This window comes from Streptomyces sp. NPDC051286 (assembly GCF_044455345.1).
In the GTDB taxonomy this organism is placed as follows: domain Bacteria; phylum Actinomycetota; class Actinomycetes; order Streptomycetales; family Streptomycetaceae; genus Streptomyces.
Genome location: NZ_JBITER010000024.1, coordinates 1 through 54803, shown reverse-complemented (window position 1 = coordinate 54803; position 54803 = coordinate 1). Strand labels below are relative to the sequence as shown.

The window sequence follows — 54803 nt, the reverse complement described above, 5'->3', positions numbered from 1 at the left end:
AAGGACGACCCGCGCTACGTCAACGCGATGACGAAGTGGGACCTGTCGGCCTTCGACGCGCACTGCAAGGACGGTACGTTGCCGACAGTGTCCTGGCTGGTCTCGCCGTACCTGTTCTGCGAGCACCCGACCGCCAGCCCCGCCTACGGCGCGCACTGGGTCAACACCGCTCTTCAGTCGGTGTTCGCCAACCCCGACGTGTGGCGGCACACCGTCTTCCTCGTCATGTACGACGAGAACGACGGCTACTTCGACCACGTCGTCCCGCCCGTCCCGCCCGCGGGCACCCCCGAGGAGTTCGTGGACGGGCAGCCGATCGGACTGGGCAACCGCGTGCCCCTGTGGGTGATATCACCGTGGTCGCGCGGCGGCTGGGTCAACTCCCAGGTCTTCGACCACACCTCCGTGCTGCGCTTCCTGGAACTCGTCACAGGCGTACGGGAACCCAACATCTCGCAGTGGCGCCGCGCCGTTTGCGGCGACCTCACCACCTGCTTCGACTTCACCAGGCCCGACTTCTCGATCCCCGAGCTACCCGACACCCGCGCGTTGATGGAGCAGGCCGACGCAGCGCAGGAACTGCCGCCCGTACAGCTTCCTGCCCCAGGCACACAGGTCATGCCGACGCAGGAACCCGGCGGTCCTCGCCCGCACCGGCTGCTTCCCTACCGCCCGTGGGCCGATGTCGCAGTGGACTGTGCCACCGGCAAGATCACCTGCACCCTCACCAACGAGGGAAGCACGGCCTTCCACTTCACGGTGTTCCCCAACATCGTCCGGCCCTTCGCTGGAACACCGTTCACCGTCGCGCCGCAAAGCACTGCCACTTATGTTTGGGACGCCAAACGCACCGGTGGCCGCTACGACTTCACCGTGCACGGTGCCGACGGATTCGTCTGCCGTTTCGCCGGGACCGTTATCGCAGTCGATCAGAACGACGCTGCCGCGCCTCAGGTGACAGCCGTCCTCCGGGGCAGCGAACCGGAGAACGCTTCGGTCGAGTTGGTGCTGGCCAACGAGGGCGGGACGGCCGTGTGCTTCACCATCACCGCGAACGACTTCGGCCGTGTGGAACTCACTCGGCCCGTAGGCCCGCGCGAGAAGGTCTCCTTGACCTGGCCTGCGGACTGCGGGCGGTACGACGTGACTGTCAGGGCCGATGCCGACACCGGCTTCACCCGGCGATATGCCGGGACGGTGCACGCGAGGGTGTGTCAGTAAACGGCTCTGTCGCTGATTCGGTGGTGACGGAGGGCGACGTGAGCCGAGCAAGATCCGATGCCGGAGGAGAGCGAAGCCAGCACGCCCGTACATCTGCCGCTTCATTTCAGCGCCATGAGGAGGAGGGAGGCATGGCGGAGCCGTGCCGACCGACGACGGCGCCGCAGATGGGCGTGACAGGGCACGCGAGCCCGGCATGGTCCGAACGAGCGGCCCTGGGTCTCATGATCCTGGAACCGATGGCGCCGGTTGTCCGTGGGGTCGCCGGTCCGCAGGTCCAGCCGCCGGGCCGTACCGCGTCGGTGGCGCGGGGGAAGCTGCCCAGGAACCGGCGGCCACCTCGTCGGAGTCGAGCACGTCCTCGCCGTACAGATCGTGCAGCCAGTTGGTCTGGTAAATGGTGTCGAGGTACCGCTCGCCGAGGTCCGGGCCGATGGCCACCGCGGTGAGATCGTGCGCGTCATGCCGGGCCAGCCAGTTCGTTGCACCGCTGACCACCGTGCCGGTGGAGCCGCCGAACAGGAATCCGCGCCTGGCCAGACGATGGCAGGTGCGGACGGTGTCCGCCTCCTCGACACGTATCACCTCATCCACATAGGACTCGTCGAGCAGCGGCGGGCGCATGCTCATCCCCAGGCCGGGAATCATCCTGCGGCCCGGCGAACCGCCGAAGGACACCGAGCCGACGCTGTCCACTGCGACGATCCGCACCGGCCGCTGCCACTCCCGGAAGTAGCGCGCGCAGCCCATCAGTGTCCCGGTGGTGCCCGCCCCGACGAACAGCACGTCCAGCTGCGGGAACTGGCGGGCGATCTCCGGCGCCGTCCTGCGGTAGTGCGCCTTCCAGTTGTTCGGATTGGTGTACTGACTGAGCCACACGTACCGGTCGTCGGAGTCGCACAGCGCACGGACGTACTCGATCCGCGCGCCGAGAAAGCCGCCGTTGGCCTCCTGTCCGGCGATCATGTGCACCTGGCTGCCCAACGCCTCCATCATCATCCTGGTCGTCAGGTTGCCGCGGGCGTCCGTCACACACAGGAACCGGTAGCCCTTGCTTGCCGCGATGATGCTGAGCGCCACGCCGAGGTTTCCGGACGAGGACTCGACCAGGATCGATTCAGGCGTCAGGATTCCATCCCGCTCGGCGGACTCCACCATCTCGGTCGCGGCCTTCAACTTGATCGAGCCGGCGAAGTTGAAGCCCTCACACTTCAGGAAGAGTGGGTGCCCGAAGATCGACCGAAGGTCGACATAGAGCTCCTCTTCGTTGTAGGCGTAGGGAACGGATACGACGGGCACGATGGTCTCCTCTATCTGGAGCAGAGCACTTTCATAACGTCCATCCGGCCGTGGGCGGGCTTCTCGCTCTTGCGGGCGGGAGCCGGTGCCGAGCCGGACCGGACGGGGCCCTGCGTCAGCGGTCGCTGTCTCGTACGCCCTGACCTGCGGCGACTTGACCGGCGATCTCTCCTGGGATGAGTCCTGGACTAGCCCCTTGGGCTCTGGGGCGGCTCATCCGTACCGGCTCAGTTCGTGGAAGAAGTCGTCGACGACGCGCAACTCTCCGCGGCGGACCACTTCGTCATAGACGTCCTTGCCCACCGCGAGGTCGAGCACCCCGAGGCCGAAGGGCGAGAACACCACCGGCCGGTCCGCGGGCACCGCCACGCGCCCGGCCATCACGTCGTCCAATGTGCCGTGCAGGAAATCCCGGTTGCCCGTGAGCTGCTCGGCCAGATGCGGCGAGGTGTCGGCCTTCAGGCAGTGCTCGATGTCATCGACGATGTTGGCCGAGGCGAGCAGGATCTCCGGCGCGAGGTCGCGCAGCGACACGTGCAGCACCAGCGGATTGTGTGCGAACCAGGACAGGTCGCTGACATGCGGCTGGCCGGCGACGGTGGCGAAGACCACCAGGTCGCTGTGTCGGATCAACTGCTCGGGGCTGTCGTGCACGGTGATCCGGCCGGTGGTGCCCGACTGCTCCAGGTAGCACCGGAAGCCTGCCGCGCTGTCGGCGGACAGGTCGTGCACACCGATCTGGTCGAACGACCAGCCGGTGCCGGCCAGGAAGGTGTGGATGTAACGGGCGATCAGGCCCACGCCGAAGAACCCGACGCGCATCGGTCGCGGCCGGTCGCGGCTCAGCCAGTCGGCCGCCGACGCCGCCGACGCCGCCGTCCTGGTGGCGCTGATGATCGAGCTTTCCAGACACGCGAACGGGTAGCCGGTGTCATGGTCGTTGAGGATCAGCACAGCCGAGGCCCTCGGGATACCGGCCGCCACGTTCTCCGGAAAGCTGGAGATCCACTTCAGGCCGTCCACCCGCACCTCGCCGCCGATCGAGGCGGGCAGCGCGATGATCCGGGAGGACGGGCGGTCCGGGAAGCGCAGGAAGTACGACGGCGGGTTCACCGAGTCACCGGCACCGTGCACCCGGTAGGTGGCCTCGACCAACTCCACGATCTGCTTCTCGCGCCCGTGCAGTGCGCGCTGGACCTGGGCACCGGAGATCACGGCGAACGGTGGCACGGTGACCGGAGCGGACATTGCGGACTTCATTGCGGTGGAGCCGGTGGTGGTCATCCTGCGGTCACCTCGACGGTCGGCGAGCAGTCGGCCAGATGCACCGGGTCGGCCATGGCGACGAGCACGTCGCGCGGCCCTTCGAAGGGCTCCCTGCTGTGCGCGGTGCGGACGTTGTCGACGAGCATCAGGTCGCCGGCCAGCCACGGCTCGCGTGCGGTGTTGGCCTCGTAGACGCTGTTGAGCAGGTCCACGACGTCCTCGTCGATCGGGTCGCCGTTGCCGAAGCGGGTATTGAACGGCAGCCCGTCGGCGCCGTAGACGTCCACCAGGTACTCGCGCACCTCGGGGGCCATCGTCCACTCGTTGAGGAACGCGATCTGGTTGAACCAGCAGCGTCGGCCGGTGACCGGGTGACGCACCACGGCGCTGCGGCGCTGTCTGGTGCGCAGTCCGCCGTCGGGCTGCCACTCGAACATGATCGCGTTGGCGCGGCAGTAGCTCTCGACGGCGCCACGGTCCGCGGTGCCGAACGCCTCGGCGACGGACGCCCCGATCTCGTCGTTGTAGCTGCGGGTGAGCAGCCAGCCCTCCCGCTCGAACCGCTCGGTCAGGTCGACGGGCAGCGCGTCGAGTACGGTCGGTGAGTCGGCCACCGCGGTTGCGCCGCCGTCGGTGGGCGCGCTGATGCAGGCGAACATCATCAGGCCGGGGAACTCAAGCGTGTAGCTCAGTTCGTGGTGCATGCACATCGGCTGGTTCGGCGGCCACGTCGATGAGGAGTACACGCCGTCGGAGTAGGTCCGTCGTGGTGCGAAGACCTCTTTCTCGGTCATCAGACCGGTGGCCAGCCTCGAGAAGACGGCGCCGGTCCCGTCCGCGTCGCGCAGCCCGAGGCCGCGGACCAGGACCGAACCGTGCTCGGCGACGACAGCGCGCAGCGCGTCCCGGTGCTCGGTCGCCCAGCTCAGCGCGCCGCCGGTGGCCTCGGCCCGGAGGAGAGGAGGTTTGCCGGGTACGAGTTCGACGTCGACCGGCGACGCCGTGGATGTGGAAGACATCTCGGTTTCCTTTCAGTTGCCGGTCAGGAAGAAGCGAACAGTTCGGCGGTGCGCAGCACGGCCTGTGCCGCCCCGGTAGGACGGGTACGCAGGAAGTAGTGTCCGCCGTCGGTGAGTTCGTGCAGGTCGACCTGCTCGGCCAGGAGCTGCCAGTCGCGGTACCGGCGTGGGTACTCCGCCGTGCTCGGGTCGTCGGCGGCAACGACCACGGTGACCGGCGCGGACAGCTTCAGCGCCGGCGGGCTGTCCAGGGCGTCGGCGAAATAGCGGTGTGCGGATACGCAGTCGTGCCGGTAGGCGGCACCGATGTGCTCGGCGTGCTGCGCATCCAGCTCACCGAGTTCGGGGTAGCCGCCCTCCGCGCTCAGCATGCCGGTGATCTCGGCGTCGCTGCGCCCGGTCAGCTCGGTGATGCCGGCGCGCCGGTCGGCGGCATTGCCGAGCAGCTGCGCGCCGAGGAACACCCGCTGGACGTCCACCCCGCGCTCCCGCAGCTTTCTGGCCGTCTCCACGGCCAACGCGGCGCCCGAGGAGTGACCCCAGAGCAGGACCCTGGTGAGGCCACGCTGAATGATCTCGACGACGACCTGCTCGACCACCTGTGCCATCGGGGCGAACGGCCCGCTTCCGGCGGCCACGTCGTGACCGGGCAGTTCGACGGCGTAGACCGCCGGCCCGCCGCCCGGCAGTGCGCCGGCCATCGGCCGGAAGTTCACCGCATTGCCGCCGGCGTAGGGGAAGCACACCAGGGCAGCGCCCTGCGTACCGTCCGGTTCCGACAGCGACTGAAGCAGCCCGGAGCGCCCGGAGCGGAGCTCGGACCTGCCGTCGACCAAGCCGGCCAGATCGGCAAGGATCGGGTGACGGGTGACGTCCTTGAGGGACACCGCACGGTCCAGGGTGATCGCCAGCTTCACTGCCGACAGTGACGTGCCGCCCCGGTCGAAGAAGTGGTCCCGCCGTCCGATCTGGTTCTGCGGGATGCCGAGCACCTTCGCCCATGCGGCCGCCAGCTGCTGTTCGGTCGGCGTATTCGGCGCGCGGTAGTCGTCCTGGACGAGGCCGAGCTCTCCGGCGAGCGCCTGCAAAGTCTTCCTGTCGATCTTGCTGTTGGCCGTCAGCGGCAGACTCTCCCGCCAGTGGAAGGCCGACGGGACCATGTATTCGGGCAGCGACTCGCCGAGCCGGTCCAGCAGGACGTCCTCATCGAGTGGCCGCCGACCGGAGTAGAACGCCACCAGGTGCTTGCTCTCGTCGGCCCGCTCGGTGACCACCACTGCACCGTCGCGCACACCGGGCACCCGCAACAGGGTGTTCTCGATCTCGCCGATCTCGATCCGGAAGCCACGGATCTTTACCTGGTTGTCCCGGCGGCCGAGGAACTCCAGCTTGCCCTCGGGCTGCCAGCGGCCGTAGTCGCCGCCCCGGTAGAGCCGGGCGCCCGCACGGTGCGGATCAGCCAGGTAGGCCTGCCGGGTGCGCTCGGGGTCGTTGACGTATCCGCGGCCGACGCAGACGCCGGAGAAGACGATCAGACCGGGGGCGCCGAGCGGCACCGGGGCCAGGTGCTCGTCGACAACATAGACGTGCACGTTGTTGACCGCGGGACCCAGCAGGACCCGGTCCCCGTCGGGTACGCGGTCCATGACCTCGTGGTTGGTGTCGTCCGAGGTCTCGGTCAGCCCGTAGGCGTTGACCAGCTTGATCCCGGGCTGGGCGGCGAACCAGCGCTGCGTGAGCTCCTTCTTCAGCGCCTCGCCGGTGACCGACACGCACCGCAGGTCCGGCAGCTCGCGGGGGTGCTGCTTCAGAAACGACACGACGACGTCCAGGTAGGAGGGTACGACCTGGAGGACGGCGACCCGGGCGTCAATGATCTTGTCGACGAACCGCCGGACGTCCAGGATCACCTCCTGCTCCACCAGCAGGGTGCGCCCCCCGACCAGGAGCCCGGACACCAGTTGCCACAGCGAGATGTCGAAGCACTGGGGTGCGGTCTGGGCGACCACCTGTCCCTCGCCGATCTCCAGGTCGTCGATCTTGGCGTAGAGGTGGTTGAGCAGGCCCGCGTGCTCGCACATGGCGCCCTTGGGCTCCCCGGTGGACCCCGAGGTGAAATAGATGTAGGCGAGCTGGTCCGGTGCGACGCGGAGGCCCAGATCGTCGTCGACATGGTCCTCCTCGTAGGCTGCGCCGACGAAGAGCTTCTGGATCCCGGGCAGCGAGTCGAGGGCCTGGTCGAGAGTGGAAGTGCTGCCGGGTTCGGTCAGCACGAGCTCGCATGCGGCACGGGAGAGCATGGTTGCGAGGCGATCCGCCGGGAAATGCGGCTCGATGGGCAGATACACGCCGCCGGCCTTGAAGACCGCGAGAACGGCGGCCATCCAGTCCAGGTTGCGTTCGGTCACCACCGCGACGACACCCTCGGGGCCAAGCCCCCGCGCCAGCAGGGCCCGTCCCAACCGGTTGGCACGCGCGTTGAGTTCCCGGTACGTCAGCTGCCGCTCACCGTGCACCGCCGCGACGGCGTCCGGGTGTGCCGCCACCCGTTGCTCGAACAACTCGTGGAACCGGCGGTCCGGGAGCTCCCGGCGCGGACCGGCGAGCCCATCGAGCTGGAAGCGGAGTTCCTCGGTGGAGAGCAGGCTCTGCCGCCGGTGCTCGGCGTCCGGATCGGCGGCGATCAGCGCGAGCGCGGTGAGGTGGTATCCGGCGATCCTGACGGCGTAGTCCGCGTCGATCGCGTCGGTCCGGTACCGCAGCCGCAGCACGAGCCGACCGTCGCGTTGCGGAAATCCCACCCACAACACGGAGTCACCGGCGAGTTCGCCGCCCGCGCCGTGCGGATCGAACACGGTCTCGATCGCCGGTTCGGCCAGGCCCAGTTCGCGCCTGAGCTCATCGACCGGAAAGTCCTTGTGCGCCAGCAGATTTGAGGCGACTCGATGAGTTTCCTGCAGCAGCGTCCGCCATGAGTCAGGTTCGGTCGTCAGCCGGCAGGGCAGCGGCCTGCTGCCCTCCGCCGTGACGTAGCCGGCTGCGACCTCGTGCTCGCCGGACAGCGCGGCGAGCACCTTGGCGTGCGCGGCCAGCAGCACCGAGCCGAGCGGCACCGCCAGGTCCTCGGCCAGCCGGCCCAACGCTGCCACGACGTCGTCCGGAATTGCCGCCTCGTGTTCGCCGACGCCCGTCACCGGATTGAGCGTCCACCGCGGTATTGCGGTGCATCCACCGGCGACGAGCACCGCGCGCCAGAACTCCCGGTCGGCCTGCACGTGCATTCCCATCTGGTCGTCCCTCTCCATTCACCGTCGCCACCGTGCTGTTCCATGCCGACAGGGGCGGCGCTACGCCTTCCGCGCCAGTGCCTCGGGCTGATCAGGGGCATCTCGCGTCTCTGTGGCGGGATTTCCTCCCCAGCGTGCGTGCTGCGGGACTTCCTCGCCTTTCATGAGAAAGGAGTCCGGGGCGAGCACGGCGCCGTCGCCCATCGTCACGCCGTAGTGGACGTGTGCTCCCACACCGATGGTGCAGCCGGCGCCGATGGTGCTGCGATCGGACTTGAAGGTGCCGTCCTCCTGAGAGTGGCACTGGATCTTGCTTCCTGCATTGAGCGTGCAGTCGCTCCCGATGGTGGTGAGCGTCCGCTCCGTCAAATAGCAGCCGTCATCGAAGACCCTGCTGCCGAGCCGAACCCCCAGCATCCGCCAGATCACGTTCTTGAAAGGGGTGCCGTTGAAGACGTTGAGGTACGCGTCAGGCACCTTCCAGAGGCGCTCGTGCCACCAGAAGTACGGGTCGTAGATGGAACACAACCGCGGTCGGAGCGCGCGGAATGCCGCGATGCCGCGCTCCACCAGTACGAAGTAGAAGGCGGTGAACCCAAGGCTGAACACCAGGAACGCAGCGATCAGCACATGCCCGTAGGAGTCGTACAGACCGACGTTCGCCAGGGCGAGCATCGTGAGCACGAAGAAGTGCAGCCACCGCACGAGCAGGAAGAAGACCATCGAGCGGATGTTGTAGCGGTTCTTCGCCGCGAGGCTGCGACGCAACTCGTCGCCGGTCCGGAGATGGTCGAACCGGGAGTCACGCTCGACCGACCGGGGAATCTCGAAGCATGGTGAGCCGAGCAGGCCCACCCCCTCGCGTACCTCGCCGTCGAGCGGAATCATCACCTTCGTCGCGAGGAGACAGTTCTCGCCCGTCCTGGCCCCTGAGGGATAGGCGATGTTGTTCCCGAGGAAGTTGCGTGGACCGATCGAGGCCCGGGACACCCGGAAGGACGTGCTCGAGAATTCGGCGTTGATGATGGAGAGCCCGTCAGCGACCATCGTTCCGCTGCCGACCGAGCACAGAAACGGGGACTCGTGTTGCACTTCCGTGCCGAAGTTCGACCCGGTCTGCTCGACCCGGGACAAGTCGTATCCGAGACCCCGTAGATAGTGGACGATGTAGGAGCTGTCACCGAACAGCCATGCGAAGAACTTGATGTTGGTCATGTGCCCGATCGCCCGGTGCATCGAGTAATGAAACCCGTACAGCGGATAGACCTTGTCCGGTTTGACGGCCAGGTTCAGCAGGCGCGGAACGGTGAACAGAACGGCAAGGCCCACGACGACGAAGCCGAAGAACAGCACGAAGGAAAGGATCAGCGCGTCGATGTAGAGACCTGGCGAGGTGAACCCCACAGCGTCCGGGCCCAGCCGGTTGTGCAGCGCCGGAACCAGGGTCACCAGCATGTAAGCGCCCCCGACAGCCAGCGGCAGGTAGAGGAAGAGCAGCTGAAGCACGGTGATGAGACCGAAGCCGGCCCGACGCAGCGTGCCGCACTTGGCCGGCTCGATCCTCAGGTAGTCATGCTCGGTGGGCTGTGCCGGTGATCCGTGCCAGCGCTGGCCATCAGGGACCACCTGGCCGCTGTACAGCGTGGAGGTGTGGCCGAGTTGCGCTCCGTCGCCCATCGAGATGTCGATGTCGAGCACGGTCTTCTCGCCGATGAACACGTCCCGGCCAAGGGTGACCGGGCCGGTCTGGATACGGCCGGCGTGTGCCCGGTAGCAGAGGAGGAACGAGTCTTTGCGGACCACCGTGCCGGCGCCGATCGTGAGCAGGTCGGTGCAGACCGGAACGTTGCGGGAGAGGATCGTGACCCCCTTGCCGATCCGTGCGCCCAGGGCTCGCAGGTAAAGCACGTACAGGGGATTGCCGACGAAGAAAATCATCGGGTTGGCGTGTATCAGCACCTTGATGGTCCAGAAGCGCAGATACGTCAGACCCCAGACCGGGAACTCGCGCGATTTCCACCGGCCGATGAGGAGCCATTTGGCCACGATCGGGAAGGTGCACAGGCCGACGAATCCGACGCCGCCGAAGACGAACGATCGCAGGTAGATCCCGATCACGTCCGAGCCGGCGGAGACCCATGCATAGCCTCGGTCGGCAGCAAGTCCGGCGAGGAAGGAATATCCCAGGAAAAGCAGGAACTGCAGCGTTCCACAGAGGACGTACCGCACCGTTCCGGCAGGGGCCGCCACCTCGGTCGACACCGGGACCGACGAATCGACAGGGGTGGGCGCGGCGTCCGCGAGCCCCGTCGCCAGACTTCGGATCGTGGGGTGTCGGTAGATGTCCTTCATCGACGCTGAAGGGAGGTCCGTCCGCTTCCTGAGCCGTGCGCAGAACTGGGCCATCACCAACGAGTTGGCGCCGAGGTCATCGAAGAAGTGGCTGCCGACCGACACCCGTTCGACGCATATGACGTCGGCCAGCACCTCGGCGAGGTCTTTTTCGATGCCAGTCATCGGGCCGGTGTACCTGCTCCTGTGGATCGCAGATTCATCCGGCCCGGGCGTCAGGACGTCGACGGATTTCTCCTCCATGCGAGCTCCTTGAGGCACATTCGAGCGCGATCGGCCATGACGGCCGGCGCCCTGATACTCGCGCTTTCGATGGCCGGAGCGAGTAATCCGGAATTCTGAGGTCGGGATCTGTTGTCCAGTTCCTCAACCGCTGCCCAGTCTCTGCTGTTCACCGTCGGGCTGCCACTCGAACTCGATCACGCCGGCGCGGCTGTAGCTCTCGGCGGCGCCAGGGCGTCCTCGCTACCGGAGGCCTGACGGCGGGAGTGCGGAGTACTCGCTGCCCGATTTCATGCCCCATCCACGATCCCGCCCAAGGTGAGGGCGATGAGCTGCACACGGATGTCGCCCTACTGCATACGAGTGGCCTGGGCCTGATCCGGGAGGGGGCTGTGCCGGTGGCGCGCAACGGTCATCAGTCCCGTTGCTGTCACATTGCAGCGATCGGCCCACGGCTCCGAGGGTAAGGGCGGTGAGGTGGCCCCAGGTGGGCATGTGGCCGGTGGAGGGGGTGAGGGATGCGCGCAGGCCCTCGCTCATGTAGAGGAGGGGGGCACCTTGCGGTGGCTGCGGAAGTGCCGCCGCATCTGCGTCGCGTCGGCGTGTTCCGGCGTATTCCGGCTGCCCACCTGGGTGAATCACACGGCGGCGAGGGAGATCTCGGTCGACTTGATCAGCGCGACGACGGGCGAGCCGCGGGTCAGGTCCAGGTCGGTGACGGCGTCCTTGGTGATCGCGGCGGTGAGTTCGCAACCCGGGACGGTGACCTTGACGGAGGCCATGGCGCCGCCCGTGGCGACGTCGCCGACCGTGCCGGGGAGTTGGTTGCGGATGGATAGTCCCTCAGCCGCGCCGGTGGCGAGTGACACCTCGGTGGACTTGACCAGGGCGCGTACGGCGGAGCCCTCGGCGAGGCCGAGTTCCTTGACGGCCTCCCGTGTGATCGCCGCGGTGATGTCCTGGCCGCCGTCCAGGCGGACCTCGACGGTCGCCATGACCTCGCCCGGAGTGATGGCGGTGACGGTGCCGGGAAGCTGGTTGCGGATACTCAGGGTCATGATGGGACGCCTCACAGAAAAGATGTGGATTGTCAGGGTTTGATCCTGTGGTGAGCCTCACCGTAGTCGTGTGGGACGGTGGCCGTATTGCGGCCCGTCGCATCCGCCAGGTTGTGGGGTGGCAGTGCCTGGCAGGTCGGGGCTGCCCGAAAGCCATGGATGTGCCGGTTTTTATCCCCGGCGTTGTGGGCTTCCGGCCCCGGCCGGGCAAGCGCTGCGTCAGGCTGGGTATGCGTGCGTTTGTGCGGCCTTGACCGTGGCCCAGACCGGGGCTCCCGGATGGAGGTCGAGTTCGGCTGCGGCCACTGTGGTCAGGTCGGCGGTGAGGGGGAGCTCACCGGTGAGGTCCGCGCGAATCTGGTCGCCGTGCGATTCGAGTCCGGCAACCTCGCAGTGCCACAGGTTGCGGGCGCTGGAGCCGGTGGGCCGGTCGCGGTGGAGGGTGACCGCGCCGGGCGGGAACGCGACGAAGGTGGGGCCGGTGAGATCCTCGGTGGTGGTGATCGCCGGGCCGGAGGCGAGCCGTACGGTGTGCCCCTCCGCCAGCCCCTTGTAGAGGTTCAGGCCGACCAGTTGGGCGATGTATTCGGTACGCGGATGGCGAGCGATGTCGGAAGGGGTGCCCTCCTGGACGACCCGGCCGTGCTCGATGACGACCAGCCGGTCGGCCAGCACCATGGCGTCCAGTGGATCGTGCGTGACCAGCACGGCGACCGCCTCGAAGTCGGCTAGGTGGCGGCGGAGTTGGGCGCGTACGTCGAGCCGGGTGCGGGCGTCGAGCGCGGCCAGCGGTTCGTCGAGCAGCAGCAGTCGGGGGTGGGTGGCCAGGGCGCGGGCGAGGGCGACGCGCTGGGCCTGCCCGCCGGAGAGCCGACGGGGTTTGGCGCCGGCGTGGTCGGCGAGGCCCATGCGGTCCAGCCACTCGGCGGCCTGTGCGCGTGCCTCGGCCTTGGACGCGCCCTGGCAGCGGGGGCCGAACGCGATGTTGTCGAGGGCGGAGAGGTGCGGGAAGAGAAGGTAGTCCTGGAAGACGACGCCGACCGGACGGGACTCGGGCGGCGTACGGTCCAGCGCGACACCGTCGAGGCGCAGATGACCGCCGGTGAGCGGGGTGAGACCGGCGAGCGCGCGCAGGGCGGTGGTCTTGCCCGCGCCGTTGGGCCCGAGGAGCGCCACGACGTCGCCGGGCGCGGCCGTCAGCGCCACGTCGAGCTGGAAGAGGCCGTGGTTGACGACCAGGTGGGCGTCAAGGCCCGCGGCGGGGAGGCTGCCCGTGGCGTTGTCGATGTCCGTCATGAGGCGGTCATCCAACGGTCCCGCAGTCCGGCCAGGACCGCGATCGACACGGCGAGCAGGACCAGGCTCAGCGCGATGGCGGCGGCCGGGTCGTTCTGCAGGGCGAGGTAGACGGCCAGCGGCATGGTCTGCGTGCGGCCGGGAAAGTTGCCCGCGAAGGTGATCGTCGCGCCGAACTCGCCGAGCGCACGGGCCCAGGCCAGCACGGAACCTGCTGCGATGCCCGGCGCGATCAGCGGCAGGGTGACCCGGCGGAACGCGGTGAAGCGGGAGGCGCCCAGCGTGGTGGCGGCCTCCTCGTACCGGGGATCGGCCGCCCGTAGTGTGCCCTCCACGCTGATGACGAGGAACGGCATCGCCACGAACGCCTCCGCGACCACCACCCCCGCCGTCGTGAACGGCAGGGTGATCCCGAAGGCCGAGTCCAGCCACTGCCCCACGACACCGTTGCGTCCCAGCGCCAGCAGCAGTGCCACACCACCGACCACCGGCGGCAGGACGAGCGGCAGCGTCACCAGGGCCCGTACGAAACCCCGCCCCGGGAAGTCGGTGCGCGCGAGAAGCCAGGCCAGCGGCACGCCCAGCACCAGGCTCACTGCGGTTGCCGCGGTCGCGCACACCAGGGACAGCTGAAGGGCTTGCCACACCTCCGTGCTCGTCAGCTGGTCCGGCAAGGTGCGCCAGGGAGCCCGTATGAGAAGGGCGATCAGTGGCAGCGACAGAAACGCCAGCCCGACCAGGGCGGGCAGCAGAAGAGGCAGAGGCACCCTGCCCCGGGCGTCCGCGCGGACGCGCCGGCGCCGCGGCCGGCCCCCGCGGGCGTCGCCACCCATGAGGAGCTCGTCCGCGGCGCCGGACTTGTCCACCTCGGTCACGGCTTGAGGAACCCGGCCGCCGTCAGGACCTTCTGGCCCTCGGCGGACTGCACCAGCGCGATGAACGCCTTTGCCGCGTCGGCGTTGGGCGCGTCCTTGAGCAGCGTGATCGGGTAGTCGTTGATGGCCTCGGCGGACTCGGGGAACTCCACGCCCTCCACCTTGTCACCCGCCGCCTTCACATCGGTCTTGTAGACCACGGCGGCGTCGGCCTCCTTCAGCTCCACCTTGGTCAGGGCGCTCTTGACGTCCTGCTCGTACGAGACCGGGGTGAGCTTGAGCTTGCTGGCCTCCAGCGCCTTCTGGGCGGCCGCCCCGCAGGGCACCGTCTTGTCGCACAGCACGACCTTCAGGCCCGACTTGGTGAGGTCCTTGAGGGAGGAGACCTTGTCGGGGTTGCCCGGCAGGGTCGCGATCTCCAGCTGGTTGCGCACGAAGGTGGACGGCGTGCCGACCGCGCCCTTCGCGTCGGTGACGATCCCCATCGTCTTCGGGCTGGCGGCGGCGAAGACGTCGGCCGGGGCGCCACCGGTGATGCTGGCGGCGAGGGTGTCGCTGCCGCCGAAGCTGAAGGTGACCTTCGTACCCGGGTGGGCCTTCTCGAACTCCTTGCCCAGGGTCGTGAAGCTCTCCTTGAGCGAGGCGGCGGCGAAGACGGTCACCGTGCCGGAGAGCTTCTTCGACGAGGCCGTGGACGCCGAGGAGTCCGGCTTGGCCGAGGAGTTGTCGGACGAGGAGCAGGCGCTCAGTGCCAGCAGCGCAGCGGCGCCTGCGCCGGCCACCTGCAGGGTCCGGCGGGTCCGGCGTGCGGAACGGGTCATCACGGGGTCTACTCCCTCGGGTTTCTTCCGGAAGAGTCCGTCGGACTCTTCTACGGTCTCTCGACGACCACGTGGGTCGACTTGATCGCGGCAAGCGCCGGAACACCGGGTTCCGGCACCAGTTCCTCAGCCGAGTCCCGGCTGAGGGTGGACACCGCCCGGAACGGCCCGGCCTGGATCTCCACCCGCACCGACACCTCTTCGAGGATCTTGTCGGTGACGGTCCCGGCGAGGTGGTTGCGCGCCGAGGATCCGTTGTTCGTCCGCTCGACGCGGCGCAACTCCCGGGCGAAGGAAGCCGGTTCCGGCCCGCGGATCATCCGCCGGCCCAGCTCGTCACGTTCGGCCCGCAGTGTCCCGGCCCCGACCCGGCGCCGCAGTGTGTCGGCGCTGACATCAAGGCGGCTGCTTCCCCGATCCGGCAGGTGTGCATGTGCACATCATACTGCCGCAAATACGAGGTGGAAGTCATCTGTGGCATCGCATGAGCTGGACTGCCCATGGGTGATGGTGGGCATGTGCGTTTATACGGGACTGCTGCCCGGGTATCGACATCCGGGAGGTGGTAGCCCGTGAGTCATTCCCTTCCGGCCGCCGATCCGGTGGCCGAGGTCGCCCTGACCGGAGACCTCGCGCGTCCGGTCCGGCTGACGGTTCGCGACCTGCTCGCCTGGCCCCAGCGCCGGGTGCAGGTGAGCTTTGAGTGCGCCACCAGTGGCGTCCAGCGCCATCGCTTCGCAGGACCGCTGCTGCACGATGTCCTGTCCGACGCCGGCCCCGCCTTCGACCCCACCCGGCGCAAGGATCGCCTGCGCTTCCTGATCGCAGTGACGGGAGCGGACGGCCACCGCACCGTCCTGTCCTGGGCGGAGATCGACCCCGACTTCGGCCGTGCGTCCGTCCTGCTTGCGGCCAGCATCGACGACACCCCGCTCGACGGGGCCGGCCCCCAGCTCGTGCTGCCTCAGGACCGCTGCGGCGCCCGGCACGTCAGCGGTATCAGCGCGATACGCGTGGACGGCGGCTACGGGGCGTGGATGTGACACAGGCAAGGCGAACCCGGTGGCGTCCCGCAGGGCGTTCGCGAAGGTCGGGGTGACGGGGGTCGAACGGGCTCCCGCTCAACGACTTTGACCACCGCGCCCTGCAAGGGAGTTGAGGAGACCGGCGTGGCCATGGTGCTCTCCGTGCCGTACGGCGACGGCGGGGCATCGGCCGGTGCGGGGGCGTACTCCTGCTCGGTGAAGGCGTGACCCACGGCCGCCGCCCGTACGTGTCCGCTCAGGTGCGGTCGATGTGCACGCTGGTCGACTTCACGCGGGCGGTGGCCTCCACGCCGACCTCCAGGCCCAGTTCCTCCACGGCCTCCCGGGTCAGCAGCGAGACCAGCCGGTGCGGCCCGGCCTGGATCTCCACCTGGGCCGCGACATCGCCGAGCTTGACGGCGGTGACGATGCCCGGAAAGGCGTTGCGGACAGAGGTGTAGGGGGCGTCCTCCTCGCCACCACCGGTCCTGGCGACCTCGATCGAGAAGGCGGCCAGATCCTTGCCGTCGATGAGCCGGCGTCCGCCCTTGTCGCGATGTGTGGCCACCCGGCCGGCATCCGCCCACCGCCGCGCGGTATCCGGGCTCACGCCCAACAGACGGGCCGCCTGCCCGATTGTGTAGGATTGCATACACGCCAAGATAGATACATATTCCTTGCATATGCAAGCGTTTAGCTCCGTGGCGTTGGCATGTGCTGCACCATTTGAGTGGGCTGCGGCGTCCGGCCCCGGCGGGAATGCGGCCGTGAAAGTCTAGTGCCGGGAGGGGCCCAGGCAGGGCCATGCCTGGTGGTGTCGTCCGCGGGGGAGCGTCGGCAGGTGGGGCAGGCGCCGGTCCCTGGCTCCGCGCTCGGTGCGTGGCCGGGCGCCGTGCCGAGGGCCTTGACCGCCGGGCCGCAGCGCGACGGCGGCCCCGCGGACCCGGCCCGTCGGGCCCGCCTCTCCAGGGCCGGATCGCGGCCCGTTCCGTGAGTCAGGCAATGAAGTACGTCACAGTGCCGTGCCCGGACCGTGTCTGCCGTCGGGGCTCTGGCTCCGGCAACGCCCCGCCCCTGTCAGTCGATCCGAGGATTCCTCGCCGATGGGCCGGGCGCCGCGTCACCCCAGGGCAACTTAGGTCACCCTTCCCCGTTGCTGTGGTCGCCTGGTACATGTGGGATTCCACCAGCGCATCGGAAGTTTCGCCATGAACAAGGAAGATCCCACCGATCTCATACCCTTCACGATCGATCTGACCTTCGATGAAGCCCGGCGACGGGCCGAGGTCGTGGCCGCACTCGGACCTGACTGGGACCCGGTCAGCGTTCTCCAAGGCGAGGACGAGGCGTACACACTTCTCTACTCGGGCCTGGACGCCGAGCAGCAGCGCACCTACGACCTGCTGGTGGCGGCCGGTGTCCTCCCAGGAGGGGAGCCGGGCCGTGAAGCTGCCCATTGACCCACAGGCGGACGCCGCCCGCCGCGCCTGGATGGCCTGCCCCGTCTGCGACGACGCCCGCCATTGTGGGACCTGCGCCGACCGCCGTAACTGCGCTGATCACTGGCGCTATGTGATATCCACCAAGGGGCCGGTCGTTCACCTCCAGTGTCCGCAGTGCACGCACATGTGGTCAGTGAACACGCGGCCCGGCGTCACCTGCCGCGACGACAGCGCCCCCGGCTTCTGACCGACGGCGGGCCGAGCGAAAAACCGACAAGGTGGGCACGGTCAGTCATCGGCCAAGGCCGACGCGCCCGCGACCGTCCCACCTGTCGATTCCAAGCCACCAGGGCGCAAGGAGACCGTGGCAGGCTCCTCGGTTCCCGGCACGGGTGTCGAGGAAGCCGCGGACTTCGGGCTGCCGGGCAGGAAGAGCGCCACGCCGAGTGTGGTGGCCACCAGCACGGCCGCCCCGACAACCAGACTGATCCGCATCCCGGTCATGAAGTGCGCAGAGTCGGCGATCAGCGCACCGAGGAGGGCGACTCCGATCGCGCCGCCGAACTGCCGGGCGGCGCTGAGCACTCCGGATGTGAGGCGGCCCGCTCGTGCGGCACCGACTCCAGCATCGCCGCCCAGCCGCGGCCGGTTGTCGGCTGCCTCGGGACCGAACGGGGCACTACCCCTCACGTCGGCTGCAGGCTGCCCGCCAGGACCTGACCGCCCGCTGCCCTCACACCTCGTCGAAGTCGGTGCCCCGGCTGACCGCCTCCCAGGCGGCCGCCTCCTCGCTGGCGGACTTCAGCTGGCCGGCGATGGCATCGGCGGCGTCGTTGCCGAGGGCCAGCCGCAGCGGGGCCTGCTCGGCGGCCAACGCGGTCAGGATCGCCGCGGCGGCCTTCTCGGGGTCCCCCGGCTGCTTGCCGTCGCTGTCGGGGAGCCCGGCGCGGACCGGACCGACCGTCTCCTCGTACGCGTCCAGGGGCGCCGACTGCTGCAGCGCACCGCCACCGGCGAACCCGGTCCGGAACGCCCCAGGCTCCACGATCAGCACCTTGATCCCGTGCGGGGCGACTTCCAGGGCCAGCGCCTCGGACAGCCCCTCCAGGGCGAACTTGGTGGCCGAGTAGGCGCTGACGCCGGGGAAGGAGAACCGGCCGCCCATGCTGCTCATCTGCACGACGGCGCCCGAGCCCTGGCGGCGCATGTGCGGGAGTACGGCGCGGGTGAGCGCGGCGGGGCCGAAGAAGTGCAGGTCCATCAGGTCGCGGAGTTCGCGGTCGGTGGTCTCCTCGACGGCGCCGATCAGTCCGCGGCCGGCGTTGTTGACCAGTACGTCTATCCGCCCGTACCAGAGGATCGCTTCGGCGACGACGGCGGTGATGCGGGCCGGGTCGGTGACGTCGAGGGAGACGGGGACGACGCGGCCGGGGTGCGCGGCGGCGAGTTCGTCGAGGGATTCGGGGCGGCGGGCGGCGGCCACCACGGTGTCGCCGGCGGCGAGGGCCGCCCGCGTGATCGCCTGCCCGAAACCGGAGCTGGCGCCGGTGATCAGCCAGACCTTGCCGGTTGCGGAGCGGGTGGGGGTGGCGGCGCGGGCAGCAGCGGTGCGGGCGTTGTCGCTCATGGGGATCTCCAGCGTGGTTCGGGAAGCCGACCGGGCGTCGGCCGGCGAACACGGCCGAGGTGGTGTCCCGGCGTGCGTCTCCATTACGGCCGCCGCCCGGCCCCGCCGTCCAAGACAGAGATCAACACGACCCATAAAGAGCGTTTATCGCCGCTGTTTATGCTCTCCCCATGGAGCTACGGCAGTTGAACTATCTCGTGGCGATCGCCGAGGAGGGGAACCTCGGTCGGGCGGCGGCGCGGCTCTACGTGAGCCAGCCGGCCCTGTCGTACGCGCTGCGGAAGCTGGAGACGGAACTCGGCGTCCCCCTCTTCGAGCGGCACCCCGGCGGCGTGACCCAGACCCCTGCCGGGCGCGATGTGGTGGCCGAGGCGCGCCGGACCGTACGCCAGGCGGACCGCGTCCTCGCCGCGGCGGAACGCCACCGGTGCCAGGAGAAGGCGGTGCTTCGGGTCGGCTTCGAGGCAAGCGGCGCGGGTGAGTTGACCACCCGGGCCCGGGCCGAGTTCGCCCGCCGCAATCCGGACGTCCGCGTGGAACCGAAGCGCTTCGACTGGGGCCAGGAGGCGGCCGCCCTGCGCGACGGCCGGGTGGACGTCGCCTTCGTCTGGCTGCCCGCGGACCTCACCGACCTGCACGCCGAGGTGGTCCACACCGAACCCCGGGTCGTCGGCCTGCCCGTCGGGCACCCGCTGGCGGGGTGTACGGGCATCGGCATCCTGGATGTCAAGGACGAGCCGCTGCTGTGGACGGAGCGGGCGCCGCGCGACTGGGTCGACTGGTGGGCGGTGAACCCCCGACCGGACGGCTCCGCACCGCACTGGGGTCCGAAGAACGACAACGTCGAGGAAATGCTGGAGCAGGTCGCCGAGGGCGCCGCGGTCTGCTTCGCCCCGGCGAGCATGGCCCTGTACTACGCCCGCCCCGACCTGTCCTGGGTCCCGCTCACCGACGTCGAACCCCTGAGGGTCGCCCTGGCCTGGTGCGAGGGCGAGAGCAGCCCCCTCGTACGGGGTTTCGCCGAGGTAGTACGCGAACTCGCCGCCGCTTTGCCGGGGTCGTGGTAGTAACGGCCGCGAAAACAACGGATGTCGCTGACCTGGGACGATGTCGCGCGGAGCGCGGTGTCGTCCGGAGAGCACGCCGTACGTGCTCTGGCTGGACGGAGTGACCGGCCCCGCCCTCTCCGTCTCCCCACCCGCTCGGAAGGTTCTCTCCTGAGCCGTCGATGCGTCGTAAAGGTCTTGCGCCCCGACCACCGCCACGAGGAGCAGTTGCGAGAGCCGCTGCTGCGAGAGGGCTGTTGGCTCCGGAGAGGGGGCACGCCGATGAAACGGGAAGGCGCCCCTCGGGGCGTGTCCGAGAGGCGCCCGGGCAGATGGCCGGTCAGGGGATGGGGCGTCAGTTCCAGAGCCGGTATGTCACGACTCTGGGCATCTCCGCGGGCCTGCTGTCGGTGAAGACGAGGCGGAGCTGGGTGTAGTGCCGTTGGTGAGGACTCTTATTCAGCGGCTCCGGGCGGTCGAGCCTGACGGTCACGGGGTAGGGGTGGAACGTGCCCGCGGCGCAGTACGGCTGGCAGTCGTTCACAACGTTGAGCCCGCGGCCCGCGGCGAAATTCGGTTTCCAGTCCGACCACCGGAGTGCGGTGAGGATGCTGTTGCCATCCCCGCAGGCGATCAAGAAGTCGTTCGGGCGTACTTGAGGATGCGAGAAGCAGTCGACGATCACCACGTCGGCGGGTGATCGTGTCCCTGTGGAAGCAGATGCCGGTGCGACCGCTGTTGCGAGCGATGCCGCGGCACAGATCAATACCGCTGCCTTCAGCTTGTGTCTCTGCATGTCCGCTCCCAGCCGTCTCTCTCCGAGCTCATCTGGCCTATCTGTACCGCCTGGTCCGTCCCGGGGTGCGATCCGCGACTTCGGAGCAGACACTGGACGGCGCTGCCGTCCCCTTCTCAACGGTTGTTCCGGTATCGACGCTACGACCGGGTTCAGGGGCGCACCACCCGCACAGGTAACAACTTCGCAAAGCGGCAGAAATGTATACATCTGTGCATGGGTGAGGGGAGTCTGTGAAGGCGACGGAGGTGACGAAACGGGGCCGTGTCCCCGTTTACGGCAACCGCACCGGCGGAGCCTTCATACCGGGAGTTCTTCGGGGCCGCAGATCCGCAACCCGCGCGGCGCCGCCCTCCTTGAACCAGGCCAGAAAGGTGAGAACGAAGATGCCCTCCACCACCAGGGACAGGGCGCCGTAGGGCGGCTCCCAGCCGGCTTCGCGATAGTCCGGCAACCCGACGGTGCGGGACAGCAGGAATCCGATGATCATGCCGACGCTGGTAGCTGCCCCGATCAGCCAGACGCCGAGCGGTTGCCTCTGAAGGACGAGCCCTGCGGCGACGCCGAGCATCACCACGCTGCCGACCAGGAACAGGATGCCGATGTAGGGCATCTCCGTCAGGTGGGAAGGGACCAGCGAGAGATGGATCACCGCGTTGGCCAGGGCGCAGGACGCTGCGGTCCCGCGCAGTGCGAGATGGGTCGTGCGAGACGTCATCACGACTCCAGGGGTCCGAGGCGGCCGACGCCGCCGTGCTTCTGACAGGGGCTGCGGACCGGGGGCCCGCCAGGGCGCTTCCGGTGCCCGCCGAGCCTTCCGGTCCTGGAACCGGTCGGCCACTGTCGTTCGTAAGAGCGTGCCTTTGATACCTACGGTGCTGCCGGGCCAAGGGTTCATGATCGACCCGGTCCGGGTCCGGGTGGACCGAGTGGCGCGTTCGCGCCAGGAGGCCCCGGTACATGGACCGCGACGCGGGTTCTGTCCCAGCTCTTCGGCAGCGTCGAGGGCGGCCGGGCGGAGGCAATCCCTGGGGGCTCGTGTTACGTAGGGAGTATGCGCAGGATTGGCATTCCCCTGGAGCGGGTGCCCGACGAAGCGCTGCTGGCCGGTCTCATGACCGGCGATCCCGAGATCGCCGTGGCCTTCGTTCGGCGGTTCCAGCGCCGGGTCTTCGGCGTGGCCGTCGCTGTGGTCGGAGACATCCAGCTCGCCGAGGACATCGCTCAGCAGACCTTTGAGCGCGCCTGCCGGCACGCTCAGGTCTATGACCCGCGCCGGGGATCGGTGCCCACCTGGCTGGCGGCCATCGCGCATAACCTTGCGATCGACGCCGTACGTGCCCGCAAGGCCACTCCAGTCGACCCCACAGACCTGGAGAACATGATGGAGACGGTCACCAGCACGCCGGAGCGGCAGGCGCTCTCCGCCGAAGCCGCAGCGGAACTGCGTCGAGCGGTTGCCGCGCTGCCGCGCGATCAGGCACGTGCTCTGGTGATGGCCGGCATCTACGGGATGACGGCTCAGCAGGTCGCCGATTTCGAGAAGATCCCGCTCGGTACCGCCAAGACCCGGATCAGGGCAGCCATGGGCAAGCTCCGCGCGTCCCTCGCAACCAGGCAGGCGGACCACGATGACTGACACTCGCGGATTCACCTGTGAGCAGCTCCGGGCGATCGGTGCGGAGCTGGCGCTCGGCGTTCTGCCCGCCAAGGAGCGGGCCGGGGCGATGGACCACCTGGAGCACTGTCCCGCCTGCCGCGAATACGTCCACGAGCTGGTGGCCACGGCGGACGCACTGCTGGACCTTGTCCCGGGGAGCGAACCGCCGGTCGGCTTCGAGGACAGAGTGATCGACCGGCTGGGGCTGCCCTCCGGGCGACGACCGCTCCGGCGCGTACGGTGGCGGCGCTTCGCCCTCGCTGCGGCGGCAGTCGCGGCGGGCCTTGCCCTGGGTGGTGGCGGTTGGGTGCTCGGCGCATCCGTCGGACGTCCGGCCCCGGTCGCGCCGATCGTCTCTCCGGTGCAGCATCAGCTGCTCACCGCGCGACTCGCCCACGGGGGCGAGTCGCGCGGACGGGTCTTCCTGTACACCGGAGCGTCGCCCTGGCTGTACATGACGGTGGACGCCGAAGGGCACTCCGGCACCGTCCGGTGCGAGGTGCAGCGGGCCGACGGCTCCACCGCCCAGGCCGGTTCCTTCGCCCTCAGCAAGGAGGGCTACGGTGCCTGGGGCGCGCCCTTCCCCGCCGGCACGGCGCCGGTCACCAGCGTCCGCCTGCTCACCGCTGACGGCTCCGTGCTGGCCGACGCCGCCTTCGGGCAGTCCTACTGACCGGAGGTCTAAGCGGTCGCGTACACGCGGCTCGCGAACTCGGCGATCTGCTCGTCGCTCAGGTTCTTCGCGAGATTGGCCTCTGTGATCATGCCGACCAGGCGGTGGCCGCCCTGGACATCGATCACCGGCAGCCGCTTGATCTGATGTTCCTCCATGGTCGTCAGGACCTCGGAGGCATCTGCTTCGGCATCGATCCAGTGGACCTTGGCGCTGAGGGAACCGGCCTGCACGGTCGCTGGGTCGACTCCCTCCGCGCAGCACGTGATGACGATGTCACGGTCGGTGATCAAGCCGGTGAGCCTGTTGTTGTCGCCGCAGATGGGCAGGCAGCCGACGTTGAGATCGCGCATCATTGTCGCCACATCGAGCAGCGACTGGTGCGCGCCGACGCACTGCACGCCACTGGACATGATGTCTCGCGCTCGCAGCTTGGCAGCCATGATTTCCTCCGTCCTCGACAGCGTTGCCCCTCCGTCTTCGATCACAACACGAATGGCTCAGCGTCGCTCCCCGGACGTGTCGGAGAAGGAGTGGATCCCGAATCGGCCGCGACAGGGCACGGATCCGGGCGCTCGTGCAGCCCTTCATGGGCCGTCGCCCGTGAGTGTCGGCCCGGCGACTGTGCGGCGCGGTCGACATCCGGGCCGCTGAACGCTATGGCTCCACGTGGCCGAACCCCACCTCGAAGCGCTCGACCGAGACAATCCGCTGGCCTTCCCTGTGGGCGACTTCCTCGCGGAGCCGGGTGGCCCGGCCCTCGCTGGCCTGCATGGCCTGCAGGTCATCCCACAGCGTCAGGGACGTGGCCTTCCCGGAGGCTCGGTCGACGAGGTAGTACACGCCTCGGAAGCCGGAATCCTTTCGGATCTGCTCGAGAATCGCTTCCCAGTTCGCGGTCAGGTTTCCCTCCGCGGGAATCGGTGAACCCTGATAGGTGCTCAGCCTCGCGAACATGGCTGCCACCCCTTTCCTGGCAGGCTGCCGGTCGAGGGGACAGGCAGCCTCAGCACCAGCGTGCTCCGGCAGGCCGCACGCCGCATGCCGAGCAACGCTGCCATGCGTCCACCGGCCCGGCCGGCGATTCGCGCGGTGCAAGACGTGCGCCCGGCTGCGAACCGATGGTGACGGCATACCTGACGCCCTCGAAAGGCGTGTCTCCCTGGCGGGGACCGCCTCTCGTTGTGCTCATACCCTTGTGCCTGCGTTTCCGGCCCACACGAGAGCCGCACGCGCCGAGCACCGCTCCTGCCTCCAAGGAGTTCCGCAGCAAGCTTCTTGATGGTAAGTCAGGTGTATGTGTGATCCACGTCGGCGGGGGCGCCGGGCGGAGGTGACGTCGCACCCGGCCGCGCCGCAGGGGATGGCGGGCCCCGGCCGCACGGGCGAGGGGGCGACGGAGGGCGGCCGGCCTGTTCGGCGTCGGCGAGGGCGGGGCTCCGGTCACCCTCGGTGTGCGCGCGCTGTCGATTCGGTCGGCCGGGGGCCGACTGCGACATCGGCAGCGGGTCGGATGCAATGCCCGCCTGTCGATGGCCGGGCCGACCTGCGACTCCCGCCCCGGTCTCACTATGCAGTCAGACTTGACATTAGCTCGCCTTATGGAAGATAAAGAAGGTCCTTTGGGCTGAACTTCACGCAGTGTGACATTCGACGTGTGGCAGCCAGTGATCGTCTACGTGAATGAGTAAAGCCGTGTCCCACGCCGCCGTCCCGGATCAGCCGATCGACCCCGCCGCGGACTGGGAGGCATGGCGCGCCGAGCGGCGCCGCTCGGTCACTTCGCCCGCGGGGAACCTCGCTCTCGTCGAGACCCGCTGGGCCCCTGCCGGTGAGCGCCCCGACCTCGATGCGGCCCGTGCCGGACAGTCGGAGACGGTGACGGTGACCACGGTCGAGCGCACCGACTTCGTCACCGGTGAACCGGAGCACGGTCTGCGCTTCTGGGACGCGCAGTCGCCCGCGATCCAGAACTTCGATCACACCGATGTCTTCCCGTACGACCCGGCCTGGGTGCTGGAGGCCTCGTACACCCCGGTGCCCGGTGCCCGGCGGGTCGGGTTCGAGCACATCCGGGACAACGGCGGCACCCGTGACCTCGCCGTGCCCGGAGACATCGTGCTCACCCTGGACGGCCGGGACTACACGCTGAGCGCCTTCGACGACGACGGCACCCTGCTGCTCGTCTTCGGTGACCCCACCAACGGCGACACCACCTACGGCGCCGGGCGCTTCCTCTTCATCACCCACGTCGGCGAAGGCCGTGTCCTTCTCGACTTCAACCGCGCCTTCGTCCCGCCCTGCGGATTCTCCGACCAGTACAACTGTCCGATGCCGCCGCGGCAGAACCGTTTCCACCTGCCCGTCGAGGCCGGCGAGAAGCGCCCCGTCTTCCGCGACGGCTTCCTCGCGCAGCACTGATCTCCCTCGCACTCCCGCCTCGCAGCACGAAAGCGCGTACTCCTGATGAGCATCAAGAAGACCTCCCTGTACGGCGGCGCCACCGCCGCTGCCCTCGCCCTGACCCTCACCGCCTGCGGCGGGGGCTCCAACGGGGGCGGCGCCGCCGGAGGGGCGCACGACAAGAACGCCACGGTCAACATCGGTTCGCTCTACGAGCCGCAGAATCTCGACAACACCGCGGGCGGCGGTCAGGGCGTCACCGAGGCGCTCAACGGCAATGTGTACGAAGGTTTGTTCAAGCTCACCGACGACGGCAAGGTCGAGAACCTGCTTGCCCAGGACTACAAGGTCAGCGACGACGGACTCACGTACACCTTCACCCTCCGCGACGGCGTGAAATTCCACAGCGGAAAGAAGCTCACCAGCCAGGACGTCAAGTACAGCCTGGAGAAGGTGATCGCCAAGGACTCGCAGTCCGCGCGCAAGAGCAATCTCGAGGTCATCAAGTCCTTCGAGACGCCGGACGCGCGCACGGTGAAGGTCCACCTGTCGAAGAAGTCGATCTCCTTCGTCTACAACCTCTCCTACGTGTGGATCATCAACTCCGCGGCGGAGGGCCTCAAGACGAGCGAGGACGGCACCGGCCCGTACCGTCTGGACAAGTGGACCCACGGCTCCGCTCTCAGCCTCGACCGGTTCGCCGGCTACTGGGGCGAAGCTGCCAAGAACAAGCAGGTCGTCTTCCACTACTACAAGGACGCGACCGCTCTGAACAACGCGCTCCTGACCAACGCCGTGGACGTCGTCACGAGCGAGCAGTCGCCCGACGCCCTCGACCAGTTCAAGAACAATCAGAACTACAAGGTCAGCGACGGCAATTCGACGACCAAGCTGCTCCTCGCCTTCAACGACAAGGCCAAGCCGTTCACGGACGTCAAGGTCCGCCAGGCCGTCTCCGCCGCCATCGACGACAAGAAGCTCCTGGAGTCGGTCTGGGGCGGCTACGGCAAGCTCATCGGCTCGATGGTGCCGCCCACCGACCCCTGGTACGAGGACCTCACCAAGGTCAACGGCTACGACACCGCGCGCGCCAAGAAGCTGCTCGCCGAGGCCGGATACCAGAACGGCTTCACCTTCACCCTCGACACCCCGAACTACGACCCGCACCCGACCGCGGCGACCTTCATCAAGTCGCAGCTCGCCAAGGTCGGCATCACTGTCAAGATCAACACGATCACGCCGGACGAGTGGTACACGAAGGTCTACAAGAACCACGACTTCACGGCCACCCTCCAGGAACACGTCAACGACCGCGACCTGGTCTGGTACGGCAACCCCGACTTCTACTGGGGCTACGACAACAAGCAGGTCACGAAGTGGGTCGAACAGGCCGAGCAGGCCTCCGGCACGGCTGAGCAGACCGAGCTGCTGAAGAAGGTCAACCGCCAGACCGCCGAGGACGCGGCCAGCGACTGGCTGTACCTGTACCCGCAGATCGTCGTGGCGAACAGCAAGCTCTCGGGGTACCCGGTCAACGGTCTCAACTCGCAGTTCTTCGCCTACGACATCGAGAAGGGCTGATGGCGCGGTATCTCCTGCGCCGTCTCGCCTTCCTGCTGGTGTCGCTGGCGCTTGCGAGCGTGGTCCTGTTCGTGCTGCTGCGGATGCTGCCGGGCGACCCCGCCAACGCGCTCACCTCGGTGGGCGCCAGCCCCGAACAGATAGCGGCGGCGCGGCACTCCATCGGCTCCGACAAGCCGCTTCCCGAACAGTTCGTCCACTGGATCGGGCAGTTGGCGACCGGTGACCTCGGTACGTCGTTCGTCAGCTCGCTGCCGGTCGCGCCCGAGGTCGGCTCGCGGCTGAACGTCACCATCCCGCTCACCCTCGCCGCGTTCGTCCTGGCAGTCCTCATCGCCGTCCCGGTCGGCTTCGTGGCTGCGCACCGGCGCGGGACCTGGTACGGAGCGCTGCTCAACGGAGTCTCCCAACTGGGCATCGCCGTGCCCGTGTTCTGGCTCGGGATGATTCTCATCGCCGTGTTCGCCCTGAACGCCGGCTGGCTTCCCGCAGGAGGCTTCCCGCAGGACGGCTGGTCGCAGCCGGCCGAGGCGATCCGTTCACTCGCCCTGCCCGTCATCACCATCGCACTCGTGATGAGCGCCTCACTGATCCGGTACGTCAGGTCGGCCACGCTCGACGTACTGGACAGCGACTATCTGCGTACCGCGCGAGCGCTGGGCTCGTCGTTCGGGCAGGCCATGTGGCGGCACGGGCTGCGCAACGCCTCGGTACCGGTGATTTCGATCCTCGGTATCGAGCTGGCGTCCACACTGCTGGGCGCGGTCGTCGTGGAGTCGGTGTACGCGCTTCCCGGCCTCGGCTCCCTGCTCGCGACCGGCATCGCACAGCACGACTATCCGGTGATCCAGGGCGTGCTGTTCGTCTCCACGCTCGCGGTGCTGATCATCGGCTTCGCGGCCGACTTCGTGCAGCGGATCATCGACCCGCGGCTGCGGGGCAGGCTTTCGGGAGGTACCCGATGAAGCGGTCGACGAAGCGCTCGTACACCTTGAGCGTCGGATGCGTACTGGCCGGCCTGATCGCTCTGCTTGCGCTGGTCTCGGCCTTCTGGGTCCCGTACGCCGCCGACGACACGTCCGGCGGACGGCTCACGGGCCCCGGTGCGGGACATCTGCTGGGGACCGACAAGCTCGGCCGCGATCTGTTCACCCAGCTGATGACCGGCTCCCGGGTCGCCTTCGAGGCGGGCCTGGGCTCGGTCCTCATCGCGGCCGCGGTCGGCGTCACGCTGGGGATGCTGGCGGCGTTCGCCCAGGGCTGGCTGGACGACACGCTCTCCGCGTTCCTCGACATCCTGATCGCCTTCCCGACGTTGCTGCTGGCGATGCTCATCGTCGCCGCCCACTCGGCCACACTGGGGTCGGCCGTGCTGGCGATCGGTCTCGCGCAGAGCGCGGTCGTGGGACGGCTCGTGCGGATCCTGGTCAAGCGAGTGCTGGCGCAGGACTACATCACGGCCGCGCGCACGTCCGGCACCTCGTGGCCGCGGATCGTGGCCGGGCATGTGCTGCCCAACATCTGGCCGACGCTCGTGGTGAACCTGGCCCTCCAGTTCGGGCTCGCGGTGCTGGCCGAGGCCGGCTTGTCCTACCTGGGTCTGGGGGCACCGCCGCCCAACGCCTCGTGGGGCCGCATGCTTCAGGAGGCGCAGGCCACCTTCACCACGGCCCCGGCCGGCGCGCTCGCCCCCGGCATCCTGCTCGTCCTGCTCGTCATCGGCGTGAACCTTATCGCCGACGGACTGCGCGACACCCTCGACCCGGCGGCCCGACGGAGGCGCGCATGAACATCCTCGACGTGCGCGACCTCGGGATCCGTACGGCAGACGGGCGCACGCTCGTCGACGGCCTCTCGCTGACCATCGCACCCGGCGAACGACTCGGCCTCATCGGAGAGTCGGGCTCCGGGAAGTCGCTGACCACCCTCGCCGTTCTCGGCCTGCTGCCCGACGGCATGACGGCCACCGGCAGTGTCGAACTCGCCGGCACCCAGATCGTGGGCGCGAACGAGAAGCAGCTCACGGGCGTACGCGGCAGGGACGCCGCCATCGTCTTCCAGGAGCCGCTCACCGCACTCGATCCGCTGATGCGTGTCGGCAGGCAGATCGCCGAACCGCTGGGCAGAAGGCGAGGGCTGAGGGGCGCCGAGCTGAAGCGGGCTGTCGTCGACGCGCTGGAGCAGGTGCGGCTGCCCGCGCCGGACCGCATCGCCCGCGCCTTCCCGCACGAAATCTCCGGCGGGCAGCGGCAGCGCGTCGCGCTCGCCATGGCACTGGCATGCGACCCGAAGCTGCTCATCGCGGACGAGCCGACGACCGCGCTCGACGTCACCGTGCAGTCCGACATGCTCGACCTGCTCGACACCCTCGTACGGGAGCGGGGCATGGCCGTTCTCTTCGTCAGCCACGACCTCGCAGTCGTCTCCAAGGTCACCGATCGCGTCGTGGTGATGAAGGACGGCCGCGCCGTGGAGGAGGGCGACGTCCGCACCATCGTGCGGGAGCCGCGTGAGGAGTACACCAAGGCGCTTGTGGCGAGCGCGCGGCAGCTGGAATCGGCTCTTGACCTGAGGAACGCGTGATGACGCCCGTACTGGAACTGAACGGAGCCTCGTTCGCCTACCGGGGACACACCGCGCCCGTCGTCGAGGACATCTCCTTCACCGTCGAGACCGGGCACAGCCTTGCCCTCGTCGGTGAATCGGGAGCGGGCAAGACGACTCTGCTGCGGCTGCTGCTCGGGCTCGCCCGGGCGACCTCCGGCACCGTCCGGTTCGACGGCGACGATCTGAAACTGCGCGACCGTGAGCAGATGCGGCGTTTCCGGCGCAGTGTGCAGTGTGTCTTCCAGGATCCGTACTCGTCGCTGGACCCGCGTCGGCGCGTCGGCAGCATCGTGTCCGAACCACTGCGTTCCCTCGGTATCGACAGCCGGAGCACGGCCGCGCCCAAAGTGGCCGCAGCCCTGGAACGGGTCGGACTTCCGGCCGACGCCGCCGAGCGCTATCCGCACGAGTTCTCCGGCGGCCAGCGCCAGCGCATCGCGATCGCCCGCGCGACCGTGTGCGACCCACGGGTGCTGCTCGCCGACGAACCCGTCAGCGCACTCGACGTCACGACCCGGGTCAAGGTCGTCGACCTGCTGAACGAGTTGAAGCAGGAGCAGGGCCTGACTCTCGTCATGGTCTCCCACGACCTGTCGGTAGTGGCCTCGCTGTGCGAACGCACCGCCGTGCTGGAGAGCGGCCGCATTGTTGAACAGGGCGACACCGGACAGGTGCTGGGCGCTCCCGCGCACCCGTACACACGTCGCCTGGTCGACAGCGTGCCGCGCCTGCCCGTGTGACCGGTGGGCTCGATCACCAGTGCCGTGACCGGCAGTGTGTGTCCCGTGCGGAGCGTCGTTTGGTGCGTGCGATCGCAAGGCGGCCGGACGACCTGGGGCGGGGTCTCCCCTGCTCGAACGGAGCTGCGAGCTTGGGGAAGGAGCTACCAGGGCTTGTGGTCAACCCGGCGAGCGGGCGTGCCGGGCGGCGCATCGGGGCAAAGCTTGCCGGGAGGGGCGCTGGGTTCCGATACCGCCTCCGCTGACCGCCGGCGGCCGTCGGTCCGTCCGGCCTGATCTCCGTCGGCACCGCCACCGACCCGAGCGACGCTGATGGCACCGTATGCCTCAGCGCCGCATGGTCCTCAGCTCGCTCTGGCCCACGCGTAGCGGTGTTCCGGCCGGCCGGTGTCGCCGTACTTGAGACTGAGTCTGATGCGACCCGCACTCTCCAGATACTTGAGGTATCGCTGGGCCGTGGAACGGCTCAATCCGGCGCGGACAGCGACCTCGTGTGCCGACAGCGGTTCGTCGGCTGCCGACAGAACGTGGCGGATGACGTCGGCGGTGGGCGCGGAGTGCCCCTTGGGCAGGCCGGCTGCGGCAGCGGCCTGCGGAGTGCGAAGCGCCCCGAAGATCTGGTCGACCTGCTCCTGCCCGGCCTCGCCCCGGCCGCTGCCCACGCCTGCGAGAGTGCGGCGCAGGGCGGCGTAGCTCTCCAGCTTGGACTTCAGACCGCCGAAGCTGAAGGGCTTGACCAGGTACTGCAGGGCGCCGTAGCGCATGGCGGTCTGCACAGTCGTGACATCCCGAGCGGCCGTCACCATGATCACGTCTGCCGTGTGGCCGCGCTGGCGAAGTCGCCGTACGAGCGTCAGTCCCGTCTCGTCCGGAAGATAGTGATCGAGCAGTATGAGGTCGACATGTTCGCGCTCCAGCACGGACAGTGCCTGGGCGGCGGTGTGCGCGCGAGAGACGACGCGGAAACCGGGCACCTTGGCCACGTACGCCGAGTTGATCTCGGCCACACGGAAGTCGTCGTCCACCACGAGGACGTCGATCATTGAAACTCTCCCACTTCGGTCAGCTGCCGGACGGCGAGTGTCTCGGGCAGGACGACGGTGAAGACCGCGCCACCGCCGGCCCGGGCACTGACGCGGGCCGCGCCGCCGTAACGCTCCGCGAGACGGCGTACCAGTGCCAGGCCGAGCCCACGGCCCCGATGCGCGGGGGACTCCTTGGTGGACCAGCCCTCGGTGAAAATCTCTTCGCGCAGATCGGGCGCTACGCCAGGGCCGTTGTCGCTGACCCGCAGGACCGCTGTGGTGCCCTCCGCGAAGAGCTCGACTTCGATGACGGAAGCGACGTCCAGTGCGTTGTCGATCAGGTTGCCCAGGACGGTCACCAGATCACGCGGGTCCACCACCACGTCGGGGAGCAGGGTGCCGGGGGAGATGCGCAACGATGCGCCGCGCTCTGCCGCGATGGCCGACTTGCCTACCAGCAGGGCGGACAGCAGGGGGTCATTGACGCGTTCCGCGACCTGCTCCGCCGACGCACGCTGACCATGGGCCACCTCCGCGACGAACTCCATCGCCGCGTCGTGTCTCCCGAGTTCCAGCAGCCCGAGCAGGGTGTGGAGCCGGTTGGCATGCTCGTGGTCCTGGGCGCGGAGCGCGTCGAGAAGGCCGTGCGTGGAGTCCAGCTCGCGGCCGAGCAACTCCAGTTCGGTGCGGTCACGCAGGGTGACCACAGCCCCGCCGTCACCGGTCGGCATGCGGTTGGCGATCAGCACGCGTCCCCTGCAGACGGTGAGCAGGTCCGCGCCGTCGACCTGCCCGGCCAGCACCTCCGCCGCACGGCCTGGGGGCAGCACCTCGCCCAGCGCACGTCCGACGGCGTCCTGGGTCAGCTCCAGCAGACGCTGCGCCTCGTCGTTCAGCAGACGGATCCGCCCCCGGGCATCGAGAGCGAGAACGGCCTCGCGGATGCTGTGCAGCATGGCCTCGCGCTCGTCCAGCAGCGCCGAGATGTCGGCGAAGGCCAGCCCGTGCGTGCTGCGCTGCAGGCGTCGCGAGACGGCCAGGGCAGCAAGCACACCTGCGGCGAGCGCAGCCCCCGCGTAGAGCAGAAGCCCGGGAATGGTTCCGAGCAGCCGCTCGCGGACGCTGTCGTAGGCCATGCCCACCGAGACGGCACCGACGATGGTCCCGTGCCTGTCGCGGAGGGGGACCTTCGCGCGCGCGGAGCGGCCCAGGGTTCCGTTGTCGATCTGCATGATTTCCCGGCCGGCCAGGGCCGTGCTGGGATCGGTGGAGACGTGCTTGCCGATCTGTCGGGTGTCGGTGTGCGACCAGCGGACCCCGCGGGTGTCCATGACCACGATGTAGAGCGCACCGGTGGCCCGCCGGATCCGCTCTGCCTCGGCCTGTACCGGACCGCTGGGGCTGGGGTCGGTGCTCGTCAGGTGGTGCACCAGCCCGGGTTCGGCGGCAGTGGTCTGGGCGATGGACAGGGCCTGACGCATCGCCTGGTCGTCCAGCTGGTGGCTGAGCGGGGCAAGGGAGAGCCCGGTGACGAGCATGACCACCCCGGTCGTGATGGCCACCTGTGTGAGCAGGACCTGCGCGAAGACACGGCGGGGCCAGTGAATCCGCATGCGTTCGCCCTCTGCCCTTCCGCCAGTTCGGAACCCGAAGCTCCGTTTTGCCTTGTGTGAACGCAACGTAAACGTCGCTGCCGCCTCTGACTAGCCCTCGTAGCGCTTTCGTTCTGTGAGCGTGAGCAGAACGAGCAGAACCGCGGGTTATGGGCAGAAGCCGGAGTTGTGAGCGCAAGGGTGCCGCCGTGCCCTGGACGCGCCTAGCGTCCCGCCCCATGAACAGCAAAACGAGCCCCGCCATCGAGCTGCGGGGGGCGAGCAAAGCGTTCCGGACTCCGTCGGGGGCGCTCCACACCGCCGTACGAGATCTGGACCTCACGATCGGGCGCGGTGAGTTCGTTGCCGTGGTGGGACCCACCGGCTGCGGCAAATCGACCACACTGACCCTGGTCAGCGGCCTGGAGGAGCCCACCGAGGGCGAGGTGCTGGTGGCCGGTGAACCGGTGCGCGGCATCGGCGACAAGGTCGGCTTCGTCTTCCAGCAGGATGCGGTCTTCCCCTGGCGCACCGTGCTCTCCAACGTGATGGCAGGTCCCCGCTTCCGGGGCGTGCCGAAGCCCGAAGCGAAGGAACGCGCCCGGGAGTGGCTCGCCCGGGTCGGCCTGTCCTCCTTCGAGGACCGCTATCCCCACCAGCTGTCCGGGGGACAGCGCAAGCGTGTCGCGCTCGCGGCCACCTTCGTCAACGATCCCGAGATCCTGCTCATGGACGAGCCCTTCTCCGCACTTGATGTGCAGACCCGGGCCCTGATGTCGGACGAACTGCTGGAGTTGTGGGCCGGGACCGGCGCCTCCGTCGTCTTCGTCACCCATGACCTGGAGGAGTCCATAGCGCTGGCCGACAAAGTCGTGGTCATGACCGCGGGACCGGCCACCGTCAAGGAGGTCTTCGAGATCGACCTGCCCCGCCCGCGCAAGGTCGAACAGGTGCGTCTGGAGCCCCGGTTCCTCGAGATCTACCGGGAGATCTGGTCCTCGCTCGGCGAAGAGGTTCGCATCACCCGCGAGAGGGGTGCTCTCCATGTCGCCTGATTCCATCACCGCGAGCGCAGCCGTGACCAAGACCGAGCGGACCCAGGCCAGAGCGCGGGCCAGCCGCAACCGCAGGTTCCTGGTGCTCGGCAGCCGGATCGCACTGCTCTTCGCGGTCATCGGGTTGTGGGAGTGGCTCGCCCGGACCGCGGTCATCGACCCGTTCAACTTCTCCATGCCGTCGAAGATCTGGGACCAGATCCGCACCTGGGTCGTCGACGGCACCGCCCAGGGCTCCTTGTGGGAGCAGATCTGGTACACGCTCTACGAAGCGCTGCTCGGCTGGGTCATCGGTGTGTTCGCCGGTGTGCTGCTCGGTATCGCGCTGGGCCGGATCCGCTTCGCCGCCGATGTCCTGGGCCCGTACATCAAGGTGCTCAACGCCCTGCCGCGCATCGTGCTCGCCCCGATCTTTCTGATCTGGTTCGGCCTCGGCCCCGCCTCGAAGGTGGCCTCCGCGGTCGTCCTCGTGTTCTTCCCCGTCTTCTTCAACGCCTTCCAGGGCGCCAGGGAGGTGGACCGCAACCTCGTCGCCAATTCCCGCATCCTGGGGGCCAGCAACCGCCAGGTCACCTTCCAGGTGGTCATCCCCTCGGCCACGTCCTGGATCTTCACCAGCCTGCACGTGAGCTTCGGCTTCGCGCTCATCGGCGCCATCGTCGGCGAGTACATCGGTGCCACCAAGGGGCTCGGGCTGCTGGTCGCCGCTTCCCAGGGCACCTTCAACGCCGCCGGTGTGTACGCCGCCATGGTCATCCTGGCGATCGTCGCGCTGCTGGCCGAAGGGTTGTTGACCTTCCTCGAGAAGCGGCTCTTCCGCTGGAAACCCGCTGACGCCGGCACCACACGCTGACACCGCCCGCCATCCCGTTTACTTCTTCACAAGGACGTGAAACCGATGCGTAGATACACCCGGATCTCGGCCGCCGCCGTCGCAGGCGCACTCGCCCTGACCACTCTGACCGCATGTGGCGGGGACTCCACTTCCGCCTCCGGCGACAAGAACGTCAAGGTCAAGATCATGGTGGGAGGTCTCGACAAGGTCATCTACCTGCCCGCGATGCTCACCGAGCGCCTGGGCTACTTCAAGGACGAAGGGGTTTCGGTCCAGCTTCTGACCGAGCCCGCGGGTGTCCAGGCCGAGACGGCCCTGGTCTCCGGTGATGTGCAGGGCACCGTCGGCTTCTACGACCACACCCTCGACCTTCAGGTGAAGGGCAAGCAGGTCGAGTCGGTCGTCCAGTTCTCACAGGCTCCCGGCGAAGTCGAGATCGTGTCCAACCAGGCGGCGGGCGACATCACGTCGGCGAAGGACTTCAAGGGCAAGAAGCTCGGAGTGACGGGCATCGGCTCCTCGACCGACTTCCTGACGAAGTACCTCGCCGTCAGCAGCGGTGTTGAGACAAGTCAGTTCACACCCGTCGCGGTGGGAGCGGGGCAGACCTTCATCTCCGCCCTCCAGCAAGGCTCCATCCAGGGCGGTATGACCACCGACCCGACCGTCGCCACCATCCTGGACAAGAAGCTCGGCAAGATTCTCATCGACATGCGGACCCCGGAAGGCTCCAAGCAGGCGCTCGGCGGTCTCTACCCCTCCTCCAGCCTCTACATGCAGACCGAGTGGGTGAACAGCCACAAGGAAACCGTCCAGAAGCTGGCCAACGCCTTCGTCAAGACGCTGAAGTGGATGTCTACGCACAGCGCCGACGAAATCGCGGCCAAGATGCCCGCCGACTACGCGCAGGGCGGCGGCACGGCTCTCTACGCGCAGGCCATCAAGAGCACGCTGCCCATGTTCACCACGGACGGTGTCATGCCCGCGGACGGCCCCGCCACCGTCGAGCGCGTGCTGAAGTCCTTCAATCCGAACCTGAAGAACGCCAAGGTCGACCTCGACAAGACTTACACCACCGAGTTCGTCAAGAACGCGGGCTGACCGCACGCGTCGATCGCGCCTGCGCACGGGCGGGCCGGCTCGCCGGTCAGTCCCGGTGCGCAGGCGCCTCCGGCTCACGCGACGGCCTGACTGACGCACCCACTGGTCGGCGGAGGCCCCGCACTCGAACGACTCGCCTCGGCGGACACGCCGTTCCCCCGGGGGGTTCCGCTTTCCTGCGAACGGCGGAACGCGCGGCACACGGCCGAAGCGAGACCGATGGGCGCCAGGGCAGAGGCGGCACGCGTGATCCAGCACCGAGAGGCGGGACCTCTCCGCGAGGCGCCTTTGCCGCCTTCTGGCTAAGGTCGACGAGGGGCCGAGTAGCTGATCGACGGAGACTCCCATGATCATGAAAGTTGAAACACGCGATGTGGCCCCGCGCCTTGCCACTGGCGCGTTCATCCTGAACTCAGGGTTGAGCAAACTGAAAGCGGACGAGGAGACGGCCGCGGGCGTGCACGGCACGGCCTGCTTGGCATACCCGTTCCTGAAGAAGTTGGACGCACAGCGCTTCACCCGGCTGCTCGCCTGGTCGGAGATCGCGGTCGGCGGAACACTGCTTGCTCCCTTCGTTCCGACCCCAGTGGCCGGGCTTGCCCTGACCGGGTTCTCCGGCGGGCTGGTCGGCCTGTACCTCCGGATCCCCGGAATGCGGGAGCCCGGCAGTCTGCGACCTACGCAGAACGGCATCCCGCTGGCCAAGGACTCCTGGATGCTGGGGATGGGGATCGGCTTCCTGGGCGCGGCTTCACGCTGGGGAGGCGGGGGCACGACCCGGCGTCGGCGGCGCCGGTGCGGACGGCACTGACGGGACGACCGGCGACGGACCGGCGGTGCTCATCGACGCGTGTCGATGGCAGGGTCCGGGTGCGGGAGCGGCGATGGTGGTCGCATGAAAAGCGCGGACCTTTTGGCGGATGCGTTCACACGAGTCCAGGAATCGGTGCACTCGGCGGTCGAGGGTCTTTCCGCCGACGACCTGCACGTGCGGCTCGACGAGGGCGCAAACTCGATCGCATGGCTGGTGTGGCACCTCACCCGGATTCAGGACGACCATGTCTCGGACGCGTTCGATGTGGAGCAGGTCTGGTTCTGCCAGGACTGGGCTGCCCGATTCGACCTGCCTTTCGAGAAGGGAGCCACCGGGTACGGGCACAGCAGTGAACAGGTCGCGTCGGTGCAGGTGGGTTCGCCCGAACTGCTGCTCGGCTACCACGACGCGGTCCACGAGCGGAGCGTCGACTTCGTCCGTGGGCTGAACGCCAGGTCCCTGGAACGCGTCGTGGATGAGGCCTGGTCGCCGCCGGTCACCTTGGGTGTCCGGCTGATCAGCGTCATCGCAGACGACCTGCAGCATGTCGGCCAGGCCGCATTCGTGCGGGGCTCGCTCGAGCGTCGGTAGAACCGGACAGGTACGGGACGGCTGCCCAGGTGTCCTGGACCGTGCGCCCGGCCGACCGTCATGGTGACGGGTGCGGTGTGGGCCCACGCGCCGCCGGCGGCCGCCGTGCCGGCGGCCTGTGAAACCGCCCCTTCGCCGGCATCCATCACCGGCGGCAAGGCACTCCAGGGCTCAGCGGCAGGCCGACTCCTCGACCGCGACGGAACCGTCCTGAGGCACGTCGCCTAGCTCTGGGCGACAATGGAAGACGCAGCCAGGGCACTCGCAGCCGCCGATTCTGGTCCGGAGCCACCCATGGATTACCCGGAATGTTATGAGCTGGTATTTCAGGCGTCCGCCGTCGAGGACGACACCGTGATCGTTCGGCGCACCGCAAAAGAGGGGGCCGGCGGCTACCCCATCTACGAGGACGAGACGGGAATCGTCCGCGCGGAGATCAGCGAACTCGGTGAGGTACGGATGGTGGCCAGCGGCGGACACCAGGTGTTCGGAACCCCGCAGGTCCGCGCGGTCACCGAGCACACCGAGCCCTGAGGAGACCGCGCGGCCTCGACTGCCCCGTGGCAGGGGGCGGGCTGCCGTCCGCCATTCGGCAGCGAACCGGCCCGTCGCGAACGGCTCCGCCGGATCACTGTGCGTGACAGGTGTGCAGTGGTGATCCGTCGCATGAGGGCGAGGTGCTGTGGGTGAAGCGCAACCGCCCCGATCCCGACAGCGCCATCCCAGCCGCGGTCGAGCGACCGTCGACCGGTTTCCGTGACCGCCGCCTTGACGAACCGCCGGTCGCCTTCTTCGAGCGTCCGCTCCTCGGTGGGGAGCCAGTTGCTTGCACATCTGCGGCGTTGCCAAAACGGCCTGATAGCTCCGCTATGAGGCCGCTTCGGCGCCTTGCAGTTGCACGCACCAGACGCCGCTCGCTGATCCGGCCAAGATCTTCAGCACCCTCCTAGCCCGTAAGGTCGGTGGCGTACCTCCACGGAACCGAGTTCCGTGCCGCCCTCGGAGTCCTGTCAGCGGATCGCGTCGTACTCGCCGGGCAGCATGTCGACCTCGCTGGTTCCCGAAGTGATGCAAAGACGTTGCTGACGTCCTGTCACATACTCCTAGAAAAAAGGGAGTTCGCTCGCGAGTTGTCCATTTGCATATGGCGCATCGGGCCGCCGGGCGGGTCGATGGACGCCCGCGCAGGTCGCCGGAGTTCGGGCGTTCTTCGTGGTCGGGGCACCCAGGAAGGGGTGTGCCCACTGGATGTACTCCAGTACGACGTCGCCGTCACCGGGGAAGGTGTCGTAGGCGTGAACCGTGTGCCGGAGCCGGAACGCCTCGTCCGGTGCGTGGTGTTCGCGGTCTGCGCGATTCTCGGACTGATCGCGGTCCCGATGGCGTCCGGGACGGACCGGCTCAACTGGATCATCCCCGTCGCCCTGCTGGTTCTGGCGGTCCGCTTCACCCGGTGCTGCCCGGAGTATGTGAAGCAAAGCGCGGCCACGGCACGTGTCGGGGTCCAAATCGTGGCCGAACGGAAGCGAGGCCGATGGCCTGCCACTCACTCATGGAAGAGCGGCAGACCGCCGACCGTTCACGTGGTGCGGCTGCTTACTTGGACCGGCGTGTGTCGCCCGAGCCCAGGTTGCCGAGCTGCTCGCTCTGCTCCTGCAGCTTCCGCGCCTTCTCCTGGAGCCGCTGACGCTGCTCCGGGTCGGTCGCGCGCTCGGCGGCCTCGGTCAGATGCCGGGCCTTGTCGCGCATCTCCTGGGCGCGGCCACTGGTTTCGCCTGCAACGCTCATCGTCACTCCTAGGACGGTAGGGAAGAGCGGGCTCATTCAGAGAACCAGCGTCCGGCTGTCACCGCATTCCGAACCGTTACGCTGCGTTACCGTCCGCCGATGGGGCCGTGGACCGGATCGGCGCTGGCATGATCGAGGGTATGAACGAGCGCATCATCGCCGCGTGTGACGGGGCATCGAAGGGGAATCCGGGGCCTGCGGCCTGGGCATGGGTCGTGGCCGATGCGCAGGGGACTCCGCAGCGTTGGGAGGCGGGGCCGCTGGGCACCGCGACCAACAACGTCGCCGAGCTCACCGCACTCCAGTCGCTGCTGGAGGCCACGGATCCGGCCGTGGAGACCGAGATCAGGATGGACTCGCAGTACGCGATGAACGCGGTGACGAAGTGGCTGCCGGGGTGGAAGCGCAACGGCTGGAAGACTTCGGCCGGCAAGCCCGTGGCCAACCAGGAGCTGGTGGTCCGCATCGACGATCTGCTGAGCGGCCGGACCGTCCGCTTTGTCTATGTGCCGGCCCATCAGGTGGGTGGGGATCCGCTCAACGCCCTTGCCGACCAAGCGGCCAGCGAGGCCGCCGTGACGCAGCAGGCGGCTGGTACGGTGCACGGCTCCCCGACGCCGGCGCCCGCACCCGCCAGGGCGTCCCAGAGCCGAAGCGGCGGCGCGGCGGCGAAGAAGAAGACGGCGAGCTCGGGACGCTCCGCGCGAACCGGAGGCACCATCCGGGCCAAGTTCGCCGGGCGTTGCCACTGCGGAAAGCCGTACGCGGCGAAGGACATGATCGCGAAGAATCCGAACGGATGGGGCCACCCGGAATGCAGGTCCGCGCCCGCCTGAGCCGACAGCCTGCCGGGCCGGGACCGGGGGAGTGCTCAGCTGACAGAGGTTCTCCGTGCCATGATGCGGCTCCGACCGCAGCGCTCTCGGTGTTCCGTCGGCGCTGCGGGAACGGCTGGACGCTGGGGGGCGGATGGGATCCACGGGCACGGTGCTGCGCGAATTGCGCGGCGCGCAGAAGACCGCAAAAGGTGTGTCGCTCTACTCGCGGTATGTCAACCGCCCGGCCGGGCGGTTGCTTGCCGCGGGTGCCTACCGGATCGGGCTCACGCCCAATCAAGTCACCTTGGTCAGTGCGGTCTTCACTTTTACCGCAGTTGCCTCGGTGGCGCTGGTCCGGCCCTCCTGGGGGCTCGCCTTCGCCGTGTATGCGGGGCTGGCCGTCGGCTTCGCCTTCGACTCGGCCGACGGGCAGCTCGCCCGGCTGACCGGACGCGGCGGCCTTCCGCCCCGCACCGGCCGGCCGTGCCACGGCCCCGGTGTCCCGGGTGCGGGCCGTGGCACTGCTCCCCGCCGACTACGGGGTGTTCTGCCTGGTGTTCCTGCTGTACGGCGACGGGACCGCGTTCCGTATCGGCTACGCCGCACTCGCCGTCGTGCACGCGCTGTTCCTCGTGGCGTTCCTCGTCAAGTGGTTCAGGGAGCTGAAAGCGCTCCGGGCTGAGGACTGACGAGGGTGTCCAGCGCCCGGCGCAGCTGGGTGCTGGACGTGTGCACGGTGTACGGGAAGTAGACCACTTCCACACCGACCTCGGCGAAGTCGCGCTCGAGCCGTTCCCCCTTTTCCGTGCCCCGCCAGTCGTCCCCCTTGAAAATGACGTCGAACCTGACCTGCTGCCACGTCTCGACCTTGTCGGGAACGGTCTCGACGAACGCCGCGTCCACATAGCGCACGCTGCGGACGATCTCCAGCCGTTCCGGCAGCGGGATCACCGGCCTGTGGCCCTTGGCGAGCGCGGCCATCTCGTCCGAGACGACCCCAGCCACGAGGTAGTCGCACTGGCTGCGGGCATGTCGCAGGATGTTCAGGTGCCCTACGTGGAACAGGTCGTAGACCCCCGGCGCGTAGCCGACCCTGTGCACCATCCGTTCTCTCCCCCCACGGTGAACATGATGTCCGTGTTCCGGTCGCAGGTGTCCGGACATGGCATCCGGTCCTGCGGGATATCGGTATCCGTGCTGATGGTGCAATGACCTTACTGTGAAGACCACTTGCGGATCACGTGAACGGAAAAGCTCACTTTTGGGGTTTTTCCCTCGGGGGCACAGAGGCTGTACCGGGGGGTCTGGCGGACTGCCGAGAGCCGCGCCGGGGTGTTGGTGCACCGGCGCGGTCGCTTCGAGCGCACCGCACCGGAAGTCCGGCAGGCGCCGCGTCAGCGGGGGCCGGCCGGGGCCGGACGGCCAGGACGGCCAGGACGGCCGCAGTGGACCCGAGGGCTCTCAACACACCGGCGACCCCGCCGAAACCCTCGGGCTGCGCATTTTCGACACCTCCGCAGGGCACAGGTGAGAGCACGCACCGGGGTCGCCAGCTCCGTCGCGGACCAAGGGGTGGCGGCCCTCACCAATATCCTGGTGCTGGTGGCGGCCGCCCGGCTCTCCACCGTCGCCGACTTCGCCCGCTTCGCTGTCGTCCAGATCCAGACCGGATCGCCAGCTGACCTCCACCTCACCGGCCGGGGAGCGGGCACACTGACGGCGAGCACGGACGGCACGCCCGTGTCCGGCGTGTTGGCGAACCGGGTCAGGGACTGCTGGGCGACCCTGTTGACTGTGGTGAACTCCCCGCCCACCCAGGGGAAATCGCGGCCGTCGCGGGAAGACACGGTCAGGGCGCGCGGCCCGACCGGCTCACCGATCCCGTCATTGGTGTCCGGGAGTCAGCCGAGCATCGCCGGATCGTCGACGGACTGCGCGGTGAGGTGCTTGCGGACCTGGTTGGGGAAGCCGACCGGCGGAGTCAGAGCCACGGCCGGGGGGCGGTGGCAGCCGAGGCGGCGAGTGCGCCCGCGGCGAGCGCGAGGACGGCGGCGTACACGCCACAGCGTCCGAGACGTCCTGGCGTCTCATCGGTCCACCCGCACGGCTGCCCCGGTGAGCTGGTCGGAGAGTTGCCGGATATCTGCCTCGACCATGATCCTGGCCAGCTCCTGCGCCTTCACGACGGGCTTCCAGCCGAGCAGTTCCTCGGCCTTGGTGGCGTCGCCGATCAGGGCGTCGACCTCGCTGGGACGCTCGTACTTCGCGTCGTACCGGACATGGTCACGCCAGTCCAGCCCCGCATGCTCGAAGGCGAACTCCAGGAACTGCCGGACGCTGACCCCCTCACCGGTGGCCACCACGTAGTCGTCCGGGGATTCGCACTGCAGCATCCGCCACATCGCGTCGACGTACTCGGGGGCGTAACCCCAGTCCCGTACGGCATCGAGATTGCCGAGGTGGAGGTGTTGCTGGAGCCCTGCAGAGATCCGTGCCACGCCGCGGGTGATCTTGCGGGTCACGAAGGTCTCGCCGCGGCGCGGGGACTCGTGGTTGAAGAGAATCCCGTTGACCGCGAACATGCCGTACGCCTCACGGTAGTTGACGGTCGCCCAGTACGAGTAGACTTTGGCGACGCTGTACGGGCTGCGCGGATGGAACGGGGTCGTCTCGTTCTGCGGAGGTGGAGTGGCGCCGAACATCTCGGACGACGACGCCTGGTAGATCCGGGTGTCTATGCCGCTGGCGCGGACCGCCTCCAGCAGCCGGATGGTGCCGAGCCCGGTGATGTCGCCGGTGTACAGCGGCGCGTCGAACGAGACCCGCACATGCGACTGCGCACCCAGGTTGTAGACCTCGTCGGGCTGGATGTCGCGCAGCAGGTTCACCAGCGCGACTCCGTCGGCGAGATCCGCGTGATGCAGGACGAAGGACCGGTTCTCCACCTCCGGGTCCTGGTAGATGTGGTCGATCCGCTCGGTGTTGAAGCTCGACGAGCGGCGTATGAGGCCGTGGACCGTGTACCCCTTGTCGAGCAGCAGCTCGGCCAGGTACGAGCCGTCCTGCCCGGTCACGCCGGTGATGAGCGCGGTCTTCGCCACGACTCCCCCTTCTGTGGTCGTCTGTGTTGCTGTTGGTGCACCGAAATATCGTGATGTGAGCGATCCGCGGTAAAACGTCACCGCGACATACAGTTACTGGCACAATCCGAACCATGACGACTGATCTCCCCGGCCCTCCCCAGGAATCCGTCCACCCCCTGCTACGTCCCGGCTCCCGCATATTCGTCGCGGGACACCGAGGTCTCGTCGGCTCGGCGGTGGTGCGCCGCCTCACCGCCGGAGGCCACGAGGTGATCACCCGCGGCCGTGACCGGCTCGATCTGCGCGAGGCCGCACCGACCGAGGCCGTTCTGCGTGACATCCGCCCGGACGCCGTGGTGCTGGCCGCCGCCAGGGTCGGCGGGATCATGGCCAACAGCACGTATCCGGTGCAGATTCCGCTGCGCAACGGCATCGCCCGGACCTACGCCTGGTGGCTGGACCACCAGGGCGCACAGGGCTGACGGCGCCCAGGGCCGGGCCGGGCGGCCCGCCGCAGAGCGGCGGCGGCCCGCACGGCCGGCCCCGAACGGCCGGTCTAGGTTCATCTTCCGCATCCGGTCCCCGCCGCTCTCAGTACGCCCCGCGGCCGTCGGTGACGGCGCGCAGCGTACGGACCATGAGCCCCAGATCCGTGGCCACCGACCAGTTGTCGACATACCACAGATCGAGCGAAACCGTCTCCTGCCAGGAGAGGTCGGAACGCCCGCTGACCTGCCACAGCCCGGTCAGCCCGGGCCGGACCGCGAGCCGCCGGAGCTCGCGCTCGTCGTAGCGGGACACCTCCTCCGGAAGAGGCGGACGAGGACCCACCAGGGACATCTCGCCACGGACGACATTGAGCAACTGCGGCAGTTCGTCGAGCGAGCTTCGGCGCAGCAGCCGGCCGATCCGCGTCACCCGGGGATCGCGGCGGATCTTGAACATCGCACCGTCGTTCTCGTTTGCTGCGACGAGTTCCGCCTTGTGCGTTTCGGCGTCCTCGACCATGGTGCGGAACTTCCACATGGTGAACGGCCGGTTGTGCCGGCCCTGGCGGATCTGGCGGTGGAACACCGGGCCGTCGGAGGTGAGCCGTACGGCTGCCCCGATCAGGAGCAACAACGGTGCCAGCAGCACCAGTCCGAGCGCCGCACCCGTGCGGTCCACCGCAGCCTTCAGGGCCATCTGCGGCCCCCTGCGGAGCGGCGGCACGATGTGCAGCAGCGTCAGTCCGGCCGCCGAGGCGGGCCGGACCCGGCCTGCCGCGATCTCCGAGAGATCTGACAGCACGGACAGCTGCAGCCCCCCGTCGTGCAGGCCCCAGGACAGTTGCTGCAGCCGTTCCCCGGAAAGCTGTGGTCCGGGTATCACCAGGGCCAGGTCCGCCTCGTGAGCGAAGGCCCCGCCCAGCACCGTCGACACGTCGTCGTCGGCGGGAGCCGGTGCGAGGTGCCCTGGGACCGGAGCCTCACAGCCGAGTGATGCCTCTCCTACGGGTACGGCAGCAACGACTTTGTACGCGTGGTCCGTTCGGGAACCAAGCAGCCGCACCGCCCGGTCCACCCCCGAAGCCTCACCGACCACCAGTACCCGGTGCTCGACGCGCTGCCGCGCTCGTGGCCAAGGGAGTTGGCGCACGAGCGAAACGGCCACGGTCACCAGCAGGCCGGGCAGGAGCGCCTCGACCGCGGTCACCGGCCCTGCCGGCTCGCCGAAGACCGTGCTGAGGACGGCCAGTGCGCCGATGAGCAGCAGCCAGTCCCCGGGCGCGGTCAGTGCACCCCGGAGTCCCCCCGGCTGCTTGGTTGTGTACCGGCCACGCGCCAGCCGGGCTCCGAACCAGACCAACGCGGCGACGATCGCCGCCAGTTGGGGCCGCAGGATCCCGTCCGCACGAAGGATGAGCCAGGCCGGTACCCCCAGCCCGAGAAGATCGACACCGACGACGAGCGGCAGGTACCGGCCCGGCCTTCTCTTCGGTGTGAGCGTCTGGTCAGAACGCTCGCGCTGTACGGTCGGGGCGCTCCACAGCCGGTCAAGTTCCCGGCTGCGAGGCCGATTTGAAGTGACCCATGGTCGTGGCGCCCCCGCCAGTCCCACGGATCCCGGTATGTCGGATTCGGGTAGCTCGACATGCCCCATGAACCCCCCAGTCACAGTTGCATCTCCACAAACGGGACGCATCCGCCGATCCCGTGGACTGACGGATGCGCCCTCGCTGGCTGCACGATATCCACACACGTGCCATTTCGCTGGAGTTCTCGTGAAGTTCAGACATAAACGATGGCTCGGATCTCGTCCCGTTCCGCACTGTATACAGGAGGTCTGCGGTCGGCTGTTGGCATTTGGCGGGTTCCGCCCTGGGGTCATGTGCGGACATGTCACGTCCTCGTGGTGCCGCCCCCGCATCTGGGAGAATCACCCGAGGCTGCGAGCGCCGACGACGAGAGAGAAGGCGTGGCGCCACCAGATCCACGGCATCCCGCCCAGAACTGCACCCGGCGGCCGGGCGTCCCCGGCGCCTGGCACCGGCGACTGCCTCACTTCCGGCTGGAGTTAACGGCCTGATCCACTCGCTATCGTGCACCAGGCCGTAACCCCCAGCAACGGGGACGAGCTGCAATCGGAGTACTTCGTGGCACGGCACGACGCCGCGGCGGCGGTTGCGGCACTGGACCGGCCCCGGCCCGCCGTCACGCCGGTGCTCGGCGCGATCGAGGAGGCGCTCGCACCGTTCGGCGCCCGGCCGCACTGGAGCGAGGTGTGGACGACCGTGCCCAAAACGCTGCGCGCGCTGTACGGGAAGTACGCCGACTTCGAGAAACCGATGGCCCGGTACGACCCGCCCGGCACCTTCCGCAACGACTTCCTGGACCGCCACTTCCCGCAGTGACGCACAGCGAGGAGGTCAGCGGTCGTCGCTCTCGTGCCGGTAACGGGGCGGCCACGCGCTCGCCGATCTTCCCGGTGCGAGATGGTCCACCACCTCGGCGAGCTCTTCGCAGGCCTGCTCGATTCTGCGCCGGATATTCATGTCCTCGCTGACGATCGACGCCAGCAGCAGAGCGGTGAGTGCCATGGCGCCGTTGAGGACCGTCAGATTGAGCATGATCTCAAGGATCGTGTGACCGTGGAACGGTCCCACTTCCTCGGTGCCCGCGACGATCGCCAGCACGGACAGCACCAGGGCACACGGCGCGCTGCCGGCCAGCTGGAAACGCAGCCCGGCCCAGATGAGTACCGGGAACATCAGGTAGAGCATCGACAGCGAGCTTCTGGTGGCCACCACGCCGATCACGACGCAGACGACTGCCAGCGCGGTCGCCTCCACCCACCGGTCGATCCTCCGAGGCCGCCGCGCCCTGCGCATCACGAGGAGCAGGGGGGTGACGATGAGTACGCCCATGGCGTCCCCCGCCCACCAGGCCGCCCAGACCCGCCAGAAATGGCTGAGCGGCAGCCTGCCGGTGACTGCCAGCATGGCCGTGCCCACGGTGGCGCTGATCAGCATCCCGGCCATCGCACCGAGGAAGACCAGGATCACCCCGTCGCGCAGCCGGTCCAGTTCCTTCCGGAACCCGGCCCTGCGGAGTATGAGGTACGCGCAGACCGGCGCGATGGTGTTGCCTGCGACGATGCCAGGGGTGGCGAGGTCGACCGGGCCGGTGACGGTGGCGACGACGAAGAAGGACCCAAGAGCGATACCGGGCCAGATACGCAGGCCGAGATAGAGCAAAGAGCTCAGCGCGATGCCCGTCGGTGGCCAGAGGGGGGTGACTCTGGCTCCCTGGATGGTCACCTGCCTGAGCAGACCGATCTGTCCCACCCCGTAATAGGCGGCGGCGACCGCCAGGATGCTGAGGGCGGTCACCGCCGGACCTCTGGTCCCCTCACTGCGGATCACACCTCTCATGAGACACCGCGGGCCCAGGGCGGCGGCTGTGTGACACGCTCGGCTCGGCGATGCTCCCGGTGGGCTGCCCGGCGTCACCGGTCGTCACGCTGTGCGGCCCGGGACGCGTCATGGCGCAGGACGAGAACGGCGGCATCGTCCTCGTGCCCGGTGCGTTCCGCCGCCTGCAGCACCGCGTCGGCCAGCTCGTCGGCCCCGGCCGCGGCGCGTGAGGCCACCAGCTGCACCACCGTGTCCAGGCCCTCCTCGATCGGGAACGACGGCCCCTCGACCACCCCGTCGGTGAGCAGGACGAACGCCCCCGGGGCCGTCAGCCGGTGCCGCGTGACCGGATACTGCGGACCGGCCTGAATGCCCAGCGGCAGACCCCCCGCGTCCTCGGAGACGCCGGAGCGTCCGTCGACCGTCGCCCACACCCCGAACACATGTCCGGCGCGCGCGGTGTCGAGGACCCACGCGCACGGGTCGAGACGGACGAACGTGCAGGTCGCGAACAGCGTGCTGTCGACGGACAGCAACAGATCATTGGTGCGGCTCAGGATCTCGCCCGGATCCGAGACCGTGGCGGCGATCGCCCGCATCCCGATCCGGATCTGCCCCATGAACGCGGCGGCTTCGACGTCATGGCCCTGTACGTCCCCGATGGTGAAGGCGAGCGTGCCGTCCGGCAGCGGAAAGCCGTCGTACCAATCGCCACCGATGTCCAGGCCACTGCGGGCCGGCGCGTAACGGGCCGCCGTCTGCAGACCGCAGCGGGTGGGCAGGTTGGCAGGCAGCATCTCGCGCTGCAGTGCCTCAGCCAGCTCCACGCGCGCCTGGTGCAGCTGCACCTCCTGCCGCGCCCGGGCGGTGAGCTGCTGCAATGTGGTGAGCAGCTCCTCCGCACTCACCGAAGTGGGAGGACGACGCCGGTTCATGGGCCGCTCCGCAGTGCATTCGTTCGCGAGCCGCAACACACAGGGCCCGACATGGCGGTACGGAACCGTGAGGCCCTCTTCCGGCTGTCCCCTGCATCATATTTCAACGTTGAACACCCTGCAGTGCGAGCCGTCGTCAGAGGATCATGTCGTGCCGACCCGAAGGGACCGGGCCGGGAGCGCGCGAACGGACTCGGGCGGAGAGATGCTGAAGAGAGAACCGCGTCGTGGTGGCTCACCGTGGCAGGACGCGGGCGAGGAGGTGCGCAATGACACGCACGCTGGAATGGAATCTCCGCCTCGATCTGTCCGAGGAGGGAGGCACGACCAAGGCCGAAGCCGTGCTGGACACCGGTTCGGAGAAGCTCACCGGCCATGGGGTGGCGCGCTGCAACCCGACGGACGTGGATATCCCCATCATCGGTGACGAACTCGCGGCGAGCCGCGCGATGAAGGATGTCGCCGGCCAGCTGATGAGAGAGGCGGACCGCGAAATGGAGTCAGTGGGTGCCGGACCCCCGAAGGGTCCCCTCGGCAAGCCGTACGCCTGGACCGACGTATCGAGCTAGTGCCGTGACCGGCAATGTTTGCCCATGAGGAGCGTCGTCCAGTGCGTGCGATCGCAAGGCGGCCGGAGGTCCTGAGATGGGGTCTCCCCTGCTCGAACGAAGCTGAGAGCTTGGGGAAGGAACTACCAGGGCTTTCGGTCAACGCGGCGAGCGGGCGTGCTGGGCGGCGTGGCCGGTGTCGCCGTGGTGCGCGCGGCTGCAGGGCGGAGGGGGAGACAGTGGGAGTTCCCCATCCTTTCAGGGCTGTTCCTGTCCCCCCGGAGGACGTATGACCGGTATTTCATCGAAATGCTCACGATCGGCATCCGACTGACCCGCGAGATGACGCACAGCGATCCGGACACGGTACCGGCCGCCGTCCCCGAGCGGAGCGGCTGCATCCGGCTCGGCGGGACGCCGGGTGCCTTCCTCGACACGGGGGGTCGGCGCGCCACCGCGCGTGGAACCGTGGCTGTCGTGCTTTCCGACGGCCGGCCGCGCGGTTACCCCGCGATGCTCGCGGATCGGATGCGGCGGCTGCGGCGGCCCGCACACCGGGTGGTGCGGTCCAACCGGCGCCGGGCCGGACCGGGTGACGAACCACGGGCCGCCGGCGTGGCTGCGGTGCTGCCCCGCGTGGACGCGTTCGTCGAGGGATACGCCTTGCAGGTCCTGGAGCAGTTGGCGGCCGTCGTCGGCGGAGCCGCACCGGCAGGCGGAGAATGCCATGCGTGAGATTCTCCCGGCGCTGAGCCGCTGGTACGCCTGCGGTGAACCGTTCGGACTTGCGACGGTCGTCGCGGTCACCCGCAGCGCGCCCCGCGGCCCCGGGGCGGCGATGGCGGTGGGCCCCGGCGACGAAGTCGTGGGCAGCGTCTCCGGCGGCTGCGTCGAAGGCGCCGTCTTCGACTTGGCCAAGGAGGTCGTGGAGACCGGACAGGCACAGCTCCACACCTTCGGCTACAGCGACGAGGACGCCTTCGCCGTCGGGCTCACCTGCGGAGGCGAGATCACCCTCCTCGTACGCCCCGTGTCGGCCGTCACCGATCCTGCGTTCGGTGAGGTCGCCGCGTCGGTCGCCGCACACCGTCCAGTGGTGGTCGCCACCGTGACCGACGGCCCCGCCCCGCGCGGCGCCGCGCTCGCCGTATGGCCGGACACGGTGTCCGGCTCCCTGGGCACCAGCGGCCTCGACGTCGCCGTCACCGCCGACGCCCGGGGCGAACTGGCCCAAGGGGCAACGGGCCTGCGCCACTACGGGCCGCGCGGCGAACGCCGCGAGGACGACGTCACCGTGTTCTTGCAGTCGTTCGCGCCGCCGCCGCGCATGCTCGTCTTCGGTGCGATCGACTTCGCCGCCGCCGTGGCCCGCATCGGCGTGTTCCTCGGCTATCGGGTCACGGTGTGCGACGCCCGCCCGGCCTTCGCCGATCCCCGCCGCTTCCCGGCCGGGGCGGAGGTGGTCGTCGACTGGCCGCACCGCTACCTGCGCGGCACCGGCACCGACGAGCGGACCGTGATGTGCGTACTCACCCACGATCCGAAATTCGACGTCCCGCTGCTGGAGGTCGCCCTGCGCTCCCCGGCCGCGTACATCGGTGTGATGGGGAGCCGCCGCACCCATGAGGAACGCCTGGCCCGGCTGCGCGAGACCGGATTCGGCGAGGCGGAGCTTGCGAGACTGCGCTCGCCCATCGGCCTCGACCTCGGCGCCCGCACCCCCGAGGAGGTGGCCGTCTCGATCGCCGCGGAGATCGTCGCGCTGCGCTGGGGCGGTACCGGCGCCCCCCTGGCGGACACGGCCGGGGCGATCCACCGGCCGCGACCGAAGTCCGTGTGAGGAGGAGACTATGCAGCTGCACCACTCATTCACCGTTCCGGTACCGGTCGACGAGGCGTGGCGGGCACTGCTCGACATCGAGCGGGTCTCGCGCTGCATGCCCGGCGCCACCGTGGAGGACTTCGACGGCGAGACCATCAAGGGCTCCGCCAAGGTGAAGGTGGGTCCGATCACCGTGACATACCGCGGCACGGCGACCTTCCTGGAGAAGGACGAACCGGAGCACCTGATCGTGCTGGCCGCCAAAGGCAAGGAGGTGCGGGGCCAGGGCATGGCCGCGGCCGCCGTCACCGGGACGCTCGCCGAGCGCGGCGGCGGCACGACCGTCACGGTCGACACCGACCTGGCCGTCACCGGACGGCCGGCCCAGTTCGGCCGCGGGGTGATGAGCGACGTCAGCGACAGGCTCATCGGGCAGTTCGCGGGCTGCCTTTCCGCGCAGCTGTCGGAGGCGGCAGTGGCTGCGCGCGAACCCGAACCCGCGGCACCGCTCGGGGCCGGCGGCGCAGGCATGTACGAGGCGGAACCGATCGATCGGCTGCGCACGGCGGGTGCGCCGGTGGCCGAACGCACGGCGACGGTCCTCGGCGCGGCCGCCCTTGCCGCGCTGGCCGTGGTTCTCCTGCGCGGGATCTGCCGCCGGCGGGCCGGCCACGGCCGGTGCCCGTGAGTGTCCTCGGCCTTCCCCACCCCGAACTGCTGGTCGTGGGTTACCTCGTGGCCACGGTCGGCTCCCTGCTGCTTTCCGGCGGCCGGCTGCTCCGGCTGCTCGGCGTCCTGGTCGCAGTCGGGGCCGGGGTGTGCGCCGCGCTATGGCGGCTGGAGTCCGTCTCGCCCTGGTGCGCGTTCGCGGCGGTGTGTTCGGTCGTCCTCCTCGGCCGGACGCGAGGCAGGCCGCCTGCGGATCCGCGGACGCCGGCCCAGAACTACTGAGGTTCAGTTCGCCGACGGGGGCGGCAGCCCGATGGGATTGGGGAACGTCAGCACCTTGGCGTCCAGCACCCGTCGGGTCGGCAGCTCCAGCGCGGTGAGCAGCGCATCCACGGTGGCGTCGTCGACCGCGCGCAGCAGCCGGGCGGCCAGCCGGTCGGCCAGCGGTGGCCGCACCCGGGTCCACCCGCCCCATCGGGGCGGTGCGCGCGGCGAAATACCCCATCCAGAACCCCTTCAGGCCAAGGGACTTGCCCATGGTGCGGCACTGCGCGTCGAAGTACGTGACCGCGTGAAGGGGTTCGGTACGCAGCCACAGGGTGCGGGATCTCGGCTCCATGGACGCCAAGCTAACGCGCGCCGAAGTGCCGCTCCACGATCGCCGTGGTGTCGGTGCCGCGCGGCAGGATGCCGTACTGGTGACCGCGGTCCGCGCCCAGGCGCGCGGCGACGAACGCCTCGGCCTGGGGCGCCGGAGCGTGCCGCACCATCAGCGAGGACTGCAGGGCGAGCGCCATGCCCTCGACCGTCGCCCGCGCACGGAGCTCCGCAGCGAGCGGATCGCGCAGATCCGCGACCAGCTCCTGACGTACCCGACGCACATGCGCGTCCAGCACAGCACTGGCCCCGCTCGTGGTCTCCAGCTCGGCCCAGAAGGCATCCAGGGACTGCGGGGTCCTGGCGATACCACGCAGCACGTCGAGCGCGATCACATTGCCGGATCCTTCCCACACGGCCATCACAGGCTGCTCGCGGTAGCGCCGGGCGAGCGGCCAGTCCTCGGTGTAGCCATTGCCGCCCAGACACTCCAGGGCCTCGTACGCGTGGTGCGGACCGCGCTTGCAGATCCAGTACTTGGACACCGCGGTGGCCAGTCGGCGGAACAGTGCCTCGGACTCGCTGCTGCCGGTCTCGTACGCCCGGGCAAGGCGCAGCGAGGTCCAGGTCGCGGCCTCCGTCTCCAGGGCCAGATCGGCGAGGACCGCTGTCATGGCAGGCTGGTCGGCCAGCCTGGCACCGAAGGCGCTGCGGTGCCGCGCGTGCCAGATGGCTTCGGACACCGACTGGCGCATGCCCGCGGTGGTGCCGAGGACACAGTCCAGACGGGTGTGGTTGACCATGTCGATGATGGTGGGAACGCCGCGACCGGGCTCGCCGACCCGCACCGCCCAGGTTCCGTCGAATTCCACCTCGGAGGACGCGTTCGACTTGTTGCCGAGCTTGTTCTTCAGCCGCTGGATACGGATGGTGTTACGGGTGCCGTCGGCCAGCACACGCGGCACGAGGAAGCAGGTCAGCCCGGCCGGGGCCTGGGCCAGAACAAGGAAGGCGTCCGACTGCGGGGCCGAGAAGAACCACTTGTGGCCGGTCAGCAGGTGGGCCCGGCCGTCGGGGTCGGAGGCCATCGGAACCGCGCGGGTGGTGTTGGCGCGGACGTCGGAACCTCCCTGCTTCTCCGTCATGCCCATGCCGAACGTCAGCCCCGACTTGCTGCCCGGGGCGATCAGCCGCGGGTCGTACGAGCGGCTCAGCAGGCCTGGGAGCCAGTCACGGCCCACCTCGCCGTCGCGCTGCAGTACCGGGACAACGGCGTGCGACATCGACATCGGGCAGGCGTGGCCCGGCTCGATCTGGGCGAACAGCATGAACGACGCCGCCCGCGCGACCGCGGCACCCGGCTTCGGATCGGCCCAGGCCGCGGTGTGCGTGCCGTAGCCCACGGCCGCGCCGATGACCTCGTGGTACGCGGGGTGGAACTCGACTTCGTCGACGCGGTTGCCGTACCGGTCGTGGGTGCGGAGCGCGGGTGGTGACGTGTGCGCGAGCTCCGCATGGTTCTGGAACGTTTCCGAGCCGACCAGGCTGCCGATCTCATGGAGCTCCGGCTCGTGCCAGGCCGCGCCGAATGCCCGTACCGCCTCGACGAGCGGCGGATTGGTGCCGTACTCGTCCAGGCCGGTCCGGGGTGGCGCCTGATTGGTGACCTCGTGGGTGGGGTGCGGTGCGGGAGCCCCTGACCGGAGGTCGGTGGAATGTGCGGTGACGGTCATGTCGGCGGTCCTGTCTGACGTCGGCGGTGGGAGTTTCGGCCGGGAGGTTGCTCTGCCGGTACGGCGGTGCGGTGGGAGCGGTCAGGTGCCGCCCGCTCCCACCGCTCTCAGGCACAGGATGGCGATGTCCGCCACGACCGGCTCCGGGTCGGTGCGCTCGCCCACCGGGGAGAGCGGACCGAGCAGGGCCTCGCTGATCGCCCCGATGACAGCGGCGGCCGAGAGCCGGGCGTTCTGCGCGGGCAGCTCGCCGGCCTCGATCCCCGCGGCGATGACTGTCTCGGCGAGGGCGTGGTAGCCGCGGCGATAGGTCAGCCGCTCCGCCTCGACCAGCGGATCGACCGGCTCGGCAAGCAGAGCCCAGGCCGTGCGGGGTGTCCGCAGCGCCCGGAACGCGAAGACCTCGACCAGGGTGCGCAACTGGTCCGCCGCCCCTCGTGTGGCGCCCACGGCCTGCTGCACCGCGGCGAGCTCATGACCTGCGACATGACGGAAGACCGCGGCGAGCAGCTCCTGTTTGGAGGCGAAGTGGTTGTAGACGCTGCCGGTGGCGACTCCGGCCCGCTCGGCGAGCGCGGAGATGCTGGCCGCGGCGTATCCGCCCTCGGCCAGCAACTGCCGCGCGGCGTCCAGCAGCCGCCGGCGATGCGCGAGCCGGGTCGCCTCGGTACGGGCGGTGGGGCGGTAGGCCACGATGCTCTGAACCTCGATTCATAACTTCAGCTCCCACTGAACCACCGTTGTCTCCGCCGCGCAACGATCGGCGGCCGCCGGCGGCGGCAGAGAGGTAGAACCTCCTTTCTCCTTTTCCGGGCTGGCGGAAAGTCCGTTCGAGACCCGGCGGGCGGCGGCTGTTACAGAATTCCGCGCCCGTCACGCAGCAGTGAGCCGTGGTGTGCGCGGGTTGACGTGGCGTGCACCGTGCCGGATGTGCCGGTACCGAACGGGTGGGTGCAGCGGTCAGTGATTGACAGGTACCCGGGTAGTCGGATGCGTGCCACGTGCATGCGTGTGTGACGGAAATGTCTGCATTTCGTAACACGTATCGAGGCGTATGACGCAAATCGGGCGATCGGGCCAAAGTGTGCGCTCTCGGCATCACGCCGGGAACGATCAACGCTCGGGCCACAGGGCCCGGGCCTGCACCTGAGGGGTTTTCATGTCCCGTTCCGCACGGCGGTTCGCTGCTGCCGTTATTGCTGCCGGCGCGCTGGTGGGCGCCGCCGCTCTCCCGGCCGCCGCCGACGACAACGACCGCGGTTATGGCCGGTCGAACTCGTATTCCGACGTCCTCCGCTACGAGAACCGCGATCACGATGGTTGGGGCCACAAGGACTGCGACCACAAGGACCGCGACCACGACCGTTGGGGCCACAAGGACCGCGACCACGACCGTTGGGGCCACAAGGACCGCGACCACGACCGTTGGGGCCACAAGGACCGCGACCACGACCGTTGGGGCCACAAGGACCGCGACCACGACCGTTGGGGCCACAAGGACCGCGACCACGACCGTTGGGGCCACAAGGACCGCGACCACGACCGTTGGGGCCACAAGGACCGCGACCACGACCGTTGGGGCCACA

55 protein-coding genes and 5 pseudogenes (1 of these 60 running past the window's edge) are annotated in these 54803 nt (G+C 68.9%); 30 read left to right on the top strand and 30 right to left on the bottom strand.

Annotation, left to right across the window (positions count from 1 at the left end; translation table 11 throughout):
• On the top strand, positions 1 to 1221 hold the 3' portion of the coding sequence (locus tag ACIBB8_RS23640; RefSeq protein WP_398955138.1) for a phosphocholine-specific phospholipase C. 651 nt of this gene lie to the left of the window's left edge; 1221 of the gene's 1872 nt are visible here — the last part of the coding sequence; the start codon falls outside the window, past its left edge; the stop codon is at positions 1219 to 1221.
• Positions 1222 to 1443: 222 nt separating this feature from the next.
• On the opposite strand, the gene sbnA is transcribed toward ACIBB8_RS23640, so the two are convergent.
• From sbnA to ACIBB8_RS23590, 10 genes are all read right to left on the bottom strand, one after another.
• Entirely contained in the window at positions 1444 to 2520 is a 1077-nt protein-coding gene (gene sbnA / locus ACIBB8_RS23635; RefSeq protein ID WP_398955137.1) for a 2,3-diaminopropionate biosynthesis protein SbnA, read from the bottom strand.
• 213 nt (positions 2521 to 2733) lie between these two features.
• Positions 2734 to 3804, bottom strand: coding sequence for a 2,3-diaminopropionate biosynthesis protein SbnB (gene sbnB / locus ACIBB8_RS23630; RefSeq protein ID WP_398955135.1), 1071 nt, complete (start codon positions 3802 to 3804; stop codon positions 2734 to 2736).
• Positions 3801 to 4805 carry a TauD/TfdA family dioxygenase gene (locus ACIBB8_RS23625; protein ID WP_398955132.1) on the bottom strand — a complete coding sequence of 335 codons (1005 nt, stop codon included), beginning with the start codon at positions 4803 to 4805 and terminating at the stop codon, positions 3801 to 3803. The genes sbnB and ACIBB8_RS23625 overlap by 4 nt, the downstream gene beginning before the upstream one ends.
• Before the next feature lie 23 nt (positions 4806 to 4828).
• Positions 4829 to 8092, bottom strand: coding sequence for an amino acid adenylation domain-containing protein (locus tag ACIBB8_RS23620; protein ID WP_398955130.1), 3264 nt, complete (start codon positions 8090 to 8092; stop codon positions 4829 to 4831).
• A gap of 60 nt (positions 8093 to 8152) precedes the next feature.
• Positions 8153 to 10687 carry a Pls/PosA family non-ribosomal peptide synthetase gene (locus ACIBB8_RS23615; RefSeq protein ID WP_398955128.1) on the bottom strand — a complete coding sequence of 845 codons (2535 nt, stop codon included), beginning with the start codon at positions 10685 to 10687 and terminating at the stop codon, positions 8153 to 8155.
• A 617-nt stretch (positions 10688 to 11304) separates the two neighbouring features.
• Positions 11305 to 11724 carry a molybdopterin-binding protein gene (locus ACIBB8_RS23610; protein WP_398955126.1) on the bottom strand — a complete coding sequence of 140 codons (420 nt, stop codon included), beginning with the start codon at positions 11722 to 11724 and terminating at the stop codon, positions 11305 to 11307.
• Between the two features lie 219 nt (positions 11725 to 11943).
• Positions 11944 to 13020, bottom strand: coding sequence for an ABC transporter ATP-binding protein (locus ACIBB8_RS23605; protein WP_398955124.1), 1077 nt, complete (start codon positions 13018 to 13020; stop codon positions 11944 to 11946).
• Positions 13017 to 13853: a molybdate ABC transporter permease subunit gene (gene modB, locus ACIBB8_RS23600; protein WP_398955232.1), complete on the bottom strand. Its 837-nt coding sequence runs from the start codon at positions 13851 to 13853 to the stop codon at positions 13017 to 13019. Before modB ends, ACIBB8_RS23605 begins: the two co-directional genes overlap by 4 nt.
• Before the next feature lie 38 nt (positions 13854 to 13891).
• Positions 13892 to 14716: a molybdate ABC transporter substrate-binding protein gene (gene modA / locus ACIBB8_RS23595; protein ID WP_398955122.1), complete on the bottom strand. Its 825-nt coding sequence runs from the start codon at positions 14714 to 14716 to the stop codon at positions 13892 to 13894.
• Positions 14717 to 14766: 50 nt separating this feature from the next.
• Positions 14767 to 15036, bottom strand: coding sequence for a molybdopterin-binding protein (locus ACIBB8_RS23590; protein ID WP_398955120.1), 270 nt, complete (start codon positions 15034 to 15036; stop codon positions 14767 to 14769).
• Between the two features lie 252 nt (positions 15037 to 15288).
• On the opposite strand from ACIBB8_RS23590, the gene ACIBB8_RS23585 reads away from it, so the two are divergent.
• Together ACIBB8_RS23585 and ACIBB8_RS23580 are read left to right on the top strand one after the other, a co-directional pair.
• Positions 15289 to 15759 (top strand): molybdopterin-dependent oxidoreductase, encoded by a 471-nt coding sequence (locus tag ACIBB8_RS23585; RefSeq protein ID WP_398955118.1) that lies wholly within the window; start codon positions 15289 to 15291, stop codon positions 15757 to 15759.
• 87 nt (positions 15760 to 15846) lie between these two features.
• Entirely contained in the window at positions 15847 to 15969 is a 123-nt protein-coding gene (locus ACIBB8_RS23580) for a hypothetical protein (RefSeq protein WP_398955116.1), read from the top strand.
• Between the two features lie 28 nt (positions 15970 to 15997).
• Here ACIBB8_RS23580 and ACIBB8_RS23575 read toward each other — a convergent pair whose 3' ends face one another.
• Entirely contained in the window at positions 15998 to 16393 is a 396-nt protein-coding gene (locus tag ACIBB8_RS23575) for a helix-turn-helix transcriptional regulator (protein WP_358863288.1), read from the bottom strand.
• Positions 16394 to 16949: 556 nt separating this feature from the next.
• Here ACIBB8_RS23575 and ACIBB8_RS23570 point away from each other — a divergent pair.
• Together ACIBB8_RS23570 and ACIBB8_RS23565 are read left to right on the top strand one after the other, a co-directional pair.
• Positions 16950 to 17201, top strand: coding sequence for a DUF6400 family protein (locus ACIBB8_RS23570; protein ID WP_398955114.1), 252 nt, complete (start codon positions 16950 to 16952; stop codon positions 17199 to 17201).
• Positions 17185 to 17430, top strand: coding sequence for a hypothetical protein (locus ACIBB8_RS23565; RefSeq protein WP_398955112.1), 246 nt, complete (start codon positions 17185 to 17187; stop codon positions 17428 to 17430). Before ACIBB8_RS23570 ends, ACIBB8_RS23565 begins: the two co-directional genes overlap by 17 nt.
• Positions 17431 to 17471: 41 nt before the next feature.
• On the opposite strand, the gene ACIBB8_RS23560 is transcribed toward ACIBB8_RS23565, so the two are convergent.
• Both ACIBB8_RS23560 and ACIBB8_RS23555 read right to left on the bottom strand, forming a co-directional pair.
• Positions 17472 to 17873 (bottom strand): hypothetical protein, encoded by a 402-nt coding sequence (locus ACIBB8_RS23560; RefSeq protein ID WP_398955110.1) that lies wholly within the window; start codon positions 17871 to 17873, stop codon positions 17472 to 17474.
• 43 nt (positions 17874 to 17916) lie between these two features.
• Entirely contained in the window at positions 17917 to 18810 is an 894-nt protein-coding gene (locus ACIBB8_RS23555; protein WP_398955108.1) for an oxidoreductase, read from the bottom strand.
• A 170-nt stretch (positions 18811 to 18980) separates the two neighbouring features.
• On the opposite strand from ACIBB8_RS23555, the gene ACIBB8_RS23550 reads away from it, so the two are divergent.
• A complete protein-coding gene (locus ACIBB8_RS23550) occupies positions 18981 to 19877 on the top strand; it encodes a LysR family transcriptional regulator (RefSeq protein ID WP_398955105.1) in 897 nt (298 codons plus the stop codon).
• Positions 19878 to 20211: 334 nt separating this feature from the next.
• Here the strand turns inward: ACIBB8_RS23550 and ACIBB8_RS23545 are convergent, their stop codons facing one another.
• Positions 20212 to 20652 (bottom strand): hypothetical protein, encoded by a 441-nt coding sequence (locus ACIBB8_RS23545; protein ID WP_398955103.1) that lies wholly within the window; start codon positions 20650 to 20652, stop codon positions 20212 to 20214.
• A gap of 274 nt (positions 20653 to 20926) precedes the next feature.
• Complete coding sequence (locus ACIBB8_RS23540) at positions 20927 to 21370, bottom strand: hypothetical protein (RefSeq protein WP_398955101.1); 444 nt, start codon at positions 21368 to 21370, stop codon at positions 20927 to 20929.
• Positions 21371 to 21706: 336 nt separating this feature from the next.
• Here ACIBB8_RS23540 and ACIBB8_RS23535 point away from each other — a divergent pair, with 336 nt between their 5' ends.
• Positions 21707 to 22291 carry an RNA polymerase sigma factor gene (locus ACIBB8_RS23535; protein WP_398955099.1) on the top strand — a complete coding sequence of 195 codons (585 nt, stop codon included), beginning with the start codon at positions 21707 to 21709 and terminating at the stop codon, positions 22289 to 22291.
• Positions 22284 to 22985 carry a hypothetical protein gene (locus tag ACIBB8_RS23530; RefSeq protein WP_398955097.1) on the top strand — a complete coding sequence of 234 codons (702 nt, stop codon included), beginning with the start codon at positions 22284 to 22286 and terminating at the stop codon, positions 22983 to 22985. The genes ACIBB8_RS23535 and ACIBB8_RS23530 overlap by 8 nt, the downstream gene beginning before the upstream one ends.
• An 8-nt stretch (positions 22986 to 22993) precedes the next feature.
• Here ACIBB8_RS23530 and ACIBB8_RS23525 read toward each other — a convergent pair whose 3' ends face one another.
• Both ACIBB8_RS23525 and ACIBB8_RS23520 read right to left on the bottom strand, forming a co-directional pair.
• On the bottom strand, positions 22994 to 23428 hold the full coding sequence (locus ACIBB8_RS23525) for a CBS domain-containing protein (protein ID WP_366134840.1): 435 nt from the start codon (positions 23426 to 23428) through the stop codon (positions 22994 to 22996).
• A 214-nt stretch (positions 23429 to 23642) separates the two neighbouring features.
• Positions 23643 to 23942: a hypothetical protein gene (locus ACIBB8_RS23520; RefSeq protein ID WP_398955230.1), complete on the bottom strand. Its 300-nt coding sequence runs from the start codon at positions 23940 to 23942 to the stop codon at positions 23643 to 23645.
• Positions 23943 to 24668: 726 nt separating this feature from the next.
• Between ACIBB8_RS23520 and ACIBB8_RS23515 the strand changes: the two genes are divergently transcribed.
• The 6 genes from ACIBB8_RS23515 to ACIBB8_RS23490 are packed head-to-tail and all read left to right on the top strand — an operon-like array spanning position 24669 to position 30316.
• Complete coding sequence (locus tag ACIBB8_RS23515; RefSeq protein ID WP_398955094.1) at positions 24669 to 25406, top strand: DUF1684 domain-containing protein; 738 nt, start codon at positions 24669 to 24671, stop codon at positions 25404 to 25406.
• A gap of 45 nt (positions 25407 to 25451) precedes the next feature.
• Positions 25452 to 26969, top strand: a complete 1518-nt coding sequence (locus ACIBB8_RS23510; protein WP_398955092.1) for an ABC transporter substrate-binding protein — start codon at positions 25452 to 25454, stop codon at positions 26967 to 26969.
• Positions 26969 to 27934: an ABC transporter permease gene (locus ACIBB8_RS23505; RefSeq protein WP_398955090.1), complete on the top strand. Its 966-nt coding sequence runs from the start codon at positions 26969 to 26971 to the stop codon at positions 27932 to 27934. The genes ACIBB8_RS23510 and ACIBB8_RS23505 overlap by 1 nt, the downstream gene beginning before the upstream one ends.
• Positions 27931 to 28758: an ABC transporter permease gene (locus tag ACIBB8_RS23500; RefSeq protein WP_398955088.1), complete on the top strand. Its 828-nt coding sequence runs from the start codon at positions 27931 to 27933 to the stop codon at positions 28756 to 28758. The genes ACIBB8_RS23505 and ACIBB8_RS23500 overlap by 4 nt, the downstream gene beginning before the upstream one ends.
• Complete coding sequence (locus tag ACIBB8_RS23495; RefSeq protein ID WP_398955085.1) at positions 28755 to 29552, top strand: ATP-binding cassette domain-containing protein; 798 nt, start codon at positions 28755 to 28757, stop codon at positions 29550 to 29552. Before ACIBB8_RS23500 ends, ACIBB8_RS23495 begins: the two co-directional genes overlap by 4 nt.
• Positions 29552 to 30316, top strand: a complete 765-nt coding sequence (locus tag ACIBB8_RS23490) for an ABC transporter ATP-binding protein (protein ID WP_398955083.1) — start codon at positions 29552 to 29554, stop codon at positions 30314 to 30316. The genes ACIBB8_RS23495 and ACIBB8_RS23490 overlap by 1 nt, the downstream gene beginning before the upstream one ends.
• 344 nt (positions 30317 to 30660) lie before the next feature.
• On the opposite strand, the gene ACIBB8_RS23485 is transcribed toward ACIBB8_RS23490, so the two are convergent.
• Positions 30661 to 31359 (bottom strand): response regulator, encoded by a 699-nt coding sequence (locus ACIBB8_RS23485; RefSeq protein WP_366691960.1) that lies wholly within the window; start codon positions 31357 to 31359, stop codon positions 30661 to 30663.
• Positions 31356 to 32954, bottom strand: a complete 1599-nt coding sequence (locus tag ACIBB8_RS23480; protein WP_398955081.1) for an ATP-binding protein — start codon at positions 32952 to 32954, stop codon at positions 31356 to 31358. Before ACIBB8_RS23480 ends, ACIBB8_RS23485 begins: the two co-directional genes overlap by 4 nt.
• Before the next feature lie 218 nt (positions 32955 to 33172).
• Here ACIBB8_RS23480 and ACIBB8_RS23475 point away from each other — a divergent pair, with 218 nt between their 5' ends.
• The 6 genes from ACIBB8_RS23475 to ACIBB8_RS23450 all read left to right on the top strand — a co-directional run bounded on the left by ACIBB8_RS23475 (position 33173) and on the right by ACIBB8_RS23450 (position 37863).
• A complete protein-coding gene (locus tag ACIBB8_RS23475) occupies positions 33173 to 33988 on the top strand; it encodes an ABC transporter ATP-binding protein (RefSeq protein ID WP_366134830.1) in 816 nt (271 codons plus the stop codon).
• Positions 33978 to 34841: an ABC transporter permease gene (locus ACIBB8_RS23470; RefSeq protein ID WP_398955078.1), complete on the top strand. Its 864-nt coding sequence runs from the start codon at positions 33978 to 33980 to the stop codon at positions 34839 to 34841. Before ACIBB8_RS23475 ends, ACIBB8_RS23470 begins: the two co-directional genes overlap by 11 nt.
• 45 nt (positions 34842 to 34886) lie before the next feature.
• Complete coding sequence (locus tag ACIBB8_RS23465; RefSeq protein ID WP_398955076.1) at positions 34887 to 35924, top strand: ABC transporter substrate-binding protein; 1038 nt, start codon at positions 34887 to 34889, stop codon at positions 35922 to 35924.
• A gap of 346 nt (positions 35925 to 36270) precedes the next feature.
• Positions 36271 to 36735 (top strand): hypothetical protein, encoded by a 465-nt coding sequence (locus tag ACIBB8_RS23460; protein ID WP_398955074.1) that lies wholly within the window; start codon positions 36271 to 36273, stop codon positions 36733 to 36735.
• Positions 36736 to 36819: 84 nt separating this feature from the next.
• Complete coding sequence (locus ACIBB8_RS23455) at positions 36820 to 37329, top strand: DUF664 domain-containing protein (protein WP_398955072.1); 510 nt, start codon at positions 36820 to 36822, stop codon at positions 37327 to 37329.
• Between the two features lie 294 nt (positions 37330 to 37623).
• Positions 37624 to 37863, top strand: coding sequence for a DUF6296 family protein (locus ACIBB8_RS23450; protein ID WP_398955070.1), 240 nt, complete (start codon positions 37624 to 37626; stop codon positions 37861 to 37863).
• Between the two features lie 1062 nt (positions 37864 to 38925).
• Here ACIBB8_RS23450 and ACIBB8_RS23445 read toward each other — a convergent pair.
• Positions 38926 to 39117: a DUF6381 family protein gene (locus tag ACIBB8_RS23445; RefSeq protein ID WP_398955068.1), complete on the bottom strand. Its 192-nt coding sequence runs from the start codon at positions 39115 to 39117 to the stop codon at positions 38926 to 38928.
• Between the two features lie 140 nt (positions 39118 to 39257).
• On the opposite strand from ACIBB8_RS23445, the gene ACIBB8_RS23440 reads away from it, so the two are divergent.
• Both ACIBB8_RS23440 and ACIBB8_RS23435 read left to right on the top strand, forming a co-directional pair.
• A complete protein-coding gene (locus ACIBB8_RS23440) occupies positions 39258 to 39953 on the top strand; it encodes a ribonuclease H (RefSeq protein ID WP_398955066.1) in 696 nt (231 codons plus the stop codon).
• Positions 39954 to 40086: 133 nt separating this feature from the next.
• Positions 40087 to 40624 (top strand): annotated as a pseudogene (locus tag ACIBB8_RS23435) (hypothetical protein).
• Here the strand turns inward: ACIBB8_RS23435 and ACIBB8_RS23430 are convergent.
• The 3 genes and pseudogenes from ACIBB8_RS23430 to gmd all read right to left on the bottom strand — a co-directional run bounded on the left by ACIBB8_RS23430 (position 40590) and on the right by gmd (position 43036).
• Positions 40590 to 41039, bottom strand: coding sequence for an adenylyltransferase/cytidyltransferase family protein (locus tag ACIBB8_RS23430; protein ID WP_266989053.1), 450 nt, complete (start codon positions 41037 to 41039; stop codon positions 40590 to 40592). The pseudogene ACIBB8_RS23435 and the gene ACIBB8_RS23430 sit on opposite strands and share 35 nt — an antisense overlap.
• A gap of 543 nt (positions 41040 to 41582) precedes the next feature.
• Positions 41583 to 41905: pseudogene (locus ACIBB8_RS23425) on the bottom strand (LamG domain-containing protein); the annotation flags it as partial.
• Between the two features lie 117 nt (positions 41906 to 42022).
• A complete protein-coding gene (gene gmd / locus ACIBB8_RS23420) occupies positions 42023 to 43036 on the bottom strand; it encodes a GDP-mannose 4,6-dehydratase (protein WP_398955064.1) in 1014 nt (337 codons plus the stop codon).
• A gap of 113 nt (positions 43037 to 43149) precedes the next feature.
• On the opposite strand from gmd, the pseudogene ACIBB8_RS23415 reads away from it, so the two are divergent.
• Positions 43150 to 43431: pseudogene (locus ACIBB8_RS23415) on the top strand (NAD-dependent epimerase/dehydratase family protein); the annotation flags it as partial.
• Between the two features lie 178 nt (positions 43432 to 43609).
• Here ACIBB8_RS23415 and ACIBB8_RS23410 read toward each other — a convergent pair.
• Positions 43610 to 45118 carry a sugar transferase gene (locus tag ACIBB8_RS23410; protein ID WP_398955062.1) on the bottom strand — a complete coding sequence of 503 codons (1509 nt, stop codon included), beginning with the start codon at positions 45116 to 45118 and terminating at the stop codon, positions 43610 to 43612.
• Positions 45119 to 45599: 481 nt separating this feature from the next.
• Here ACIBB8_RS23410 and ACIBB8_RS23405 point away from each other — a divergent pair, with 481 nt between their 5' ends.
• Complete coding sequence (locus tag ACIBB8_RS23405) at positions 45600 to 45911, top strand: D-arabinono-1,4-lactone oxidase (RefSeq protein ID WP_398955060.1); 312 nt, start codon at positions 45600 to 45602, stop codon at positions 45909 to 45911.
• Between the two features lie 15 nt (positions 45912 to 45926).
• Here the strand turns inward: ACIBB8_RS23405 and ACIBB8_RS23400 are convergent, their stop codons facing one another.
• Together ACIBB8_RS23400 and ACIBB8_RS23395 are read right to left on the bottom strand one after the other, a co-directional pair.
• Positions 45927 to 46922 (bottom strand): MASE1 domain-containing protein, encoded by a 996-nt coding sequence (locus ACIBB8_RS23400; protein ID WP_398955058.1) that lies wholly within the window; start codon positions 46920 to 46922, stop codon positions 45927 to 45929.
• Between the two features lie 83 nt (positions 46923 to 47005).
• Complete coding sequence (locus ACIBB8_RS23395; RefSeq protein WP_398955056.1) at positions 47006 to 47848, bottom strand: PP2C family protein-serine/threonine phosphatase; 843 nt, start codon at positions 47846 to 47848, stop codon at positions 47006 to 47008.
• A 269-nt stretch (positions 47849 to 48117) separates the two neighbouring features.
• Between ACIBB8_RS23395 and ACIBB8_RS23390 the strand changes: the two genes are divergently transcribed.
• From ACIBB8_RS23390 to ACIBB8_RS23370, 5 genes are all read left to right on the top strand, one after another.
• On the top strand, positions 48118 to 48417 hold the full coding sequence (locus ACIBB8_RS23390; protein WP_366134816.1) for a DUF1876 domain-containing protein: 300 nt from the start codon (positions 48118 to 48120) through the stop codon (positions 48415 to 48417).
• Between the two features lie 288 nt (positions 48418 to 48705).
• Positions 48706 to 49131 carry a VWA domain-containing protein gene (locus ACIBB8_RS23385; protein WP_398955054.1) on the top strand — a complete coding sequence of 142 codons (426 nt, stop codon included), beginning with the start codon at positions 48706 to 48708 and terminating at the stop codon, positions 49129 to 49131.
• Positions 49124 to 50236 carry an XdhC family protein gene (locus ACIBB8_RS23380; RefSeq protein ID WP_398955052.1) on the top strand — a complete coding sequence of 371 codons (1113 nt, stop codon included), beginning with the start codon at positions 49124 to 49126 and terminating at the stop codon, positions 50234 to 50236. Before ACIBB8_RS23385 ends, ACIBB8_RS23380 begins: the two co-directional genes overlap by 8 nt.
• 10 nt (positions 50237 to 50246) lie before the next feature.
• Entirely contained in the window at positions 50247 to 50906 is a 660-nt protein-coding gene (locus ACIBB8_RS23375) for an SRPBCC family protein (RefSeq protein WP_398955050.1), read from the top strand.
• Complete coding sequence (locus ACIBB8_RS23370) at positions 50903 to 51169, top strand: DUF6629 family protein (protein WP_398955048.1); 267 nt, start codon at positions 50903 to 50905, stop codon at positions 51167 to 51169. The genes ACIBB8_RS23375 and ACIBB8_RS23370 overlap by 4 nt, the downstream gene beginning before the upstream one ends.
• 3 nt (positions 51170 to 51172) lie before the next feature.
• On the opposite strand, the gene ACIBB8_RS23365 is transcribed toward ACIBB8_RS23370, so the two are convergent.
• The 4 genes and pseudogenes from ACIBB8_RS23365 to ACIBB8_RS23350 all read right to left on the bottom strand — a co-directional run bounded on the left by ACIBB8_RS23365 (position 51173) and on the right by ACIBB8_RS23350 (position 53910).
• A complete protein-coding gene (locus ACIBB8_RS23365; RefSeq protein WP_398955046.1) occupies positions 51173 to 51343 on the bottom strand; it encodes a hypothetical protein in 171 nt (56 codons plus the stop codon).
• A gap of 46 nt (positions 51344 to 51389) precedes the next feature.
• Positions 51390 to 51506: pseudogene (locus ACIBB8_RS23360) on the bottom strand (hypothetical protein); the annotation flags it as partial.
• 10 nt (positions 51507 to 51516) lie between these two features.
• Positions 51517 to 53217 (bottom strand): acyl-CoA dehydrogenase family protein, encoded by a 1701-nt coding sequence (locus ACIBB8_RS23355; protein WP_398955044.1) that lies wholly within the window; start codon positions 53215 to 53217, stop codon positions 51517 to 51519.
• 81 nt (positions 53218 to 53298) lie between these two features.
• Complete coding sequence (locus tag ACIBB8_RS23350) at positions 53299 to 53910, bottom strand: TetR/AcrR family transcriptional regulator (protein WP_398955041.1); 612 nt, start codon at positions 53908 to 53910, stop codon at positions 53299 to 53301.
• Between the two features lie 466 nt (positions 53911 to 54376).
• On the opposite strand from ACIBB8_RS23350, the pseudogene ACIBB8_RS23345 reads away from it, so the two are divergent.
• Positions 54377 to 54803: pseudogene (locus ACIBB8_RS23345) on the top strand (hypothetical protein); the annotation flags it as partial.

Coding starts and splice junctions, on each gene's coding strand:
- ACIBB8_RS23555 (WP_398955108.1), bottom strand. CDS start 18,810: ATGAGCGACAACGCCCGCACCGCTGCTGCCCGCGCCGCCACCCCCACC.
- ACIBB8_RS23540 (WP_398955101.1), bottom strand. CDS start 21,370: ATGACGTCTCGCACGACCCATCTCGCACTGCGCGGGACCGCAGCGTCC.
- ACIBB8_RS23625 (WP_398955132.1), bottom strand. CDS start 4,805: ATGTCTTCCACATCCACGGCGTCGCCGGTCGACGTCGAACTCGTACCC.
- ACIBB8_RS23450 (WP_398955070.1), top strand. CDS start 37,624: ATGGATTACCCGGAATGTTATGAGCTGGTATTTCAGGCGTCCGCCGTC.
- ACIBB8_RS23440 (WP_398955066.1), top strand. CDS start 39,258: ATGAACGAGCGCATCATCGCCGCGTGTGACGGGGCATCGAAGGGGAAT.
- ACIBB8_RS23480 (WP_398955081.1), bottom strand. CDS start 32,954: ATGCGGATTCACTGGCCCCGCCGTGTCTTCGCGCAGGTCCTGCTCACA.
- ACIBB8_RS23520 (WP_398955230.1), bottom strand. CDS start 23,942: ATGTTCGCGAGGCTGAGCACCTATCAGGGTTCACCGATTCCCGCGGAG.
- ACIBB8_RS23430 (WP_266989053.1), bottom strand. CDS start 41,039: ATGGTGCACAGGGTCGGCTACGCGCCGGGGGTCTACGACCTGTTCCAC.
- ACIBB8_RS23385 (WP_398955054.1), top strand. CDS start 48,706: ATGCTCACGATCGGCATCCGACTGACCCGCGAGATGACGCACAGCGAT.
- ACIBB8_RS23515 (WP_398955094.1), top strand. CDS start 24,669: ATGAGTAAAGCCGTGTCCCACGCCGCCGTCCCGGATCAGCCGATCGAC.
- ACIBB8_RS23485 (WP_366691960.1), bottom strand. CDS start 31,359: ATGATCGACGTCCTCGTGGTGGACGACGACTTCCGTGTGGCCGAGATC.
- ACIBB8_RS23380 (WP_398955052.1), top strand. CDS start 49,124: ATGCGTGAGATTCTCCCGGCGCTGAGCCGCTGGTACGCCTGCGGTGAA.
- ACIBB8_RS23610 (WP_398955126.1), bottom strand. CDS start 11,724: ATGACCCTGAGTATCCGCAACCAGCTTCCCGGCACCGTCACCGCCATC.
- ACIBB8_RS23375 (WP_398955050.1), top strand. CDS start 50,247: ATGCAGCTGCACCACTCATTCACCGTTCCGGTACCGGTCGACGAGGCG.
- ACIBB8_RS23395 (WP_398955056.1), bottom strand. CDS start 47,848: ATGAACCGGCGTCGTCCTCCCACTTCGGTGAGTGCGGAGGAGCTGCTC.
- ACIBB8_RS23535 (WP_398955099.1), top strand. CDS start 21,707: ATGCGCAGGATTGGCATTCCCCTGGAGCGGGTGCCCGACGAAGCGCTG.
- ACIBB8_RS23465 (WP_398955076.1), top strand. CDS start 34,887: ATGCGTAGATACACCCGGATCTCGGCCGCCGCCGTCGCAGGCGCACTC.
- ACIBB8_RS23505 (WP_398955090.1), top strand. CDS start 26,969: ATGGCGCGGTATCTCCTGCGCCGTCTCGCCTTCCTGCTGGTGTCGCTG.
- modB (WP_398955232.1), bottom strand. CDS start 13,853: ATGGGTGGCGACGCCCGCGGGGGCCGGCCGCGGCGCCGGCGCGTCCGC.
- ACIBB8_RS23590 (WP_398955120.1), bottom strand. CDS start 15,036: ATGATCCGCGGGCCGGAACCGGCTTCCTTCGCCCGGGAGTTGCGCCGC.
- ACIBB8_RS23500 (WP_398955088.1), top strand. CDS start 27,931: ATGAAGCGGTCGACGAAGCGCTCGTACACCTTGAGCGTCGGATGCGTA.
- ACIBB8_RS23445 (WP_398955068.1), bottom strand. CDS start 39,117: ATGAGCGTTGCAGGCGAAACCAGTGGCCGCGCCCAGGAGATGCGCGAC.
- ACIBB8_RS23355 (WP_398955044.1), bottom strand. CDS start 53,217: ATGACCGTCACCGCACATTCCACCGACCTCCGGTCAGGGGCTCCCGCA.
- ACIBB8_RS23455 (WP_398955072.1), top strand. CDS start 36,820: ATGAAAAGCGCGGACCTTTTGGCGGATGCGTTCACACGAGTCCAGGAA.
- ACIBB8_RS23545 (WP_398955103.1), bottom strand. CDS start 20,652: ATGCAGAGACACAAGCTGAAGGCAGCGGTATTGATCTGTGCCGCGGCA.
- ACIBB8_RS23495 (WP_398955085.1), top strand. CDS start 28,755: ATGAACATCCTCGACGTGCGCGACCTCGGGATCCGTACGGCAGACGGG.
- ACIBB8_RS23470 (WP_398955078.1), top strand. CDS start 33,978: ATGTCGCCTGATTCCATCACCGCGAGCGCAGCCGTGACCAAGACCGAG.
- ACIBB8_RS23390 (WP_366134816.1), top strand. CDS start 48,118: ATGACACGCACGCTGGAATGGAATCTCCGCCTCGATCTGTCCGAGGAG.
- ACIBB8_RS23570 (WP_398955114.1), top strand. CDS start 16,950: ATGAACAAGGAAGATCCCACCGATCTCATACCCTTCACGATCGATCTG.
- ACIBB8_RS23530 (WP_398955097.1), top strand. CDS start 22,284: ATGACTGACACTCGCGGATTCACCTGTGAGCAGCTCCGGGCGATCGGT.
- ACIBB8_RS23490 (WP_398955083.1), top strand. CDS start 29,552: ATGACGCCCGTACTGGAACTGAACGGAGCCTCGTTCGCCTACCGGGGA.
- ACIBB8_RS23620 (WP_398955130.1), bottom strand. CDS start 8,092: ATGGGAATGCACGTGCAGGCCGACCGGGAGTTCTGGCGCGCGGTGCTC.
- ACIBB8_RS23575 (WP_358863288.1), bottom strand. CDS start 16,393: ATGCAATCCTACACAATCGGGCAGGCGGCCCGTCTGTTGGGCGTGAGC.
- ACIBB8_RS23550 (WP_398955105.1), top strand. CDS start 18,981: ATGGAGCTACGGCAGTTGAACTATCTCGTGGCGATCGCCGAGGAGGGG.
- ACIBB8_RS23615 (WP_398955128.1), bottom strand. CDS start 10,687: ATGGAGGAGAAATCCGTCGACGTCCTGACGCCCGGGCCGGATGAATCT.
- ACIBB8_RS23510 (WP_398955092.1), top strand. CDS start 25,452: ATGAGCATCAAGAAGACCTCCCTGTACGGCGGCGCCACCGCCGCTGCC.
- sbnB (WP_398955135.1), bottom strand. CDS start 3,804: ATGACCACCACCGGCTCCACCGCAATGAAGTCCGCAATGTCCGCTCCG.
- ACIBB8_RS23475 (WP_366134830.1), top strand. CDS start 33,173: ATGAACAGCAAAACGAGCCCCGCCATCGAGCTGCGGGGGGCGAGCAAA.
- ACIBB8_RS23460 (WP_398955074.1), top strand. CDS start 36,271: ATGATCATGAAAGTTGAAACACGCGATGTGGCCCCGCGCCTTGCCACT.
- ACIBB8_RS23605 (WP_398955124.1), bottom strand. CDS start 13,020: ATGACGGACATCGACAACGCCACGGGCAGCCTCCCCGCCGCGGGCCTT.
- ACIBB8_RS23525 (WP_366134840.1), bottom strand. CDS start 23,428: ATGGCTGCCAAGCTGCGAGCGCGAGACATCATGTCCAGTGGCGTGCAG.
- modA (WP_398955122.1), bottom strand. CDS start 14,716: ATGACCCGTTCCGCACGCCGGACCCGCCGGACCCTGCAGGTGGCCGGC.